We start from the raw sequence: 51,618 nt of genomic DNA, 5'->3' as shown, positions 1-51,618 counted from the left end.
AGGCTTGCCTGTTCTTCTACGGTTAATCGGACGGGATTCTTGATCGGATGCATATATGAATTCCTCTTTTTGGCATAACTATACCATATCCACCCATCCTATACTATTAGATTTGAGAGGCTACTAGTCTATCAGCCGAGTTGTTTGATTGATCGAGAGGGTGCTTTTCTTGCAATCATTATGGCATTTAACGAAAGGATACATGGATATGGGGAAATTACCGTTTGTGAACGACTTGGGTTTTTTCGAGATTCGTCTGGAAGCCATTGGGGGTCTGGGAGCGAACCTGGCCGGTAAAATGCTGGCTGAAGCCGGTGTGAACGGAGCCGGGCTGAACGGGGTCAGCTTTTCCTCGTACGGCTCAGAGAAAAAAGGTTCTCCGGTCAAGGCGCATATCCGTTTTTGCGATTTAACCACGCAGATACGCGACACTTCTCCTGTTGAACGTCCGCACGTTGTCGGTGTGTTCCACGAAGCGCTGGCTAAAACCGTAAATGTTACAAGCGGTGTCGGGCTGGGCAGCACTGTACTCGTCAACTCCGCAAAAAGTCCAGGGGAACTGAAGACGCTGCTGAACATGCAGGGCGGAAAAATTGCCGTAATTAATGCGACGGCGATTGCATTAAAAGAAAAAAACCGGGTTAATATGGCGATGCTTGGCGCCCTGTTCCGGTTATGCCCGTTTCTCGATCCCCAAACGTTAAAGGATGTAATCACTAAATCGCTTGGCAAAAAATACCCGCAAGCCGTTGAATCCGCTCACCGCACCTTTGACCGCGGATATGAAGAGGTCACGTTTGAAGAGTTTGCGTTCGAAGAAGGAACTTCGGTTCCTGATTTCAAACGTTCTGACGTTTCCGTGCTGGGCTACGAAACCCAGCCGATTGGCGGCATGATCGTGAATCCCGGCGGCAACTTTCTCAAGGATTTGAGCATTTCGCGTTCCGGCATGATTCCCAAATACGATCATGAATCCTGCATTAACTGCGCGGAGTGCGACACGGTTTGTCCCGATATGTGCTTTGTTTGGGAGGAGAAAGTCGATAAAAAGGGCAGATCCCAAATGTTCTTGAAAGGGATTGACTATCAATACTGCAAAGGCTGCCTGAAGTGCGTGGAAGCTTGTCCGACCAGTTCACTCTCAAGCGGAAGAGAGAAAGAAGGGTATGCCGACAGCCATACGGTCAAACATCAGTTCAACCTGGCCGTTCCGATTTAACGCCTTAAAGGCTCACCCGGTGCTGATGTTTAAATGATAATGGGGGAAGGTGGAAGCCAGATGGCAATTGATTATAGCAAGGAACTCGGCTTCTCCAAGGTGGAGCAGCAGTATGTATTCGAATCCGGCAATGAGATGGCGGCATATGCGGCCCAGCAAATTAATTATCATGTTATGGGGTATTTTCCGATCTCCCCATCAACCGAAGTGGCGCAGTTTCTGGATTTGACCAAAACAAGCGGTCAGCATGACATCCGGCTGGTGGCCTCCGACGGGGAACACAGCTCGGCGGGCATTTGTTACGGCGCCTCAACCGCTGGCGGACGGGTATTTAATGCCACCAGCGCCCAGGGTTTCATGTACATGCTGGAGCAACTGCCGGTTCAATCAGGCACGCGCCTGCCCATGGTCATGAACCTTGTCTGCCGCTCGATTTCCGGGCCGCTGAACATCCACGGCGATCACTCCGATTTGTATTTTGCGCTGAATACCGGCTGGCCGATCCTGATGTGCCGCGACCCTCAAGCCGTATATGATATGAATATTATGGCGCTGAAGCTTGCCGAAGATCCTGAAGTGCGCCTGCCGGTTATGGTGGCTTCCGACGGATATTTTACTTCACACCAGAAACGCAGAGTGCAAACCTTCGTTTACAGGGAAGATGTGCTGAAATTTGTCGGAGAGCAGCCTCCAGCCGGATTTCCCCATACGCTCAACCGTGAAAATCCGATTTCGGTCGGCCCTTATATGAATGAACCGGATTACATCAATAACCGGTACCAGCTTTCGGTAGCGATGTACAAGGCGGGTGAAGCGTTTGAACGGATAGCCAAAGAATACGGGGAGCTCACCGGACGTTACTATTCTGCGCTTGAGCTTTACCGGATGGAGGATGCGGAAGTTGCGGTTTTTCTGATGAACTCGGCCTCGGAAATTATTAAGGATGTAGTCGACCAGCTGCGGGCAAAAGGCATTAAAGCGGGCTCGATCTCCCCGAATATGATCCGTCCCTTCCCGCAGAAGCAAATCGCTGATGCGCTGAAAAATGTAAAAGCAATTACGGTCGGTGACCGCGGAGACTCTCCTGGCGGACACGGCGGCAACATGGTCAACGAGATTAAAGCGGCCTTGTTTACACATGGGAACAGCACGACCAAAGTGATCAGCCGGATTTACGGTCTCGGTGGCAAGGAGTTTTATGCTGAAGACGGACACCATTTGTTCCAATTGGCCATAGATGCCGCCGAAAGCGGAGAAGTGGAAATCCCTTTTGATTTTTACGGACATACTCCCGGGGACCCGGACAAAACGCCTGTGCGTATTCTTGAACCATTGCAGTTCGAAGATTTGAAATCCGGCCTAATCTCCGTGCAGCAAGATGAAACAACGGGAAAAATCAACGTTAAAGTGCCGCCAATGCGTGCCTTGACCAGAAAGCCGAAACGCCTGACTCCAGGGCACGGGGCTTGTCCCGGCTGCGGTATTTTCTCCGGGCTGGAGCTGTTCTTCAAAGGAATTGAAGGCGATATTATCGCCCTGTACCATACCGGCTGCGCCTATGTCGTCACGACAGGTTATCCGCATTCCTCGCACAAAGGAACGTTTATTCATAATCTGTTCCAGAACGGGGCCGCTACACTGTCCGGGCTCGTTGAAATGTTCTGGGAACGCAAGCGCAGGGGCGAGCTGGATGAGCTCGGCTTGCAGGAAGACTTTACGTTCGTCATGGTCACCGGAGACGGGGGCATGGACATCGGGATGGGACCTGCAATCGGGGCTGCGCTGCGCAACCATAAAATGATTATTCTGGAATACGATAATGAGGGCTATATGAACACAGGGGCCCAGTTGTCTTACTCCACGCCTAAAGGACACCGGACTTCGACATCGGGCGTCGGCAAAACCCAGCAGGGCAAAGGCACGCATCATAAGGACACCCCGCAAATTATGGCTGCGACCAATATCCCTTATGTGTTTACTGGAACGGAAGCTTTTCCTCAGGATTTGGTGAAAAAAGCCGCCAAAGCTCAGTGGTACGCCCAAAATGAAGGGCTCGTATACGGCAAAATCCTCAGCGCGTGCCCGCTGAACTGGATGTCGGATGACAAAGCGGGAACAGCGCTCGTCAGGGCAGCGGTCAACTCCTGTTTTTTCCCGTTATATGAAGTCGAACAAGGAATTACGAACATTACTTACGACCCGGAAGCTAAAGGTAATAAAGTCGGGCTGACGGAATGGCTGAAAGGAATGGGCAAAACAAAACATCTGCTCAAGCCTGAAAATGAAGCGGCTCTCAGCTCATTTCACGGTGAGGTAGAACGACGCTGGAACCGGCTGAAGGCGAAACACGCACATCCGGACCTGTAACAATGATTTAACTTCAGCTGCTTGCAATCCGGATAAGCCAAGCGGCTATCCCTATAAACAAATTACTCCCCGCGAAGCGTATGGAGAAAATTCCGCTCGCAGGGAGTTTTTTGTGTTCATCCCATTTTCGCAAAACCCGGCAAACCGCGCTAGTCGCGCTTCCCCCTTGAGGTCAGCATCAGAAGGAAGAACGACAGCAGAATCGTAACGCCTGTGAGCGCCCAGGCCAGCGGCAGGTTTCCTGCGTCGACGGCGAAGTAGATGGCAGTCGGGATCGTTTGGGTACGGCCGGGAATGTTGCCGGCGACCATCATCGTTGCACCGAATTCGCCAAGCGCCCGCGCGAACCCGAGAATAAAGGCGGCTTTAAGCGAACGAAGAGAGAGCGGCAGCAAAATATAATAGAGTACCTGCCATTCATTTGCGCCTTGAGAGCGGGCCGCTTCCTTGAAATCTTTGTCTACCGACAGGAAACCAGTCTTCAGCGACTGATAGATTAACGGAAAACTGACGACTCCCGCGGCAACGACTGCTCCCAGCGGATGGAATACGAATGATAGATGAAACAAAGTTTCTGCCGCTTCGCCAATCCAGCTTTTCCGGCCAAGCAGCACAAGCAGGATAAATCCGACGACACTAGGCGGCAGTACGAGGGGCAGTAAAAACAAGGTTTCAAGCAGCGATTTTCCATAAAAGGATGTAGAGGTCATCCGCCACGCGACCACAATACCGATCAGAAATGAAATGACGGCCGCGGCAATCGAGACCTGCAAGGATAAAACGACAGGAGCCCAGAAATTTTTAGATACGAATAATGCATCCATAGATGACTTAGTTGGCCGGGGTAAATCCGTATTTTTCGAATACCTGCTGCGCTTTATCACTCAGCAAAAAATCATAGAACGCTTTTGCTTCTTCCGGGTGTTTGCTGTCCTTAATCACGCCTGCCGGATATTCAATAGCGTCGTGACTTTCCGGGTCGGTGCTCAGCACGATTTTGACGCCTTTGGAAGAGGCGGCATCCGTTTTATATACAAATCCTGCATCCGCATTTCCGGTCTCTACATAGGACAGCACTTGTTTCACATCTTTGGTCTGGACGAGTTTGGGCGCAAGGCCATCCCACAGCTTATAGAAGGTAAGTGTCTGCTCGGCATATTTGCCGGCGGGAACGGATTCGGGGGTGCCGATTGCGATGTTGCCGACCTGAGAGTCGTTTAAATCTTCTAACGAATCAATCTGCACAGATCCGTTTTGCGGAACGATAAGGACCAGTTCATTGGTCAAAAAATTCTTCGTCAAATCCGGGGCAATGTATCCTTCTTTCAGTAAAGAGTTCATTTGCTTCGTGCCTGCTGATAAAAATACGTCTGCCGGGGCCCCTTGCTCAATTTGCTGCTGCAGCGTACCGGAAGCGCCGAAATTGTATGTAAGCTTGACGTTGCTGTGGTCGGCTTCATAAATGGTCTTCAGCTCGTCCAAACTTTCAGTAAGACTTGCTGCGGCGGAAATAAGCAGCTCGACCGGTTCTTTACCGGATGAGGCGGTACTGCCCGTTTTCGTCTGGGCATTTGCGCTGCTGTCATCAGCCTGTGTGCTTGAAAGAGAATTGTTGCTTTCGCAGCCGGCTGCGATCAGCGTAATCATCAAAAGTGCACTAAACAAACATAACCTTTTTAGTCTAAACATCACATTACCTCCTTATTTATTATTACTTATAATTGGATTATACTAAATATAACGAAAACGACCAGAGATTTTTCTCACAAATTAAAAATGATCATTCGTTCCCGTCAAACGCCGTTCATTGAAAAATGGAAGGAACCAAAGTAAGATTAATCTAGCTGTCTAATCATTTAATGACGTGTGAAGGAGACACTCATGACCGATTCAATCTCTTACACGACCGAAGAAATTGCGAAGCTGCTGAAAGTTTCCAAATTGACCGTCTATGATCTGATTAAAAAAGGAGAATTGCCCGCTTACCGGGTGGGCAAGCAAATGAGGATAGATGCCGAGGATCTTGAGGCCTACAAACAGAACGCCAAAAGCGGAATGGCTCCTGCCGGACACTCTTCGCTTACCCAGGTTCCGCCGAAAGCATCGCTTCAGTCTGTTTTGCTGCCGGATGCACCCAGCTTGGAAACAAGGAACGGCGTAAAGCCGTTAGTTATCACAGGCCAGGAAACGGGGCTGGATTTGCTGGCCAAAGCTATCGAGAAAAGAACCCGCAAATACAGACCGCTGCGTTCGTTTGTGAGCAGTATGGACAGCTTGGTCGCTATGTATAACGGGGGAGCGGATATCGTAAGCACCCATCTGTTCGACGGGGAGACCGGTGAATACAACCTTCCTTATATCCGAAAATTGTTCATTTCCTTGCCTTATCTGGTTATTCACTTTGTAACGCGCAATGCCGGATTCTATGTGAAGCAGGGCAATCCCCACGGAATTCAATCATGGGAAGACCTGGCGCGCCCGGACATTCGGCTGGTCAACCGGGAGAAAGGCTCGGGAGCGCGGGTTTTGCTGGATGAACAGCTTCGCCTCCGCGGGATTTCGCCTTTGTCCGTCCACGGCTACCATAATGAAGAGACGACGCATATGGGGCTTGCCGGGAGAATTGCCATGGGACATGCGGATGTAGGCATCGGCAGCGAAAGGCCGGCCCGCATTGCGGGGCTCGAATTTATTCCGCTGATTCAAGAGAGAGTAGATCTCGTGATGCTGAAGAAACCGGAGAACGAAGAATGGATTGCGATTCTTCAGGAGGCGCTGCTGTCGCCTGAGCTTTATGATGTGCTTGTGTCCTTGGGCGACTATGATTTGTCTTTAACCGGACAAGTGCTGGCGGAGAGCAGCGGTTAACCTTGCATCCTGGGGGCTTGTGTTTCCAAATCTGAAATACAACATACTTGATACTTGGCCTGTAAATCTGGATGTTCCATGGTGGAGCTTGCAGCTTACAGGCCTATATTTTTAAGAGCAGGACAAACATGCTTTATTTGAAGAAACCGGAGAATCACGTTCTTCCGTGCCTGTATTTTTACAGGGAGGATATTCCGTCTTTCGTTCCCATTTGGAAAATGAAATGTTAAAATATTGATATTTCCAGAATGAAACTTGATTTCGCGGGATGGAAGGCGGGGGAACCCTTTTATGAAACCGATTTCAGAAAATGCGATGCACGATATGCTTGGCAAGCTTTGGCAGCTAAAGGCTGTACTGCTTGAGGAGGGGGATATTCGGGCAGGAAACGAAATTCAGGAGATATGCGATAAGCTGGGCAGGAAAGAAATCGTTATTGCTTTTTGCGGGCATTTTTCGGCGGGAAAGTCCAGTTTGATTAACACGCTGAGCGGCAAACCGGTGCTGCCGTCAAGTCCCTTGCCGACAAGCGCCAATGTCGTATTCATTCGAAACGGATCCCCTCGGGCCGTGTTGACATCGGCCGATTCCTCCAAGGAGCCGGTTGAAGTGCCGGTGGAGCAGGTTGCGGAATACTGCCGTAACGGACAGGATTATGCCCGGGTTGAGCTGTGGGACAAGGTTGAACTTCTGGGCGAAGGCGGAGTGCTGCTCGATACGCCGGGGGTTGATTCCAATGATGCTTCTCATGCGCTCGCTGCGCACTCTGCGCTGCATTTGGCGGATATCGTTTTTTATGTGATGGATTATAACCATGTTTCTTCCGAAACGAATTTGAGCTTTGCCAAAGGTTTAAGCGATTACGGCAAGCCGCTTTATATGGTCGTGAACCAGATTGACAAGCACCGCGACGAGGAGCTCCGCTTTGACCAGTACCGCTCTGCGGTGAGCCAATCGTTCGAGGCCTGGAACGTGAAACCGCAAGGCATCTTTTATATCTCTTTAAAGCAGGAGGATCATCCCTCGGGAATGCTGCCTGAGCTGGTGGGGACGATAGGCGAGCTGATTAATAACAGAACCGGGCTGTTAAGATACAGCACGTATGCTTCGGCGGCCCAGTCCGTTAAAAGCCATTTGTCGCGGATCAGCGAAGAAGAGATGGAGGAACGGGAGCAGCTGATCGAAGCGGCGCATGGGGAGACGGATGCCGCTCTTTTGGAAGCGGAGCTACGCGAGATAGAGCATGTGAATGCAGAAAGCGATCAGGCGTTAAAGGACGAACGGCAGGCATGGCTGGATAAAATCGGGAAAATGCTGGACAGCGCCCAGCTGATGACGCCTGCCCTCAGGGAGCTGGCAGGCTCGTATCTGGAGAGTCAGGCTCCCTCCTTCAAGGTCAAGGGCTGGTTTGGAGGGGGAAAGACGGAAGCCGAGAAGGCGAAGCGATGCAGGGCCTTTCTTGATGCGCTGACCGAACAGGCAGCCGTGCAGGTGGATGGGCATGTCCGTCAAGAGCTTCGTCAGATCGGACAATATTTGCAAGTTTGGAGCGAGGAATGGGAGACAAAGCTGGATGACACGCTGCCGCGGGCGGAGGAGGCCTGGATCGCGGAGCCGCTGCCGGGCGGAGCGGTGCTGTCCGGTGAGTCGACGCTGCGCTATGCTGCTGCGGTCGCTGCAGGCGTGACCGCACGCTTTCGCCGCGCGGCCGCCAGCGTGCTGGATGCGCTGCTGGCGGCCCCATCGCCGCTGCGGGCCGCCCGGCAGGCGGCGCTGGCTAAGCGGCGCGCCGAGCTGGAGGCGCGCCTGCCCGCGGCCCGGCGTCTCGCGGAGCTGGACGCCGCGGCACGTGCGCGCGAAGCGCGCTACGGCGCGCTGCTGGGCGCGCCCGTGCCCCTCACCCCCGGCCTGCTGCCGGAGGTGAGGGAGGCTGCGCCGCGCCAGGCGGGCGCAGCAAGCGGCGGCTCGTCCGCTGCCGGCGACGAGCCTGCGCTCCCGGCGCCCGCGGCGCCGGCTGGCCCGCGGCATGCTGACGCCGCGGGCGGCACTGCCGCGCGGCGGCACGTGCGCCGGCGCGCGCTGGAGGCGGCCGCGCGGCTTGAAGCCGCGGCCGGACTGCTGGCTCCCCACCCCGCCTTCGGGACGGGGGTGCGGGAGCTGCGGAAGCGGGCCGCGGAGCTTCGCCGCGGCCGCTTCACCGTCGCGCTGTTCGGGGCGTTCAGCGGCGGCAAATCCTCCTTCGCGAGCGCCTTGCTCGGCTCGCCCGTGCTGCCCGTGTCGCCCCATCCGACGACCGCCTCGATCGGGCGCATCATGGCGCCCGAGAACGGTCACCTCCACGGAACGGCTAACGTTATGTTCAAGAGCGCCGAGGCCATGCGGGAAGATCTGGCCTACTCTTTCAACGCCCTGCAGCTGGGCAGCTGGCAGGAAAGCAGCTGGCTTGATGTGGTGCGGCGGCTGAAAGCGGATCAGATTCCCGCTGCGGCAAGGGCGCATTTCAGCTTTCTGAAGGCGGCCGCAGCCGGCTGGGAGCAGATGGCCCCCGAGCTTGGAACCAGCCGGGTAGTGGATCACCAGGAATTCAGAGAGTATGCCGCTGAAGAAACAAAAGCCTGCTATGTGGCCGGCATTGATTTTTACTACAGCTGCCCGCTGACGGAGCAGGGCATCGTGCTTGTGGATACGCCGGGTGCCGATTCGATCCACGCCCGCCATACCGGCGTCACCTTTCAGTACATGAAAAATTCAGACGTGATAATTTTTGTTACCTATTATAATCACGCCTTCTCGCGGGCCGACAAGCAGCTGCTTGTCCAGCTCGGGAGAATCAAGGGCAGCTTTGCCCTCGATAAAATGTTTTTTGTCGTAAACGCCGCAGACCTGGCTTCGTCACCGGAGGAACTCGGCGAAGTGACCCGGCATGTGCGGGACGGACTAAGGGCGGCAGGCATTGCCGAGCCGAATATCTATGCATTATCCAGTTTGCAGGCACTAAAAGGGATCGCGATGGAATCGGCCAATTCGGGAAGCAATGGCAGCGACCTCGGAAATGAGGGCGTTTTGTCTGCACCAGGAGCGCGTGAAAGCGGATTCGCCGTCTTCGAACGGAACTTTTCCTCATTTTTAGAGAACGATTTGAGCCGCCTGGCGGCGGCTTCCGCGGCAGCCGAGCTCAAACAGTCGCTGGACCGTTTGTCCAAATGGGTGGAATCGGCGCTTCAGAGAGCGGAGCATGCGGAGCAGCAGCTCGAGCAGTTGAAAGCGGGACGGGCCTCCTTTGCTTTAGCGCTGCAGGAGCTTAAAGCTGCGGATATCAGCCGGGAATGGACCCAGGAATGCGGGGAGCTGCTGTTCCATGTCGTTCAGAGATTGCGCCTTTCGGCGCTGGACCTGTTCTCGGAATTTTTTCATCCTTCCCTGTTGCAGGAGAGCTCCGGCCCGCTGAAGCGAAGCTTTGCCATCGCGATGCGGGGATGGCATGGCCAAATTTCCGGGGAACTGGAGCGGGAGCTCCATGCGACCTCCCTGCGTCTTGAACGAAAGGCGGAATCACTTCTGCAAAGAGAAGCCGACAACTGGTGCCGCTCTTACAGGGATCGGTTCGACATGCCCCTGGACGCTCCGTCTGTTTCGGGAGAGTGGGCAAGCCCCGCCATACCGGACGGACTTCTAGGCACAATCGGCCTGGAAGCGGAAGATTACTGGCCGTATTTCAAAAGTCCGAAATCCTTTTTCGAAGGAAACGGGAAAGCGGTGCTGAGGGACAAACTGGAGAACCCGTTGATGGAAAGAATCAAGGAAGCTGTTAAAGAGACGGAACGGCTCCTGAGCGTCCATTATTTCGGCGAAATTGCTTTGCGGCAGGCGGAATTAACGGAGCATTTTGCCGCCCAGTGGGAGGAATGGGAAGACAGCATTCGGAAAACCGGCGCCTCTGATCAGGATCTGGGGTACTGGGAAATGACCATCGCTCAATTAAGCAGATATGGCGAGGAAATGGAAGCATTTTATAATAGATAACACGTATAATATCGGGATTCAGGCTATTTCTTCCAGAATAAAGAGGAATACGCGCTTTTCTCCCCTTTGCCGCATCAAAACCGGAATGATAAACTGCTAAAAGCTAAGATTTAATTTGCGTGGAGCGAACAGCTTGTGCTTCCGATGGAAGTGTTGCCTTCAATGCATTTCAAGAGAGGCAGATGCTCCACAAAGCTTGTGCTTTCGATCCGAGTTTTGCCTGCGATGCATTTCACGGAAGTCATGCTCCACAAAACTTTTAGGAGGAGAGACATGGAAGTTCTCAGGCAACTGCGGCGCTTTTACCGGGAGAGAATGCATTATTTGATCATCTCGATTATTTGTTTGGCTGCCGCTACTGCAGTGGGGTTAATTACCCCCAATTTGTTAAGGATTTTGATTGACGACGCAATTGTTCCTGGTGATTATGGCAGAGTTCCTTGGCTTGCGGTGACGGTACTGATTGTGGTGATCGTAAAAGCGCTCCTGCAGTTTGCACACGGTTTCTTCGGCGGCCGTCTGGGCAACTATCTGGCTTACAGGCTGCGCAACGCCTGCTATGAGAAACTACAGTTTTTATCATTCCGGTATTATGACAAGGCCAAAACCGGGGACCTGATGTCTCGCCTCACCGGCGATCTTGAGGCGATCCGGAACTTTATCGGCTTTGGTTTTGCCCAGCTATTGAATGTTTTTTTTATGGTCATTTTTGGCTGTATCATGATGTTTTCGATCAATTGGCAGCTCACTTTGATTACGCTGGTGACGATGCCGTTTCTGGCAGCGGTTGCTTTGCGTTTTGAATCGAGAATCCACCCTGCCTTCCAGGAAATGCGGCTTGCGTTAAGTTCCCTTACAACGGCTGTACAGGAGAACATCACCGGGGTTCGGACAGTTAAGTCTTTAGCCAGGGAAGATTATGAAGTGGATAAGTTCTTAAACCGGAATGAACGTTACAAGAACAACCAGATTTTTGCTTCGGGACTGTGGAGTAAATTTTTTCCGATGATGGAACTCCTGGCTTCGGTCAGCGTGGCGATTTTGCTTGGAGTAGGCGGATCACTCGTTATTCATGGAACAATGAGCATCGGTGAGCTCGTCGCCTTTTTCAGCATGATCTGGTACATTATCGGACCGATGTGGGGGCTTGGCTTTCATATCAACAACTATACCCAGTCCAAAGCTTCGGGGGAACGCGTGCTTGAAGTGCTGAACCAGCATATTGATGTGGAGGACAAAGCGGACGCTATCGTTCTTGATTCATATCAAGTGAAAGGCCATGTAACCTTTGACCATGTCACATTTGCTTACGGAAACAAAATGCCTGCTATCGTCGACATCCATTTTGATGCCAGACCGGGTTCGGTCATCGGGTTCCTGGGTGGGACCGGCTCCGGCAAATCAACCATTATCCAGCTGCTGATGCGCGCCTACGATGTGAACGAGGGGAGCATCCGGCTTGACGGGATTGATATTCGGGAATATGAGGTGCGAAGCTTGCGCTCGCAAATCGCGACGGTCTTCCAGGAGACGTTCCTGTTCTCCTCGTCGATCCGCAATAATATTGCTTACGGGTTAAGTAACGTAACTATGGACGACATCATTCGCGTCGCAAAGCTGGCACAGGCACATGAGTTCATTATGGAAATGCCGGATGGCTACGACACGATTGTCGGCGAACGGGGAATGGGATTATCCGGCGGACAGAAGCAGCGGATCGCGATTGCGAGAGCCCTGCTTAAAAACCCGCGCATTCTGGTGCTTGACGATGCCACGAGTGCGGTGGATATGGAGACCGAGCATGAAATCCAGGCCGGCTTCCAGGAGGTCATGAAAGGCCGTACCACCTTTATTATTGCCCACCGCATTTCTTCGCTGCGGCATGCGGATGAAATTATTGTGCTTGATCAGGGACGGATTGTACAGCGAGGGAAGCATAACGAGCTCATTAAAGTGCCGGGTGTTTATCAGGATGTCTACCGGATACAATATGCCGACTATCTGGCAAAAGTGAATGTGGCGGAAGGGGAGTGAGGCAGCATGAAAGCAGAGAAGAAAATAAACGGCTCTCCCGCTCCCGATAGCGGCAAGGTCGTTATATCGAGCCAGGACCGGTTTATTTACAAGGACGACGATGCGATCGACAAGGCCTTTGACTGGAAGCAGTTCAGTAGACTGTTCAGTTATATGAAGCCTTACGCAAAGCAGATGCTCCCGCTTGTTCTCGTCATGATGGTGCTTGGAACGCTAACGAAGCTGACGGTACCGTTTCTGACAAGTCTGGCTATTGACCGCGCTATTGCCCCGAAGGACGGAAATACCAGCTTAAGCTTGTTATATATCATTACGGCTAGCGTTATTGTTCTGTACCTGATTCAGTGGATTGCAGGGGTTTACCGGATAAAATTTACGAATATTATCGGGCAAAGAGTCATTTATGATCTTCGTTCCGATCTGTTCAAGCATATCCAGAAGCTGTCGTTCAACTTTTTTGACAAGCGTCCGGCAGGATCGGTTCTGGTGCGCGTAACGAATGATATCAACTCGCTGCAGGATTTGTTCACCAACGGGGTCGTGAATTTGATGATCGACTGCGTACAGCTAGTCGGGATCGTCTTGATCCTGCTGCTGATTAATTGGAAGCTGGGGCTGGCGGTCATGGTGACGGTGCCGATCATGTTCTTTATTTCCACCAAGCTGCGGCAAAAAATCCGCGTCGCCTGGCAGGTTGTTCGGATGAAGAACTCGCGGATCAATTCCCATTTGAACGAATCGATCCAGGGCATTCGCGTTACCCAAGCTTACACGCAGGAACAGGAAAACATGAAGTTTTTCGACCGGATGAATATGGAGAGCAGAAAGTCCTGGGATAAAGCATCCGCCATGAACCAGGGATTCGGTCCGATCATTGAGGTCACTGGGGGCATAGGCACACTGATACTGTTCTGGCTTGGTGCTTATCTTATCCAGCACGATCAGCTTACCGTCGGTCTGCTTGTCGCTTTCAGCAGCTATGTCAGCAACTTCTGGGATCCGATCAACCGTCTGGGGCAGATGTACAACCAGCTCCTTGTGGCGATGGCGTCTTCCGAACGGATATTTGAATATCTGGACGAAGAACCGATGATCAAGGACAAACCAGGCGCAATCACGCTGCCTCAAATATCGGGCGATATCCGTTTCGAGAGAGTCGTCTTCGAATACGAAAAAGGACGCGCCGCGCTTAAAGGGATTGATATTGACGTTAAGGCAGGCCAGTCCATAGCGCTTGTGGGGCATACCGGATCGGGAAAAAGCACGATCATTAACCTGATCAGCCGATTCTATGACATCAAGAGCGGCAGGATTACGATTGATGGCTATGACATCCGCGATGTAACGGTGCAAAGCTTGCGGAAGCAGATCGGTATCGTGCTCCAGGACACATTCATTTTTTCGGGAACCATTCGCGACAATATCCGGTTTGGACGTCTGGATGCAACCGATGAAGAAGTGGAGCGCGCCGCTATGGCGGTTGGCGCCCATGAATTCATTGACAAGCTGCCGAACGGCTATGATACCGAAGTGGAAGAGCGGGGCAGCGCTTTGTCCATGGGGCAGCGGCAGCTCTTATCCTTCGCCCGTGCGCTTCTGGCGGATCCCCGCATCCTTATTCTGGATGAGGCGACAGCCAGCATCGACACGGAAACGGAGCTCAAAATCCAGGAAGCGCTCAAAATTCTGCTTCAAGGGCGCACATCGTTTATCGTTGCGCACCGTTTGTCCACGATTCGCCACGCCGATAAAATCATTGTGCTGGATCATGGCGAAATCAAGGAAGAAGGCAACCATAAGGAGCTTGTTGCCATAAATGGAATATATAACGGGCTGATCGAAGCGCAGTTTCGATTTTTGTAACATCTTAAAAACCTATGATTTGTAAAGGTTATGCTAAAGTTTCGTAAAATTTTGTCGAAAGATTTGTAAATTTCTTTTGGAGCACTCTTGCATTCTGGACAAGAAACCCTGAAAATAGATAACAGACGAAGCGGCGAAAGCCGCCCTGAGCAATAATCGTTTGCCACGTGCCAATGATTATTGTCAGGATTTGACAACAGATTATCTTAGGGGGTTTAATCAGCCGATGTGGGGTGCTCCTTTTCATGCACGCTCCAGAACGATGCTGCTGCTTGGCAGCGGGGAGCTTGGCAAGGAAGTGATTATTGAGGCACAGCGCCTTGGCGTTAGAACCATTGCCGTGGACCGATACGAACATGCGCCGGCCATGCAGGTTGCTCACGAGAGCCATGTGCTGGACATGCTGGACGGTGAAGCGCTGAAAGCGTTGATCCGCGAGAAACGGCCGAATGTCATCGTACCGGAAATTGAAGCGATTGCCACGGAAGCGTTGCTGGAGTTGGAAGAGGAAGGGTTTCATGTCGTGCCTACAGCCAGAGCGGCCCGTCTGACGATGGACCGCGAGGGAATTCGCCGGCTTGCTGCCGAGAAACTGGGCCTTCCGACGGCGGCCTACCGCTTTGCGGACAGCTTTGAGGAGCTGAAGGCTGCGGTTGAGGAGCTGGGGGCGCCATGTGTCGTCAAGCCGCTGATGAGCTCCTCGGGCAAGGGCCAAAGCGTTTGCCGGACGACGGAAGATGCGGCTGCGAGCTGGAAAGCTGCCGTAGAAGGGGCCAGAGGGAAGTCGACACGGGTTATTGTTGAAGCTTTTGTTCAGTTTGACAGCGAGATTACGCTGCTTACGGTTCGTTCCGTTTCCGGAACCGTATTCTGCCCGCCAATTGGCCATATACAGAAAGACGGAGATTACGTGGAATCCTGGCAGCCGCACTTCATGAGCGAGGCGCAGCTTGAGGAAGCACGGGAAATTGCCCGAAAAGTAACCGACGAGCTTGGCGGATACGGCTTGTTTGGGGTCGAGCTGTTTATTACGCAAGACGGCGTTGTTTTCAGTGAAATATCGCCGAGACCGCATGATACCGGAATGGTAACGATGACAACACAGGATTTATCCGAATTTGCCCTGCATGTAAGGGCCATTTTGGGACTGCCGGTTCAGGAAGTTCATTTGCTGACGCCGGGTGCTTCCGCGACGCTGAAAGCGGACCGGGAAGGCACAGATTTTGTGATTTCAGGCATTCAGGAGGCTCTGCAGCAGCCTCGAACACAGGTTAGAGTATTTGGCAAGCCGCTCAGCAAGCCTGGGCGGAGAATGGCTGTGGCGCTGAGCGCTGCAGAGGATGTTGAAACCGCACGTAAACGCGCCAAGGCGGCGGCAAATCTATTAAAGGTGGAGTGGTCCTAAAATGAGTAGTGAGGTTTGTGCACCAGCGCTTGTCATTCGTAAATGTTGTATGGATGATGCGCATGCCATGACGTCCCTGATGCGTCAGTCAAGTTACCCGACAACACTGAACGTAATGAGAGAGCGTCTCACTATGATGGATAAGCAGTCCTCTCGTTGTACGTTTGTTGCTGAGATGGATGGAGAAGTTGTTGGTACGGTCGGTCTGGAAGTGGTTCATAAGCAGGATATGAAGAAGCCTGTGCTCTGGATTACATCTTTGGTCGTTGATGAGCACCATCGGAAGATGGGCCTCGGCCAACGATTGATTCGTAAAGTGGAGGAGTTCGCTTCGGAATTGTCTTGCAGCGACTTGTTTGTTGCCTATAAAGCGGATGGGGCCACCTGTGCAGCCAAAACCTTCTACTTGAAGCAAGGTTTTTCGTGCAGCGGATACCGGTTAAGCAAAATCTTGTAGACATTATAAGCTTATATTCCGGCAGTTTTGCCGGTTCGAATATCATCCCTGCTTGGGATGTTTTTTTTTGGAATTTGGCGGCGTACTGCAACCTTACGGCGTCTGGATACCAGTATGGCCATTGTCTTTCACAATCATGATGCCCCGGACATTGGAAAGGACATGGCCTTGGTTGTACCTGTACTTCAGCAACTGCAGAGGTAAACACGGAGTCTCCAGTTGAACTATACACGAAGTCAAATCAGGAAGGTTTGCGGTGAGGATTTCTTCTTGATCCTTTGAGACTTGAAGCCGCTTCTTGTGGCGGCTGGTCCTTTATGTTAAAGTTTGATCAAAAATGTTCGACAAACCCATATTTTGCGACAAAATAAAAAAATCCATTTTGAAAAAAAAGATCGATCAAAATGGATTTCTTATTTTAGCACCATTATTACAGATTTATTGAATTAGTTGCGATGGACTCACTTTTTGAATTTGAACAAGTATGTCAAACGATTTGCCTAATGATATATCAACAGTTGTTGGTATATCAGGGCCTTCGGTAGTTATTCCGGAAAAAGTTGGATGTGGTTCGCTTAACCAAGTTTTTGTCACTCCGTGTGCTTTACGTTGTCGAGACACGAATATCTGAGGAATAAGTTATATCCTCCTTCTCGTATCATATTAGATTTTAGGATGCGATCTTAATTGTGTGGACATAGAATTGATCAGTTTTTGCTCCATTAAGCGATTGATGAGGACGTTCTTGATTATAAAATTCTATTCACGCTCAGTAACTCGGCCAGAAGTGCTCCCGGTAGGTGAGTCCAAAATTAACCTGGTGAAAAGGGTCAAAATAAATCCGACCTTGACACATTACCCTTCAATTGTGACAAAGTCCTGCTGATTCGATCGGATAAACGTACTGATTCGTTTCATGCTATGCGGCACAATCTCCCGAAACTTAACATATAAGCGATCTACTGTTTCGGATAGTTCACGATCTTGCTCCAAATCTTTAAAGGAAGCAAAATCTATTTGTTTATTAAGTTTATGATTCCGTTCTTCAATAACCAGCTTCGTTTCTTCAAGTAGTTGTATCATGTTCTCGTCCCCGAAATAACGCAAGCCCCCAATCACGCCTGGCCAATACCCCGGCGCCTGAAGCAAATAAGATACCCAGGAGTAATATTCACTTGCCGAATCCTTGGCATGATCATAAAACACTCTGAACATACATAATGCCTGCTGACTCCTGTTTAAACTGGTAATAGCCTGCGTCTTGGTCGCAACATCTTTCCCGCGAATACTTAAGAGCGTCGACTCCACGCATGCCCATCCGAGTCTTTCGTCGCTCATCGTATCGAAATCCGCTTGCTTCATCGTCACTAATGTCATACAAACACCTCTTTTTTTGATTTACATGAATGTCAATATTAAAGATAAAAAAAATTACTCCGGTCTGATGATCGCTAAAGCTGTTTCAGTCACTTGTTCCAGTACAACCATTAGCTGATCTTTTATCACTTTTTCAGACGTCTCTTTCTTGTGCAACTCCTGCTTCAGTTGGCCTAGATAGTTCATACCTTGGGATACGGCTCCCCAGAATTGCATGGCCATAAGGCTTGCGTTCCCTTGACGAATCGTTCCTTGCTTCATACCTTTCTCAATGGCAGACGTCATCGGCTGAATGAATGCTTTCACCCATTCGAAGGAAGAGAACTGTTCTTCGGTGTACAAGTAGTGGATATCTAGACTAATGCGCGTGTAGAAGCGTGATACCGCCGGTTCTTCCAGAACCTGCCTGCAAACTAACCGTGCATACTCGCTGAACAACTCAAATACAGATGCTTCCTGCCCGAAATGGGAAACCGTCGTTTGCTGGGTCTTGCTCATCATATGCTCATACAATTCACGGAACAAGGCTTGCTTGTTCTCAAAATAATGATACACCAAACCGCGCGCCAGACCAGCCTTTGTGGCGATATCGCCAATTTCGGTAGCGGAATATCCTTTTTCCGCATACACAAGTATGGCTGCCTGCAAAATTTCCTTCTTCCGTTGTCTGCGAATTTCTTCATTCTGTTCCTTCGTACGTGGGGACACGAGTAACCCTCTTTTCATTGACATTCATGTTAACCAAAATCATACAGGTAAGACGGATGGCTGTCAATGTGCACGAATGGAACACCATACTCATCCCTCCCCAAGCACAAACGTGTCACATTGCACAGCAAAGGAGCTAGCGGTGATTTTCCGCTTGGTTTTTCTTATTTTCCGGGGTCCGGAGCAAATTGCCTGAATACACCTCGAAGTGAACTCCCTGCTTGGTGGGGGTATTTTACATAACGGTGTTCTGGGGTTCATAAGCTGTTTCCAGCATGACATTCCAAAAGTTACCCATGTTTACATTTGATCAGTCTTAAGCTATTATCGGATTACAACATGGAAAGCGATTTCATAAATGTGGATAAAGGATATAAATGTAGAGGCTGATTGCATAGATGTATAAGTTAATACTGGCAGACGATGAAGCGGAGGTTCGGGAAGGACTGCTTAAGCAAATCAATTGGACAAAGCATGGCTTTACTGCGGTAGAGACTGCCGAAAACGGCTAGGAAGCCGCTGAAATCGCCGAGAAAATGAGGCCCGATGTCGTAGTTACGGACATTCAGATGCCGTTCATGAATGGGCTTCAGCTTGCGGAATGGATTCGCGAAGGCTAGCCCGCCACCCGGATCATCATTTTGACCGGTTTTGAAGAGTTTGAATATGCACAGAGAGCGATCAAGCTGCAAATTGACGAGTATGTCCTGAAGCCCTTTTCCTCGAAAGATCTGGAACAGACCTTAGCACCTGAGGGCAGATTTGGAACAATAGATCCGGTTATAAACGGAATGGCTGTCCCTTAAGCGGTTCTTGCTGCTTGAAGGGATGGCTTCTTCGTATTTGATGATCCGGAATATCTTTTTGGGTAACCCATTGGCAGGCAAAGCCGGTCCATGTAAAATTGAATAAAGGAACTGGAATATTTTCTCTGAAAAAAATGAAACGTTCTAAAGGTCCGGTCCGTAAACATGATTATTAAAACATATTCATTCGGGAGGATATTAAACCATGTCTATTTTTAAAAGATTGCGTGATCTCACTATGTCCAATATCAATGCCATCATCGATAAAGCGGAAGATCCGGTAAAAATGACGGATCAATATATCCGGGACATGCAGGAAGATTTGGAAGATGCGGAGAAGGCGGTAGCGGCTCAAATTGCGATTGAGAAGAAATTCAAGGCTCTCTATGAGGAGCAGGAGGAACTGGTCAGCCGCCGCAACGAGCAGGCCCATACCGCCGCCAAGGCCGGCAATGCGGATCTGGCCCGGCGCGCGCTCGAAGAACGGAAGGCAGCCGAAGAAAAGCTTGCACAGTACAAAGCGAGCTTTGAACAAAACAAGGCAGCCGCAGACAATCTTCGCGCCAAGCTGACTGAAATGCGCAAACAGCTTACCGAGCTGAAGAACAAGCGTGAAACGCTGGCAGCGCGTTATAACGCGGCCAAGGCTCAGAATGAAATCAACAAGGCGATGTCCGGCCTGGGCTCCGATTCGGCTGCAGCGGGTCTTAAGCGGATGGAAGAGAAAATGCTCCAAATGGAAGCACAGGCAGAAGCATCAGGCGAGCTGAATACCGGCACCAAATCGCTTGATGAGGAGTTTGCCGAACTGGGCAAAGACAAAGAGGTTGATGATGAGCTGGCCGCGCTGCTTAAGCAGTACGAGAAGCAAAACTGATCGAATTTAGAGTTCTTACCTGCGAACCCGGCATAATCTTGGAATGACAGAAGGAGAAGCTGTATGGGTGTAATGAAGAGAATTGGGCGCCTGTTTGCGAAACCGGAGCCGCCGATCAAGGAGAAGAGCATGCTGGAGCTGGGACCAGGGGACTTTTGCGAAGTCTCTCTGATTACGTACCAAGTAGTCGGAAGCGTCCGTAACCCCGCCCGGAATGCGGTTGTGCTCTCCTTACAGGATGGCAATGATATTAAATATCTGCACATTGAAGAACGGGAATTACTGCAATATGTTTTGTATGACGATATTAACGGAAGACTGGATAATCCTCACGAGGTGCCTGCTGAATTGGTGATGGACGACAAGACCTATTACCTGGAGGAGGAATACGAAGGACGTGTGATCGTGACCGGGAGAACCCCTTTTCGTCAAGGAGGGAATCAGCACGTCTGGCAGTTCCAGGCTGATGACAATGCCCTCCTGCGGATTGAGTGGCAGGACGGCAGGTTCATGCTGTACGAAGGGAACAAAGTCATTTCCGGGGATGTTCAGGTCATTCGATCAACCTAAAAGCAGCGGGAATAAGCAGGAAAATATGCTACATGAACAGCCAGTGAGCTTCGGCCGATGCCGGGGCACGCTGGCTGTTCATGCGCTTCGCAGTCCGTTTGTGCAGATTCCCCAATCTGTGCTAAATTGAATTAGCGATAACATGAACGAAAAATAAAGAGGTGTAAGCTTTGCCGCCTATTGTTTCCGACGACTATAAACTGAAGAAGAGACAGGAGATACTCGCGAGCGCGCTTGTTTGTTTTGCCAAAAAAGGCTACCAGCAGGCAACTATGGACGACATTGTAGAGCAGTCGGGCGTTAGCAAAGGGGCGATCTACAACTATTTCAGCTCAAAGGACGAAATCTACCGGGAAGTCATCAATCAGGATACGCTGATATTGGACCGGATCGTCAAAGACGAATTGCAGACGCAGGGCAGCGCTGCGGACAAGATTTCTTTCCTGTTTGATACATATTTGAGCAACAACCACAAGGAGTCGCCCTTGAAGGAATTGTTTCAGGTGTTCTATGAGCTCAGGCTGCAGTCGTGCCGGGATGAGAAGATCGCGGAGTTTTTGAAGCAGCGGCGGGAGCACTCTTTTGTCAACCTGGTGAAATCGATCGTTGTAGATGGCCAACAAAGAGGCGAAATCAAAGCCGGGCTGGACGCGGAAATACTAGCTCATACCTACTGGGGCATGATCGACGGCGCATCGATCTGCGTAGTTACGGACCCGGATTATCCGTACAAGGAAGCCTTGACCCAAATGAAGAATATGTTCCTTGCTTATTTAACTCCTGAGTAATGCCGTCTATCTCTTGAAGCAAATTGACCGTATTCGCAAAATAGCGCCGATGGTGCATGCTTAGCATCCCCGTTAAGTAAGCGGAAAGCTGAAGAGTTCTCCCGTTACTTTGCGGGGATTATTATATTTTTCGGAAGTTAAACCACGTATATTTTGAATTGAACATTGGTAAATTTTATGCTTTAATTAAATAGACTACTGAGTCTATTTCACGCAAGGGATGATTTTCAGGGTGGCTTGATGGAAGATGAGCAACCATCCAACTTCATTATCCAAGGAGGAAATACATAATGGAAAAAAACATTTTGGATCAAAACGTCCAGACCGCTTTGGATCAATTCAAGGCGCTGGATGCGAAAATCGTCCATTTTGCAAGCGTATCGGGTTTGCTTGAATGGGATCAGAAGGTGATGGCCCCGAAGAAAGGGAGAGCTATTTTTGCCAAAGCCATAGGAACAATTCGAACGGAAGCTTTTAAATGCAAAGTATCGGACGAAATGAAGCAGCTTCTGCACACCCTTTCGGCAACTGATGTGTACGATAAGCTGGATGACATTTCCAGGGCGCAAGTTCGGGAGCGGAAAGCCGAATATGAACGTTCCCAAAAAATACCCGAAGACATGTACCGGGATTATGTCGTCCTGACGGCCAAAGCCAATGACGCCTGGGAGGAAGCGAGGGAGAAAGACGACTTCTCTATCTTTTTGCCCTTTCTTAAGCAGATCGTGGAGTATAACCGCAAAGCGGCCCAAATTTATGGCTACGAGCATCATCCTTACGACGCCCTGCTGGATGAATATGAACCCGGCCTGACCACGCAGGTGTTGGACCCGCTGTTTGCCGAGCTTCGCAAGAGCAGCGTGAACCTGCTGGAAAAGATCAAGAAATCCACCAACCAGCCATCGCCGGAAATATTTGAGCAGAAGTATGACGTTCAGAAGCAGCAGGCGTTCAACCGGTATCTTTTGCCTCTTATCGGGTTTGACTTGAATGCGGGAAGGCTTGATGAAACCGTGCATCCGTTCGCGCAGCCGATCAACACCGGAGATGTCCGGATTACAACCCGGTATATCGAAACCAATGTGCGCTCCGCTCTGTTCGGCACCATTCATGAAGCGGGTCACGGCATCTATGAACAAAACATGGATCCGAGCTTGGAGGACACCGTTCTCTCCGAAGGCGCTTCTTTCGGGATTCATGAGTCGCAGTCCCGCTTTCTGGAAAATATGGTCGGACGCAGCTTGGCGTTCTGGAAGCATTTTTATCCGGAGCTGCAGACTTATTTCCCTGAGCAGTTGTCACAGGTGGAACTGCAGGATTTTTACAGGGCGACTAATAGGGTACAGCCTTCCATGATCCGTGTCGAGGCGGATGAGCTGACTTATAACCTTCATATCATGCTGCGTTATGAAATCGAGAAAGCATTGATCGGCGGGGAGATCGAAGTAGAGGACCTGCTAGTCGTCTGGAACCGGAAAATGAAGGAGTATCTGGGCGTAACGCCGGCTTCCGACCGCGAGGGCGTGCTGCAGGACGTGCACTGGTCTTTTGGCGGATTCGGCTACTTTCCGTCCTATTCGCTCGGCAATCTGTATGCGGCCCAGATTTTACATACGATCGAGCGGGAATTGCCCGATTTCTATGAGAGCCTTGAAAAAGGCGATTTTTCCCAATTGATGGAGTGGCTGAAAACCAAGGTTCACCGTTACGGCAAACTGTATACACCTCAGGAGTTAATCATCAAGGTGACTGGCGAGCCGCTGAAGGCCGAATATCTGGTGGATTATCTGGAAGACAAATACAGCCGGATTTATGGCTTGAAATGATGAATTGGGGCGAGGAGGAATCGGGAGGACATGGGATTGGTTGAAATCAGAAGGCTTTCGGAGTGTACGATTGAAGAAGCCGTTAAAGCATGGAACGACGGGTTTGAAGGCTATTATTTCGATGCAACGACAACGCCCGACCAGTTTATCAAACGGATGGCAATAGAAGAGCTATCGCCGGAGCTGTCCATTGTGGCTTTTAAAGGGAACGAGCCAATCGGCATTGTAGAAAACGGAGTCCGCGATCTGAACGGCAGCAAAATCGGCTGGAACGGCGGAACAGGGGTTGCGGCCAAATATAGAGGCACAGGTGTCGGAAAATTGCTGATCGAAGCTGCCCTCTCGGTTCTGAAGGAAGCAGGCGTAAAGCTTGCCACGTTGGAAGCAATAAGCGAGAACCATAAAGCGATTTCCCTGTATGAAAAAATGGGTTACGTACAGGTTGACGAGCTGGAGCATCTAAGCCTCAAAGGACCAGCTCCGCAGCCCTTTCACCTGACAAGCGGCGGAAATTATACGGTTGAACGCGCCCCGACCGTCCGGGCCGGTAAAATCCCGTTCTACAAAGCCTCCAATCCATGGCAAACCCACTGGCAAAACGCCAAAGACAGCGAGGCCGTCATCGTCAGGGATCTGGCGGGTGAACCTGCTGGCTATGCATACTTTAAAAAGGTGTTCAATGCCGAGGGCGACCATATTACTACGGTTCTGTACCAATGCGAGGCGGCTCCCGGGCATCCCGACGCCGTCAACCTTCTCAAGGTGATGGCAGCCCATGTTTTTGGCGACCTGCAGGACGACATTAACCGCGTCGTCCCCAATTTGCCGAAGGGAGCCAGCGCGCTGACTGGGGTAATGTTGAAAAGCCTTGGTTTTACTCCAATGGTGCAGCAGGTATATATGACGAAGGAACTGTGACAAGCCGGGACTTCTCAAGAGGAGACTCTTATTACTGCATCTATTTCCGTAAATATCCATGTCGCTTTCAGTGACCGATTAGACAAAACATGTTAAAATGTGACAAGAACACCTTTTCACTGGGAGATATGGACATGGGGGAGAGAAATATGCAGAACAACAGACGCAAGGGGACTCTGCTGCAGCTATCTCTAGTTGGAGCAGCATTGGTAGCGGTCTCCTGCTTGTTAGCAGGAGGAACAAGCACTGCGGCGTCAGCGAAACCTATCAGCGCACCTGCCGTCAAATATGCTCAAATTCAGGCTAATCATGCCGCTCAGGTCGTCAAGCTTGTGAACAAAGAAAGGGCTAAAGCCGGCTTAAAACCGCTTATTGTCCACTCCAATTTGACAAAGATGGCCAAAAACAAAGTCATCGACATGTACCAAAATAAGTACTTCAGTCACACTTCTCCTAAATTTGGATCTCCTTTTGACATGATGGACAGCTATCATATTTCTTTTACATACGCAGGCGAAAATTTGGCAAAGGGTCAGAGAACACCATCGGAAGTAGTCAAAGATTGGATGAACAGCCCCGGACACCGGGCCAATATGCTGAATTCCCATTATACCTTAATAGGAGTAGGCTATTATAATGGATACTGGTCCGAAGAATTTGTTGGAAAGTAATTGAATGAATTGTTAATTTTTATGTAGTCAAAATTCATAATCAACGCTATAATACAAGAACAAAGTCCCATAACCATATTTATCCATGGTGAAGAACACCTCCGGCATGAGCATCAGTGCCTGGGGTGTTCTTTTTTCAATGAGACTTTATACATAGTGAGGAATTTAGGATGGAACATCAAAAAAATAGGAGCGTGTTTGTGATGAAAAAAGTATTGATGACTGTACTGGCGGCAGCTGTAGGGATTTCCGCGTTGTCTGGATCTGCTTCGGCAGCTTCGATTAAGCGTGTTGACAAGCCTCAAATTCAAGTGCTTGTTGACGGCAAGAAGATGACTTTTCCGGATGCCAAGCCTTACATTGATTCTTCCCGGCATGTGCTTGTTCCGATTCGCTTCATATCCGAAAAGCTAGGCGCCAAAGTAGGCTACAGCGGTGAGAAGACGAAGACCGTCAGCATTTCAATGAATGGTCAAGAAGTTAGCCTTACAGTTGGCCAGTCTAAAGCTGTGGTCAATGGCATAAGCAAAACTTTTGATACGAAGGCCGTGGCCAAAAACAACCGGGTGTTTGTGCCGCTTCGCTTTGTTTCGGAAGCGTTGGGACAATCGGTGAATTGGGATAAAGAAGGAAGCTGGGTTTGGATTGGGAAGCAGGAAGTGCCGGCCATTGAGGATGTGACGACGCTAAAGGATATTAGTGGGTATAAGAACTATTTTAAAGAAAAAGAGAATTTACTTAAAGATGGTTTCGGTAACACATTCTCTTCGGTAAGAATAGTTTCCACAGCACAGTTGCCGGTGAAATTTCAGTACACGACTATTTATGACATTTGGAAAGTTACAGATGGAGAAAACTATGGGATTCAAATTCGGTATAAAGGAAATGATTTTCAAATTTTTCTGCTAAATAAGAGTTTTCCAAGAACCAGATCTGGTCATGTAACTAAGTTGTCTGATGGAACAAAGATTGCTCAGTATCTTTTAAAAGACTCAGTAGATGGGTTTGTTTTTGGAGATAAAAATTGGGACAAGTTCTCATTTTCCTCGTTCGATTATATCAGCTTTGTTTCTACTTACGGTGAAGATAGCATCCACCTCCTGGCAAACCCCTTTAAGTAAGGCATGAAGGGACGATTGTATGAGAATAAAGCGATTTATTACATTGTTCATCATTCTAACCCTGCTGATGCCTTCGTTCGTTGTACGGCCCCGCGTTTCTGCAGCAGAAACGCAAGGCCCCTACACACTTACGACGACTAAGAGTACACAGGATGAGAACATCTACTACACTGTCGGGATGTTCTATATTGACTACTGGACGAATTCTAAAGGTGAATATATTGCTGACCCATATACGGGTGAAATAATTCGAGCAGGACAAACGGTTGATCGGATGCACTATGATTGGGTGTATCAGTTCACTTTCTCAGGTCGAAAAGTAAAGGATATATCGGCTAGTGTATATAAAAATTATGTTAATGGTGAGACTGCTTCGTGGGTCACAAAAATGTATAACGCCGCAAGACCAGGTACAAGTTGGGAAACCATTTCTCAATACGTGGGGAAAACAATTAAAATAATAAAACAAGACAAAGATATACAAGGTGATACTGCAACGATTACAATTAACCAAAGTTCTGTAACAAATTCAGAGGAAACTTCTTTTCTTTTAGATACAACTGGTTTGGCATCAGGAGTTAGGGGATTTCGGACGTATTATCCGGTTCTCATAAAAATCCAACTAGAACCCCTTGGCGGAACGGCGTATATCAAGCATTTCACCACAGACGGCGTAAGCCTGGATGGGGTTGATGGGTTTAAGAACTACGAAACGAAGCTGGAAATAGGGAAATCATATACGTTCCCCCACACTCCTGACACAGCAAATTATAAGTATAAAGGCTGGAAGAAAAGTGTGACCGGTCCTCCATCCGGAGGCACCATGGAAACCGGCGATCCCTGGCCGCTCGATCCTTATGAGGGTGGATATGACTACTATATTAATCTCTACTATGAGGGGGCGGCCCCACCAGATCCGGAAGAACCACCACCCCCAGAATCGAATTGCACGACACCGACGCCGACGCAGAGCAAGGAAGCTCAGGTTATGGATCCAAACGTTAGCGCCGTGATCAAGGCGGACAGCAGGGGAGCTGAGCGATTTGATGTGAGGGACGGTATTCCAACATCGGAAAGCCTATATGGTAACGTCATAGCGAATAACTATTTATTCCATCATAAATTTGTGCAAATGACCGGCAAATGTACGATTAATGTGACGGTTACCCGGGATTATAACTTGACCTGGGACCCGGGGAAGGAAGTGACTGGTCCGGACGGGAAAACCCATACGGAACCGGATCCCCAGCAAACCACCGAACAGCTATCTCAATCCGTTACCATTGAGCGACCTTATTCTTTCTGGGTCATTGATAGCTTGCAGGTATACAACATCAACGAAGCCGATCTATGGAACTATGCTTTTGCGTCAAACGGAATCAAAATTTTCCCAAGCGGCTATTCATCGCCGTATTACTCTTTTTCTCACACCGGAGGATACACGCCGCCAGATGTACCAGACAGCATTGAGGCTCCGCCAGGCAGCAAGTCAGGGGGAAAAGAAAAACCGGACATTTCAAACGAAGATTTAAAACCCTTTGCCGAAAAAGAAATCGAGAAGGTAAAGGTACAAAACGATACTTTCACTTTTAATGGCAGCACAATCATGGATGGATCAGAGCGAGAGCGGACGACTCCAACTCCCACGCAAGTTCCGGCTCCGGCGCCGATCGGCCAAAATGTTTTGGACAGTCCAGGGAATATGATTCCGAGCAGTAAGGTCAATAAAAAAGATCAGCCGAGCAGCGGAACGATCTATTACGGCCTGATGAGCCCCAATATTGGCGGCGGGGCGGACAATAGCTTTTCCATCGACGGCATAAATCCGGTTACTGTACATACTCCGGTTGTGATATTTCCCGAGATTACGGACGATAAGGCCCACAACCAGAAAACGAAGCCGGATGAATCGAGAGCTGCTTTGATCCTGGACAGACCTTTTACCGTTACGCTGCCAACGGAAGGCAAGCATAACGATTATAAGGGCTATGGAACAAGGGATTATGCGAAGTATACGGCCTACAAACAGGTGATGTTTGAATTTGATGTTTATAATGCGGATAAGTCAAGGTATATCCAGGCCAATACCTGGATTGACATTCCCGTGAGTCAATTGGAAGCAACATTCTTTATGCCTGTGTGGGTGGATGAAGGGCCTTACACGGTCCATTTCCGGTCCATTGCAGAAAATGCGCCGAATGGATATTCGTCCGGGCAGCAGGCCAATCTCGATTGGCCGGACCATGCAGCCGTTGATTCCATTGATGTTGAAGTGATCGGGCGGCTGTACGACTTTCGGATTACCGATATAACCGATTACAATTGGGAAGGCGTGTTTCGAAGAGCGCTCGGGAAATTGCTTGCTTCCGGCGCCTCATATTGGGTAGGTTTACGCGATATTGACGGGGGTTACCGGGGCAACGTTTCACCCTTCAAGCTCCCGATTTACCCGGGCAGCCATCCTGATTCAGCTTTCAAGAACGTTGCGGTAAAGACGGGATATGCATTCCGGTTTGATTTCAAAACGAAAGGAAATATGTTCTCGAACCAGGATGAAATACACATTTCCCCATCTTTCGATTATGTCAGTGAGGACGGAAGATTTAGGTTTCCCGTAGACCTGTATTACCATAGCGGAAATCAAAAGTTTATCAAAATCGGTTCCGAAGAGGATCGTGTGCAGAGAGCGGTTATTTTGAATGAACCGTTAAGAAACGTGCCGGAAACCGAACTCATCGATTCGGCATTATACAGGTATGATCGCGAGTACGGATTCGGCGAAATTGCTGCAATCAGCCGCGAAGCGTTTGTAGCGAAATTTGTGAATGTTTTTTCAAAACGGAGGGTGACGGCAGGTACCTATCACAGTCTCCTGTTGACCGGGGATATCCGAACGTTGATCGGTCCGAAAACGGAGGTTCCTTTAAGTGTTGATCCGCAGCGGGCGATCGCAGCCGTTCAGAAATGGTACGGGGAGTACAGCCTGCCCGCTGAAGTATATGTCGCTAAGCAAGGAACTGATTTGGCGGAATATGGACGTACCCATGGCGGCCTGACGGATCGGTCGGACATTTTTTTAAAAAAAGGATACATTATCGTCAATTTTGATTTAGAGAGTCTGCCGGGAGGAGATGCTGCTCATCCCAGACTGCAGTATATTCACGCCCCGCTCATGAATCAATGGCGGCTTGAAGGGTATGAACGGCGTGTTGCGGATTATGCCGGTAACGTATTTTCGCTTAAGGATGGAGACGTCGTCTTCTATCATGCCGGATTGTCAAGCCGCGACGATTTCCGTCCTCTAGTGACTCACTAGGAACCGGATCAGCAGTATATAGCAATTAAGCAAGGACTGGCACTCACTCTGGTAGCTGCCAGTCCTTACGTTTTATACCCTGCCGAATGAATATGGACCAATACTCCTGTGATTTAAAAAGAGCACGTCTGCATGTGAAAATTTGCAAATTGATTTCAGAAGTTTTATGTTAGGTACATACTCCAAAGAAATGCGTACCAGTTTATGACAAGGAGGCATCCTCATGCGATCATCGTCCAGAGTCTGGAGAATCGTCAGTTTTTTATCGTTTGTAACGACTTTATTGCTATTATGCGGTTTTATTTATGCCGTGAAAGACATTACATATCCTTCGGCATCCAGTGGAATGGAATTGGTTCCGAGTACGGATCAGAAAGACCAGCCGGCCGTATCACCTGGTCAAACAGGCATTGTTGTCATTGGCGATTCGCTTGCCAAAGGTACGGGAGACGATGAGGGACTGGGGTTTGCGATGCGAACGGTTCAGCTATTGCAGGAGAAGGATAAAAATCAGGAAGTGAGACTGTTTGGAAATTTAGGCATTAACGGCCTGACGACGGATAGCTTGTCGGAAGAACTGAAAGAGAAGGGCGTTCAATATATGCTGAAGGAGGCCAATGTCATTTTGCTGTCCATCGGGGGCAATGACTTGTTTAATGGTGGGCAGGCCCTTGAGAACGGAGATGATCTGCCTACAGCCAAGGAACTGAATGCATCGATTGACGCGGCTTCCGTAAAGCTTAAATCCGTTGCCAAACAAATTGTTGCGATCAATCCTGACGCTACCCTTGTATACATAGGATTGTATAATCCCTTCTCCGACCTGCAGGAAATGAGAAGTATCGGCAATACGGCAGCGGCCCGTTGGAATATGCTGGCTCTCGAAACCTTCAATCCGTATAGGAACGCATTGGTCGTTCCGACTTACGACCTGTTTGCCGGCAATGTGTCCAAGTATTTGTCCGGCGATCATTTTCACCCGAACGGGGAGGGCTATCAGCAGATTGCCGAACGCATCGTGCAAAGTTTGAATTAATACGTGACAGGAGAGTGAATCTTGGTACATGCAGCATACATCCATCAGTGAGCAGCGTGACTCTTCAGGCAAAACGGTATTGCAGGTCAAGCATTTGAAGAAAAAGATCGGCAAAAAGTGGATCATCCATGATGTGACGTTCGATGTGCGGGAGGGCGAAATATTCGGTTTCCTCGGTCCAAACGGGGCCGGTAAAACAACGACAATCCGCATGCTGGTCGATCTGATTAAGCCGACAGAAGGAACGATTGAGATTTGCGGGTTTAATGTCCACAAGGATCCCGAGCGGGCCATGGGGTATATAGGCTCTATTGTCGAAAACCCTGAGGTGTACTCCTACCTGACAGGCTGGGAGAATCTGGAGCAGTTCGCCCGGATGCTGCAAGGCGTGGACGATGAGCGGATCATGGAAGTCGTCGAAATGGTGCGGCTGGAGCAGCGAATTCATGACAAGGTGCGCACCTATTCACTCGGCATGAGACAGCGGCTGGGCATCGCCCAGGCCCTGCTTGGCAGGCCAAAGCTGCTTATTCTGGATGAACCGACCAACGGCCTGGACCCGAAAGGGATCAAGGAGATGCGTGATTTTATCCGCAGATTGGCGGCAGACGGCATGGCCTTATTCGTTTCCAGCCATTTGCTCAGCGAAATTCAGCTGCTGTGTGACAGGGTCGCAATTATAAGCCATGGCCAGGTTCTGGCTGTAGGAAAAGTGGATGAACTGATCCAGAACAACTCCAATTATGTCGTATGGGAGGCGCACCCCCGGGAAAGTGCCGTTGACTTTTTTGCAAACAAAAGAATCAAAGTTATTGACGACCCTGAACAGATTCTTGATGATTCGGTTATGGCCGGAATCAGCCCGGAGGCCATCGTTACCCAAATGGAAGGCGGGCAAATGGCTGAATTTGTCGCTTTGTTTACGGAGCAGGGAGTACAGGTTCAGTCGGTGTACAAAATCAATCCAACGCTGGAACAGCTGTTCCTAGAATTGACGGAGGGTGAGTCCATTGAATAGCATCATACCCCTCATCAAAAATGAAACGGTGAAAATGGTCCGGAAAAAGCGGTTTTACGTCATTTTGCTGGTGCTGCTTGTTCTCGTTCCGATGTTTACTTACGCTCAAATGAAGATCTCGCAGCGGAATCAGGAAAAATTCGGCTCCGACTGGCGGAGGTCCGTGCAGCAGGCGATAACCGACAATCAGAATTCGCTCGGAAGCGCCCGCATACCGGAGGAATGGAAAAAATTCCGCCAAGTCTACATCCAGCAGATGAAATATTATCTGGATCATGACGTAAACCCGCAACAGCCCGGCGCTGTAACCTTTACGCGGGAATTTATGGACAATGCCTCTTCCTTGTTTATTCCGCTCCTGATCATGGGAATCGGGTCGGATATCGTCTCCTCGGAACGGACGGCTGGAACGGTCAAGATGCTGCTCACCAAGCCCGTTAGAAGGTGGAAGGTGCTGCTCAGCAAGCTGATCACGCTGATCATGTTTGTCTCTTTAACCGTCGTTTCGACATTTGTTATTTGCTATGGGATTTCCGGACTTGTGTTTGGTTATCAGGGATTTGACATGCCTGTATTTGCGGGGTTCCAGCTACAAGGCAGCAATGTGGATCTTTCGGCTGTGCATGCTCTGCCGCAGTGGCTGTATCTTTTCATGCAGATGGGTCTCATCTGGTTTGTCGGCGTCGTCGTTGCGCTGCTGGCTTTCATGATCTCGGTTCTGGTGCGAAGCACGGCGGCAAGCATCGTCATCATGATGGCGGCGCTGATTGCCGGCAGTATCCTGACCAACATGGCCTCCGCCTGGACAAGCGCCAAATATTTGTTTATGGTCAATCTGGAATTGACCCACTATTTGTCCGGAACTCCGGCGCCGATCGAGGGAATGACGCTTGGATTCTCGCTTGCCGTGCTGGCCATTTGGGGCATCGCCTCACTGGTTGTTTCCTTCACCGTCTTTACGAAACAGGATATATTGAATTAAAATGGACAAGAATAAGAAAACATTTGTTTGCATTCAGGGTGGTTAGTCATCCTACATAGAGCAAAACTTAAAGGGGGAGCATGAATGGCCGAGCAGATCGATTTGTTCGCGGCCGGGTCCGGGAACGGCGGAGACGCCGCAGGATATGACGCGGACGATATTCAAGTGCTCGAAGGGCTTGTCGCGGTGCGGAAGCGGCCAGGGATGTATATCGGCAGCACGAGTTCATCGGGGCTGCATCATCTGGTATGGGAGATCGTCGACAACGCCGTGGACGAACATCTTGCCAAGTACTGCTCCAGGATCGATATTACGCTGCATAAAGACGGATCGGTAACCGTCCTTGACAATGGCCGCGGTATTCCGACGGGCATGCACAAAACGGGGATTCCAACGCCGCAGGTCGTATATACGATCCTGCATGCCGGAGGGAAATTCGGCGGCGGCGGATACAAGAAATCCGGAGGACTCCACGGTGTCGGCGCATCCGTTACGAATGCGCTGTCGGAGTGGCTCGAGGTTGAGATTTACCGCGAAGGCAAAATCCACCGCATGCGTTTCGAGTACTGGATCAGCAAGGACGGGAAGGAGCATGTTGGCGAGCCGGTGACCGGGCTCGAAGTGATCGGAAATACGAACCGTACAGGTACCAAGGTAACCTTTAAGCCGGATATCCGGGTATTTCAGAATGGCATCGCATTAAATTACGATACGCTCGCGGAACGTTTGCAGGAGATCGCTTTTTTGAATTCAGGCTTGAAGGTAGTCCTGAAAGATGAGCGGTCAGGCAATTCCGACGAGTTTTTTTACGAAGGCGGCGCCAGCCAGTTTGTCGAGTTTCTGAATGAAGGCAAGGATGTGCTGCACGATGTTGTACACTTTTACGCCGAACGCGACGATATTGAAGTGGAAGTGGCTTTGCAGTACAATTCCGGCTACACGGAAACGATAGCGTCTTTCGTCAACTCGATTCCGACACGCGGCGGCGGAACGCACGAGACCGGGTTCAAAACGGCTTACACCCGCGTGATGAATGATTATGCCCGCAAGAACGGCTTGATCAAGGAGAAGGACAAAAACCTGGAAGGAAACGACCTGCGTGAAGGCATGATGGCCGTCATCAGCGTGAAGATGTCCGAGGTCGAGTTTGTCGGCCAGACGAAGGACCAGCTGGGCAGCGCAGGGGCCAGAAGCGCGGTCGACGCGGTTGTAGCCGAGAAAATGCAGCTATTTCTTGAGGAGAATCCGGGAATCGCGCAGGTGCTGATCAAGAAAGCCGTTCAGGCATCGAAAGCACGCGAAGCGGCCCGTAAGGCCCGGGACGAAATGCGCAGCGGCAAGAAGCGCAGCGAAGGCTCGAATCTCGGAGGGAAGCTGACCCCTGCCCAATCGAAGGATTATACGCGGACCGAGCTGTTTATTGTCGAAGGGGACTCCGCGGGCGGATCGGCTAAACAGGGCCGGGATTCCAAAATCCAGGCGATCCTGCCGCTGAAGGGCAAGCCGATGAATCCGGAGAAGGCCAAGCTTGCGGACATTCTTAAGAACGATGAATACCGCGCCATCATTACGGCGATCGGAGCCGGAGTCGGAACGGAATTCGCTTTGGAAGACAGCAATTTCTCCAAGATCATCATCATGACGGATGCCGATACCGACGGCGCGCACATCCAGGTGCTGCTGCTCACTTTCTTTTACCGCTATATGAAGCCGCTCATTGATGCGGGGCGCGTATACATCGCGCAGCCGCCGCTGTACAAAATCACGCGCCGTTCCGGCAAGCTTGAAACGGTGAGATATGCGTGGACGGACGAGCAGCTTCAGAATTACCTGAAGGAATTCGGGAAAAATTTCGAGCTTCAGCGCTATAAAGGACTCGGCGAGATGAATCCCGAGCAGCTGTGGGAAACGACGATGGATCCGGAGACGAGAACGCTGCTGCAGGTTCAGATCGAGGATGCGGCCAAGGCGGAGCGCCGGGTCTCCACGCTGATGGGCGATAAAGTGGAGCCGCGCAAGCGCTGGATCGTCGAGAACGTTGATTTCACAGAGTATGAGGAATAGAAGGTGAATGCATGAGTATGCTGGAAAACTTTTTGCCGGCTTACCTCGAAGAGGTTGTGGGAGACCGCTTCGGCAGATACTCCAAATATATTATCCAGGACCGGGCGATTCCGGACGTCAGGGATGGCCTGAAGCCTGTACAGCGCCGCATTTTGTATGCCATGTACGATTCCGGGAATACGCCGGACAAGCCGTACCGCAAATCGGCCAAGACGGTTGGCGACGTCATGGGCAACTACCATCCGCACGGAGATTCCTCCATCTATGACGGCATGGTACGGATGGCGCAGCCGTGGAAAATGGGCCATGTGCTCGTTGACGGTCACGGCAACTGGGGATCGCAGGATGACGATCCGCCCGCGGCCATGCGTTACACCGAGGCTCGCCTGTCGCCGATTGCGCTTGAACTGCTCCGCGATATTGAGAAACGCACGGTGCTGTTCAAGGACAACTTCGACAATACGGCCAAGGAGCCGGTCGTGCTGCCGTCGCGTTTTCCGAACCTGCTCGTAAACGGTGTAAGCGGGATTTCTTCAGGTTTCGCGACAGAGATCCCGACGCACAACCTGCGGGAGGTTATTGATGCTTGCATCCTGCTGATGGAGAAGCCGGATACGAATCTGGAGCAGCTGATGACGATTATGAAGGGTCCGGACTTCCCGACTGGCGGCATTATTATGGGCGAGGAAGGCATTCGCGAAGCGTATGAAACAGGCAAAGGCCGGATCTACATCAGGTCCAAAACGGAAATCGAAAATGTTCGCGGCGGTAGACAGCAAATCGTGATCACGGAAATTCCGTATCAGGTGGTTAAGTCCCGGCTCGTTACCGCGATGGAGAATATCCGGCTGGAGAAGAAGGTTGAAGGCATTTCCGAAGTGAGGGACGAAAGCGGGCGCGCCGGCCTCCGCATCGTCGTTGAACTGAAAAAGGATGCGGACGCGCAAGGGATTTTGGCTTATTTGCTGAAAAAGACAGACCTGCAGGTCACCTACAACTTCAACATGGTGGCGATTGTCAACAAAGCACCGCGTCAGCTTGGCGTGACGGAAATGTTGAAAGCCTACATCGCCCATCAGCGGGAAGTAGTGACATTCCGGACCCGGTTTGAGCTGGAGAAAGCATTGGACAGAGCCCATGTTCTCGAAGGTCTGGTCAAGGCGCTGAATATTCTGGATGAAGTGATCGCTGCCATCAAGGCCTCGAAAAACCGTCAGGACGCCCAGAACAACTTGCAGTGGATGTTCGGCTTCTCGGAACGCCAGGCGGACTCGATTCTGACGCTCCAATTGTACCGCCTTACCAATCTGGAAATTACGCAGCTCCAGAAGGAACTGGGCGAAACGCAGAAGAAGATTGCGTCACTGCAGGCGATTCTGGACAGTGACAAAAAGCTCGTGTCCGTTATTCGGAAGGAATTGACCGAAATCCGCGACAAATACGGCGTAGAACGGCGCTCCGTCATTCAGGGCGAAGTGGAAGAGCTCAAAGTAAACCTGGAAGTCATGGTCACCCAGGAGGATGTGTTCGTTACGCTGTCGGGCGAAGGCTATATCAAGCGGACAAGCATGCTTTCCTTCACGCGCTCGGGCGGCGAATTCGGCAGCGCCGGAGTCAAAGAGGGAGACTATATCAAATACATCCAGAGTGTCAATACGCTCGAGAATCTGTTGATCTTCACCCAACGCGGGCAATATTTCTTGCTGCCGGTCCATCAGATTCCGGAGTTCAAGTGGAAGGATAACGGAACGGCGATCGTCAATGTCATTCCGCTGGCCAAGGAAGACCGGATTGTGAGCTGCATCCCTGTCCGCATGTTCGATCAGCCTGGCATTAGCCTCATATTCGTGACCAAACGCGGCCAAGTGAAGCGGACCGCTCTTGGCGAGTATGAGACGAAGCGCTCATCGGCCGTGGCGGCGTGCAAGGTTAGTGCCGATGATGAGGTCGTGTCGGTAACGCCTAGCAAGGGCAATCAGGATATCCTGCTGATCACGAAGCTGGGCATGGCGATTCGGTTTAACGAGGAAGAAGTGAACAGCATGGGCCGGGTTGCCGCAGGAGTACGGGGAATCCAGCTCCGGGAAGGCGACGAAGTGGTCTCTGCACTCTGGGTGGAAGGCGAAGAGGGCGAAATACTCGTCGTCTCCGATCTTGGTTACGGCAAGCGTTCGCTGCTGCTGGATTATCCGTCCCAAAGCCGCGGCGGCAAAGGGATTCAAACGTTCGAATTCAAAGAAGGCAAGAGGGTCAAGCCGAATGGCAACGGAATCGTCGGCGGATTCTGGTGCAAGGAACCGCTGCAAATTGCCGCGATTACGCATGAGGCGCAAGCAGCTGATTTTTCGTCGGAAAAGGCGCCGCTCAGCGACCGGAAATCGATAGGCAAAGCGGTCGTACATCTGGAGAAAAACGACTACATTACGGATTTGATCGTTCTACCGCATTATGCTTCAGGGCAGTCAGAAGGTTAGAAGAAAATCGGAACATACAGAGATTTGACGAAAGAGAGCTTTTCCTGGCAGATATGCCTGAGGAAAAGTTCTTCTTTTGTCGTTTAATGCGATAAAGGAGGAAATGAAAGGCCGGGCGGCGAACAGTTAAGGCAGTGAAATAAATGGAATGCTGACATGGAGGGATCTGAATTGTATACTGAAGAGTTCAACAAACTTTGGACAAAGCTGTCCAAAGACTATCAGTCGCATATGGAGAACGAACTGTCGCCTTCTCTGACGGAATCGCAGCTGACCGTTCTGGAACTGCTGGGGGACCAGCCGAAGATGAAGCCGTCGGATATGATTCCTTTTCTGGCTACGACGCCGGCTGCCGTCACCATGCTGCTCGACCGGATGGAAAAGGGCGGGCTGATTTCGCGGGAGAGGGATGAAGCCGACCGCCGGATTGTCTGGATTTCGATAACTGACAAGGGCCGGAAAGAAGCCGATCGCGGCAGAGAGATCAGAAGCCGTTTTTTGGAGCAAATGCTGGACCGCATTTCGACCCACAATCAGCAGCTGCTGCTGTTTCTGCTCGGTAAAATTACAAACCCCAAATAGAGACCTGTTAAGTCAAAAAAAGGGCCGATCCGGGTGCAGAATGCCTCTGCATGGCGGATCGGCCCTTTTTATATTCGGTTCTACTTATGAATTTCACCGCTCCATAATGACCATGGGTACTCATTGGGAGGACTGGAAACAAGCTGAACGGGTTGTTTCGTGACCGGGTGCGGTATGCCCACGAAGGAAGACCACAGAGCGATCTGCTGGCCCGGCTTGTTGAGCTTGGCGCCATATTTTTGGTCTCCGTACAGCGGACAGCCTGTATAGCTGAACTGTACGCGAATTTGGTGGGGACGTCCCGTGTGAAGCTCAACGCGAACGAGGGACATCCCCTTGGCAGGGCTGCCGACTACGCTGTAATCCAGAATAGCTTCCTTGGCTCCGCTTGTCCCTTTCGGAACGACAGAAACGGTATTGGTTCGTTCGTCCTTGAGCAGGTAGTGAGTCAGACGTCCTTGTCTTACGGACGGCACGCCATGCACAACGGCCAAATACGTTTTCTCGAACTGGCGGCTCCGCACGGCTTCGGATAAGCGGGAGGCAGCCTTGGAGGTTTTGGCAAAGATCATCGCTCCGCCAACAGGGCGGTCCAAACGGTGAACAAGCCCCAAATAGACATTTCCCGGCTTGTTATAGCGTTCCTTCAGATCTTCCTTGAGCAGCGTAAGCATGTCCGGATCTCCGCTCGCATCTTCCTGTACCGGCACATTGACCGGCTTCTCGACCCCGAGCAGATGATTATCTTCATAGAGAATCGTCATGGAAGGCGTGCTCCATGTTCTCGCCAAATGTTCGGACATGCTTATTCCTCCCAGCGGCCCAATATGCCGCATGGCAGATGAAGACCGGAACGGGTAATGGGCAATCCAAGCTCTCCAGCGGAAATATGTCCGCCAAACTTCCGCTTAACCGTCATGGACAGCATGTTGTGCAGCACGGTCGGGGAAATGCCGGTGGTGTAGGAGTTGATTAGGAAGAACAGCGGCTTGTCCGATAAAATGCTCAGACACGACTCCACGAATGGATACAGGCTCTGCTCCAGCTTCCACATCTCCCCGCCGGGTCCCCTGCCGTAGGAAGGGGGATCCATAATAATGGCGTCGTAGCGGTTGCCTCTTCGTTGCTCGCGCTGCACGAATTTGAATACATCGTCCGTAATGAAACGGACCGGACGATTGCCAAGCCCCGACAGCTGCAAATTCTCCTTGGCCCACTGCACCATGCCCTTCGCGGCGTCCACGTGAACGACCGAGGCGCCGGCGGAAGCGGCGGCAACGGAAGCGCCGCCGGTGTATGCGAACAAATTCAGCACCGAAATCGGGCGGCCGGCACTGCTGATCTTGTCGATCATCCAGCTCCAGTTGGCTGCTTGCTCCGGAAACAAGCCGGTATGCTTGAAATTCGTCGGCCGGATATGAAATTTCAGCCGGTCGTAGCCGATGGTCCATTTTTCGGGAATCGCCTTTTTCATTTCCCAGCGCCCGCCTCCCGAAGAACTGCGGTGATAGTGGCCGTGAACCTTTTTCCAATCGCCGGTTTCCTGCTCAATCGGCCATATAATTTGCGGATCTGGCCTGCGCAAGATGACATCGCCCCAGCGCTCCAGCTTGTCTCCGCCGCCTGTATCGATTAATTCATAGTCTTTCCAGTCTGTTGCTACATACATCGTCTGCAATCCATCCTTCCAGGTACAAACATCGGCTCCGCCTGCCTTTAGAGCAGCGGAGCCGGTCGTTTAATCAATTACTTTATATTGTACCTCATTTTGCCTGTTTGATGCCAGAACAACTCTTGTTATCGCTGCCTGCAAGCAGCATGGAAAGAGTGGCCGGCTTAAGGCCGGTATCCGTAGTAATCCTGCACTTGAACGGTTTCAAAGCCGCACGATTTGTAAAGGTGGAGAGCCCTGTCATTGTTCAGCGCTACTTCCAGAAAGACATCGCGGCCCAGGCTGTATTCCTGCTTCACGATCTGCATCAGGGCGGATCGGCCGATTCCTTGTCCCCGGAAGTGATCGAAGATGACAAATCCATAGATCCAGCTTTGTTTGGGGTCCGTATTGACGAGCAGTTTTCCGGCGCTTTCACCTTTGTACTCGATCATATACAGAAGGGAATCCTTCTCCCCGGATTGGCGTTCATAGATGCTGGCAGCTTCCTCCTCCGTCATCTCAAAACCCTGAGCATCGAGCGAAATGATGGCGTTCCGGTCAAGGCTCTCCGCAGGACGAAGGTGTACCTCCGCAAGGACAACCGGAGCTTCACTCGAAGCAGGAGCTGAATACTTCATTTGATATTCCGAGAAACCGGGAGTTGCTCCCACGGAAACGGCAAAGGCTTTGCCCGTGAGCGAGTCGGCGGGCGTATTCAGCCATATTTCCTTGTACCGGTCCGCGCGTTCTTTCGGCAGCGCTTCTTGTAACAGGCTCGTAAAAAGGCCCTGTCTGCGGTATTCGGGAGATACCATGCCGCACACTTCGATTTTGGAGGCAAAGTCGTATAAGCCAAGAAAGGCAACGATCCGGCCGTCCTGCCGGCAAATGAAATCATCCTGATCCTCGGCCTTCCGGCTGCGCAGCATATCCCAGTTCAGCTTGAGCGAAATGTTGTCCTCTTGTTCAACTTTGATTTGCAAGGCTTTGATCTGTTCCCAATCCTCAGGGTTTAACATGTTTGATCGTCCTCCATATTGGCATGCTTCTCCCATTTTATAGGAAATGAAGCTCATGCGGTAGAGATTGAATGATTAAAATGATTCTTTATATTCAGGAGCCTCAGGAGTTCTTGACAAGCTGGGAAGGGGAGAGGTAGTTTGTTAATATTCACAAAGAGGGAGAGGAATCAATCGTGTCCAAGATCATCGAAATGAAGAATGTTGCATGGCGCAGGGAAGGCAAGACTGTACTGAACGACATCAATTGGAGCGTGAACGAGGGAGAAAGCTGGGCGTTATTTGGACTGAACGGATCCGGGAAAACGACGATTTTGAACATGCTTACCGGATACATTTGGCCGTCTGCGGGCGAAATCAGCGTTCTCGGACATAAATATGGCGAGGTTGACGTACGCGAGCTGCGCCGTTCGATCGGCTGGGTCAGCTCGTCGCTTCAGGAAAAGATATACGGGAGCGAGAAAGCTCAGGATCTCGTTGTCAGCGGGAAGTATGCCTCTATCGGGCTGTACGAAAAGCCGTCTTCCCAGGATTACGACAAAGCATTGCAGCTGATGCAACAATTGCGATGCGGGCATTTGCTGGACCGTACCTATCAGACCTGTTCGCAGGGGGAGAAGCAGAAGCTGCTGATTGCCAGAGCGCTGATGGCTTCGCCCAAGCTGCTGATTCTGGACGAAGCGTGCAACGGTCTTGATTTTATCTCCAAAGAGGGATTGCTCGGCAGTATCGAAGAGCTCGCCAAGGGAGCTGACGCTCCGCATATGCTGTACGTTACGCATCATACGGAAGAAATTTTACCGGTTTTCCGCAAAACACTGCTGCTCCGCCGGGGAGAAGTATTCGGCTCGGGCCTGACGTCCGAGATGCTAAGCGGCAGCGTTCTGTCTGACTTTTTCGAGATGCCGGTAGATGTGTCGTGGAGTCATGAACGGGCCTGGCTATCCAAAAGTTAACCAGTGTTTGTAACCTTTCTTCCTTTGTCACGTAGAAAAGATTAGCTGGAGCTAATACATAAAATGATGAATATGGAGGAGTAGGTATGGAAACAGTACCCAACACGAGCAAACAACCGTCCGGGAAACGGACGAATGTAGGGAAAGGGATAGCGGCAGCGATTGTTGTCCTGATCGTTATTATTTTGAGCTTGAACAGCTTTTCACAGGTGCAGTACGGTCATGTCGGTTTATATAAGACATTTGGCAGACTGAATGACAACGTACTCGAACCAGGCATACATCTTAAACTTCCTTTTGTACAGACGATCATTCAGGTTAACACCCAGGTTGCCAAGACGGAGACCGACACCTCGGCCTCTTCCAAAGATTTGCAGCCTGTCTCGACGCATGTAGCGGTCAACTATTCCATTCAGAAAGAAACGGCTTACCGTTTAATGAACAATATTGGCGGTTCCTACGATACGGTTATCATTAATCCGGCCATTCAGGAAATCGTCAAGGAAGTCACCGCGCGCTATCCTGCCGAAGACCTGATTGCAAAACGGGACGCTGTTGCCGGAGAGATCAGTGAAAACCTCAAAAATCGGCTGGCCAAATACGATCTGGTTGTCAATGACATCAACATTGTCAATTTCAAATTTTCCGACGCCTTTAATCAATCGATCGAGGCGAAGCAGGTTGCTCAGCAGCAGGCGCTTAAAGCCGAAAACGACCTGAAGCGGATCGAAATCGAAGCCAAGCAAAAGGTGGCCCAGGCGCAGGCTGAAGCGGAATCCCTCAAGCTGAAGAAACAGGAGGTTACTCCGGAGCTCGTACAGCTGAAGCAGATCGAAGTACAGGAAAAGGCGCTTGAAAAATGGGACGGAAGACTGCCTTCCGTCACCGGCGGCGCTACACCGTTTATTGATTTGAACTCAATCGCAAGTCCAAACGCCAAAACGACCGGACCGAATCAATAGTTCGGAAAGTTAAAACCGGCACGGAAATTTCCGTGCCGGTTTTAATATGGGCTGCGTTACCTGGCGGAAGTCCGCAAACAAAATTGCGCGGTTCCGCAAATGAAATGGCGGCAAAGACACATATTTTTCGGTTACTGTTAAAAAGTGAGAGTGTATAATGGTGTTAATAGGTATTAGTACCTAGGCATAATCGAGTATTTGAATGATCTGCCGATTCTAACGCCTGAACAAAATCAACTTCGGCAGCCGGACCGTAGGAGCGGGGTCACCCGGGCAAATCCTGTCCTTTCGGACCGGATTTTTTTGTGAACGACGCAAGCTTCTCCGACGCGATAAGAACCGCTATTATAAAAAAACAAGGAAATGCCGATGGATTAAATAGGAAGATTTTGTCCATAACAGCTGGTATATTCCAGTGATCATGCCGGCAGATACCGATTTGGACTTCACATCATCAATGAACTGGGGGGTTAGAAAATGACGCCTTGCAGCATGAACCATTCAATGGAAGCCGAAACAGAGAAGCTGAAAATACTGTTGGAATGCAGCACGGACGCAATTTTCTGGATGAGCAGCGAGGGAATGATTTTGGATGTAAATGCCGCAATCGTGGATATCTCGGGCTATGAGGCCGATTATTTTGTGAATCGTCCGTTCGGCCATTTCTTCAAAGGGCAAAAACTTAATGAGCGAAATAAAGCGAAGGTGAAGCTGCGCCACCAACAGGGGCATGAAGTTGGACTTCACATGACGATTGTACCGGTTGTTGTCGAGGGCAACATCATCGGAGTTCTCGCTATCTGCCGGCCGTCTTCCCCGGAACGTCTTCAGGAAGAAGTCTTGCTCCGGCAAATCAGGCAGATGACTTACTATGACAGCTTAACGGGTCTGCCCAATTTGAACAAATTCAAAGAAATCTGGGGTAGGTTTCAGAGTGATCCGGAGGCTGCAAAGATCCCCCGCGCGATTTTATTGTTTGATATGGACCGGTTCCGAGTTGTGAATCATTATGCCGGCTATGAACGGGGGAATGACTTTATGGTCGCCGTCGCCAAGCGGCTCTCATCGGATATACGTCAAGAGGATATCGTTTTCCGCTGGACAAGCGACCGTTTTCTAATTCTTTTGCATAACGTCACAAGAGCCCAAACGAAGCAGATTCTCGAACGCATCCTTCATCAATTTCAAATTCCTCTTGTTGTCAAACAAATGGAATGTGTCATTACCCCTAGCATCGGCGTCGGCCTATTCCCTGAGGATGGGACCGATGCGGACACGCTAATGAACAAAGCTTCCATCGCCATGCATTTCACAAAAAGCAGCGGCAAAAACAGCTACCGGTTTTACAACAACAAAATGGATACCGGAAGCTCGCCCATAATGGAGCAGCAGCTGCGGAAAGCGCTTGTGAACAAAGAGTTCGTGCTGTATTATCAGCCTAAAGTCGATATTTTTACCGGCATCACTACAGGCGTTGAAGCGCTTGTGCGCTGGAATCATCCGGAATATGGCGTGATCCCCCCGAGTAAGTTTATTCCGCTTGCCGAAGAGAGCGGACTGATCGTTCCGCTCGGGACATGGGTTCTCGAAACGGCCTGCGCCCAAAACAAGGCATGGCAGGAGGCAGGGCTTTCGCCTATGGTAGTGTCCGTCAATCTATCACCGCACCAGTTTAAACACGGCAACATTGTGGCAGCGGTTGAAGGCGCGCTCGTCAAATCGGGATTGGCTCCGCATTTTCTTGAAGTGGAAATTACGGAAAGCATGATGCTGGATGTCAATTACGCAATAGAAACGCTAACAAAATTAAAAAAGCTAGGTGTCCACACCTCGCTTGATGATTTTGGCAAGGGCTACAGCTCGCTGGCCTATCTGAAGTCTCTGCCGATCGATATTTTGAAAGTCGACAGCTCCTTTATCAAAAACTGCACGGAAGATCATCACGATGCGGCTCTTCTGAAGACGATCGTCAACATGGGGCACAATTTGGAAATGACCGTGGTTGCCGAAGGCGTAGAGGCTGCGGAGCAGTTGGACTTGCTGAGGGAGTATGCTTGCCACCAGGCTAAGGGCTATTTGCTCAGCAAGCCTGTGCCGGCGTCTGATATGCTAGCAACCCTTACGAATATCAGCAGAAGGTTTCAGATGTAACAAGGCCATGAATTCTACATAATGATTAGCTACAGATCGGACAGCTTCTGAATGCAAGAGGGTTTTTACGGTGAATCCGTTAAAAGCCCTTTTTTTGTTTTAAGAATAACTTCGTAATTCTTTTCCCGATCTTCGCGGAATAAGCTGGATTATAAATCGCCATTCAGCAGTTCATTCTGAAATGAGGAGCTGAAGACCGTGGGAGCGCTAAGCAACTGGACTGATTTCTGGGGTACCTTTCGCCTGTCGATCCTGATCAGTTTACTCGGAGCCTTGATTGGACATTATTCCAAAAACGGGGTGATTCAGTTTCCTCTGTTTGTTATTCCGTATGAGAAGAGCAGCTGGCTGGAGAGATGTCTGACTTATCCGGTGAAAAGGGGAGATGGACTGCGCAAAGTTTTGATTACCGTATTTTTGTGGCCTGCTGACATTGTTTTATTTGTATTCGGCTTTCGGGGCGAGCAGCACGGCGACAAACGTGTATATTTGGAGCTCGGACTTTTGGGGGATATCCTGATCGGGATCGGAACCGGAGTTTTGGCGAAAACGGCCGTTGAAATGGCGGGGAGCGAAAACATCTACGCCGAGATCAGCGCCGCGTTCATAGCCGGCTTCGCGGGCTTGTCCTATATTCGGGAGCGGCAGCGCAAAGATTTGGGAATAGATCGGCATCTGGACCCTAGCGCCGTAGCGGAGACCGTAATGGACAGCGAATCCGCTCAGCCTAAAAAAGAGGACTAAAAGCCGTAATGCCCTGCAATTTTTATGCTGGGGCATAGCTTCATGTCCAATCACAAGGTACAGTAAACACCATATGATGTAAGCAGAAGGAGGCGTTGTTGTGGCAAGGAAAATCAATGTGACTGAGGATGAATACAAAGAGCTGCAGAAGCTCGCCGAAATTGTGAACAATTTGAATATTCCGACAGGACAGCGGAAAATTGCCAAGGCTCAATATGAAGCGATTCTGCGGCTGGCGAAAAACAGGCCGAATTTGCCCAGAATGAATAACATGCGCATTGTGTAAGCGAACTTCGGAACTGCAAAGAAGAGCGGAAGCCTGACTGGGAAGCGGTGAGGCTTTTTTTCATGGCATAAAAACGGATCAATGCTATAATAGATTTCGCGTAGAACCGAGGATTACCTTAAGTATAAGGAGCATTTTTTGAATGAAAATAAAAGTTTTGATCGCCGACGACAATTCATTTATCCGCGAAGGGATGAAGATCATTCTTTCCAGCTTCGATGAATTTGAAGTGGCGGCCACGGTACAGGACGGAGCAGAAGCCGTGGAATTCTGCCGGAATCACGAGGTGGATGTTGCGCTGCTGGACATCCGCATGCCGAATATGAGCGGGGTGGAGGCCACGCGCCTAATTGTTCAGGAGACAGCGGTCAAGCCGCTGATTCTGACCACTTTTGACGATGATGCCTTCATCATTGAAGCGATTCAGGCCGGTGCAAGAGGATATTTACTCAAAAATAACGATCCCGAACAAATCCGGGATGCCATTAAAAGCGTCCATCATAACCATCATGTCCTGCAGGGCGACATTGTGGACAAGATCAAAACAAGCCTGCCGTCAGCAATCCGGTCGGAGGAGCCGCACAGCCCGAAACAGCCGCCGGAAACCACGAATTGCGGCATCATCGACCAAAGTCTGTTTTCCGAGCGTGAGCTTGAGGTCATGGCCCAAATCGCCAAAGGGCTCTCTAATAAAGGAATTTCCAAGAAGCTGTTCCTTTCGGAAGGCACGGTTGCCAATCATATTACGTCTATATTAAATAAAACGGGACTTGAACACCGGACACAGATAGCGATTTACTATTTGACCGGAGAAGTGCGGATGTCGGATGAATAGCAGGAACAGACCGTTTGAGCTTTGGACTGTCGGCAGCAAAACGATTGTTCTGATTTACGTCATTTACGGTACATATTTCAATTTGAAACACGCAGGCGGTTGGTATATTTTTGCCTATTTGTTGTACATATCCCTCAGTTGCGGACTGCTGATCCCTCGCAAGAGGGCGCTCTCTCAAGCGCTTGTTCTTCTGTCCATTTTGTTTCTTGCGATGTGCTCGAAGGCGTTAAGCCCGCAGTTTTTGCTGCTGCTCCCAATCAGTTTGTATGAACTCATTTCTTTATGGATGAAAAACAGGCTGTCGTTCCTTCTGCTTCTGGTGCCGCTTTTGTTTGTTCCTGCTTCACTCCTTGCTCTCTATTTGCTCATTGCCGGAATCAGCGTCCTCGGATTTATCGTAATCCGGCATTACGATGAAAAGCTGGACATGCAGATGAGCCAATCGGAACTCATGAGAGCGGACCTGCAAAGGCTGACCCGTACCCTTAATGAAAATAAGGAGTATTTGAAGCAGTCGGAATATACGATTAAGCTCGAGGAACGAAACCGGCTGTCCCAGCGGATTCATGATGAAATCGGCCATTCCATGGCGGGGGCACTAATCCAGATGGAAGCGTCGAAACGGCTGCTGGCAAGCAATCCGGACAAAGCGGCAGAGCTGCTGGGCAATGCGATCGCCATATCCAAGGAGGGGCTCGAGCAAATCCGGCATACACTCAAGAACATCAAACCGAGGTCCGAAGAGCTGGGGATCAACCGGCTTCGGCTGTTTGTCGATGAACTGGCGTCGAAGCATTCCATGACCGCTACGCTGACGCATGAAGGCGATCTGGACGTCATTACGCCGATTCAGTGGAAGGTGATTCAGGACAATGCCACCGAAGCGGTGACCAATACGATCAAGTATGCGGAAGCGGATTCCGTCCGTCTGCATGTCCAGGTGCTGAACCGTTTGGTGAAAGCCGTTGTTTCCGATAATGGCAAAGGGGCGGAAAAAGTCGTCAAGGGTCTCGGCATCAAGGGAATGGAGGAACGGACTGCGGCCCTTGGGGGAACGGTCATCGTAGACGGCTCACGGGGGTTTAGCGTGATTACGCTGCTGCCGTTCGGAAAGAGCCAGGAGAATTCTCATGCCATAAGTCCATGAAATTCCTCATGTCCAAAGGATGAACTTATGCACTGTCGTAAGGTCATCCTTTTTCGTTATGATGAGGACATCAATCAACAAACAGGAGTGAATCCGAATGAACGTGTTGGAGATTCAAGGCTTAACCAAGAAATTCGGCGATTTTCTCGCCGTTGATAACATGAATCTGAAAGTTCGGGAAGGTGAAATATTCGGTTTTCTTGGCGCGAACGGCGCTGGTAAAAGCACAACGATCAACATGATTTCATCGCTGCTGCGGATTACCAAAGGGGAGATCCGGCTGCTGGGCAAAGATATTGCGAAGCATAACAGATTTGCCAAGATGAATATCGGGATTGTGCCTCAGGATCTGGCGATTTACGAGGAGATGACAGCCTATGAAAATGTTCATTTTTTTGCCGGGCTGTACGGACTCAGGGGAGCGGAGCTCAAGGAACGAACGTTTGAAGCGCTGGAATTCGTTGGTTTGGCCGAGAGAGCCAAGGAATATCCGAAAAATTTCTCGGGCGGAATGAAACGGCGGCTAAACATTGCCTGTGCGATTGCCCACAAGCCGAAGCTGATCATTATGGATGAACCGACTGTCGGCATTGATCCCCAGTCCCGAAATTATATACTCAATTCGGTCAAGAAGCTGAATCAAATGGGATGCACGATTATTTACACGAGTCATTACATGGAAGAGGTAGAAGAGATTTGCACCCGCATTGCGATTGTGGACCACGGGAAGATCATTGCCGAAGGGACCAAGGAACAGTTGAAATCGACCATCACCGACACCAAGGATATCCGGATTGGCTATAAATCCGATCAGCCGGTGAATCTGAAGCCGATCAGATTGATTCAAGGGGTCGAGCGAGTAATGGCCCAAGATCAAATGCTTCTGATCCATTCCAAAGCGGAGGTCAATAATCTGAACGCGATCATTCAGCAGCTGATCCAGGATGAGGTTGAAATACGATCCCTGGACGAGCAGGCCCCCAATCTGGAAACCGTATTTCTGACGCTGACCGGCAGAAACCTGCGGGATTAGAAGGAGGAATCATCTGTGAATATACTTCAGATTGCGCGCAAGGAGCTGCTGATTCATCTTCGGGATAAAAGAACCTTTATATTCATGATTGCGTTTCCTCTCGTGCTTATTCTCATCCTTGGCACAGCACTGACCAATGCATTTTCAAGCAACCTGGCGGTTGGCGATATGAACCTGCTGTACAAGGACAATATCCGGAACGGGCAGCTTGCATCCTCCTGGGGGCAATTTGTCCAGGCTTCCCAGCAGGAAGGCATAACGTTCACGAAGGCTGCGGCAGATGAAGATGGGCTAAAGACGGTACAGGATGACCAATACACAGCCTATGCGGAGCTGAGTGACGACGGGATAAAATATTACGGCAGCCCCAAAAACGCCATCGAGAACAATATCATACAAGGCATGCTTACGGTTTATGCCGACAAATTCAATCTTGCGGCTGCGGCGTTTAAAGCGGATCCCTCGCCCTCATCCGTCGCGAACATAACGGTGGCTTCCGGATCGTTCGGCAATTTTATTCAGGAGACGTCGCTTAACAAGGACAAACAACCAGGCTCCATCGATTATTATGCCATTTCGATGACGACGATGATTGCCTTTTATGCCTGCTTGCCGGCAAGCGCCTTGATCCAGAACGAAAGAACACGTAGAACGGCAATCCGGCTTGGCGCTTCGCCTGTGTCGAAGATAGAGATTTTTACCGGAAAAGTGCTTGCGACAACGATTGTGAACTTTTTGTGTATAGCCATTGTGGTACTGTTTAGCAGACTGGCCTTCAAAGCGGAGTGGGGCAGCCATTACATTTCGATTGCGCTTGTCCTGCTGACCGAAGTGGTGCTGGCCGTCAGCTTTGGTCTTGCCTGCAGCTACCTGTTTAATGGCGGGGCCGCACGTGCCTTTATTTTTATTGTAATCCAGGTGATTTCGTTTGTCGGGGGAGCTTACTTCCCGATTGACATCACTTCTGGCGTCGTTCACCAAATTTCGCAGCTGTCTCCGCTTCGCTGGGCAAATCAGGGACTCACGCAAATTATTTATTCAGATCAGGCAAGCGCCGCGATTCCTGTCATCGTTCTGAATGTGGGCCTTAGCGCCGCGTTATTGATCGTCTCAGGATTATATATGCGCAAACGGGAGGGGCTTTAAGTTGAAAGATATCCTTTGGCTTGTGCGGAAAATATTAGTCAATACGTTTCGCAAAAAATCAAACTGGTTTACTTTAATCGTACTCCCGATTGTTGGGGTGCTAATCAGCATGATGATTTACGGCAACGGCAGCGCGGATACGCTGCGGGTCGGGGTTGTTAACCTGGATGGCGACAATGAAATTACCCGGGGCACCGTATCCTTCGTTGAAGGGCTCAAGCAGGTAAAAATGACAGTCATGGATGAAGGTGAGATGAAGAAGGAGATTGCCGCCGGCAAGCTTGACACAGGAATCGTGTTCGAACAAGGATTTGCAGAGCAAGTGAGAAGCGGCAGCCCGCAAGGGATCCGAATCGTCTCGGTAAAAGGGGCACAGGTAACGGCCTATGTCAAATCCTTGCTTCAGAACTACATTGGCAATGTGGCATCAATCGGCGCCTTCGCCAAGGCGGACCAGGCCAAGTTTGATAATATGTATAACGATTACCGGCAGCAGCATTTCAAGCTGGATGCGGTGGCGATGAAGGATACGACAGCGGTGAAAGGCATGACCTATCAGTCGCTTGGATTTCTTGCTGCGTTTATGATGTTCTCGGCGGTCAATTTGACCGAACTGATTCTGAAGGAGAAAGAAAACCGGACCTTTCTGAGACTGATGACATCTCCGGTTTCATCCAGGGTCTACGTATTATCGAACGTTTTGGTCAACATCGTTCTCATTTTCTTGCAGATCGTCATCACCTTGTTTGTTATGAAAAATATTTTTCATATCGATTCGGGAGTTCCTTCCGGCGAGCTGGCTGCAGTCATGCTATTGTTTGGACTAACGGCAATCGCTCTTTCCCTGCTGATTGTAGCCTTTGCCAAGAACACGAGCATGGCCGGCGCCCTGCAAAACTTGATCATTACGCCAACGTGCCTGCTTGCCGGTTGTTATTTTCCGATAGACATTATGCCGGACAACGTTCGTAAAATTTCTACCTTCCTGCCGCAGCATTGGCTGCTGGAGACGGTCGATAAACTTCAGGCAGGGTCAACGCTTGGCAGCCTGTACATGAATTTGCTGATTCTTCTGGCCTTTGCCGCTGTGTTTGCCCTGATCGCCATCTACAGGTTTAGCCGGAATAACGATACGAGAACATTCGTATAATTGATGTTCGTAAGAGACTCTCTTTCAGGCTTTTGGGCCAGATAGAGAGTCTTGTTCGGTTTCATTTCACCGGGGTATGAAAATGGTCAAAACTCGTGTACAATGTGATAGAAAACACAGACAAATTTAAAAGGTATTACTAGTAGGGGTGGTTTCAATGTGGAAAGAATTTAAGGCCTTTGCATTAAAGGGAAATGTGCTCGATCTCGCTATTGGCGTAGTCATCGGGTCGGCGTTCAGTAAAATTGTCACGTCTCTTGTCAATGATCTGATTACCCCGATTCTCGGTATTCTGATCGGCGGTTATAACTTTTCCGGGCTGAAGATCAGCGTCGGAGACTCTCCGATTGCATACGGCAATTTGCTTCAGAGCGTCATCGATTTTCTAATTATTTCCTTCTCGATTTTCCTGTTTATCAAGCTGCTGGGCAAGATGAAGAGAAAAGAGGAAGAACAACCGGTTAAAGCTCCCGTACCTAGCAAGGAGGAGCTGCTCCTGACCGAAATACGCGATCTTTTGAAGCAGCAGCGGCAAGGACAGTAAAACTCATCTCGAAAAAGATTTGTCGATTCCTTTACAGATTTTCCGAACGGGAAAGCCCACTACGGGTGCGATAGCACCCCCTTTAGGGGTGGGATGATAGTGAGGTCGGATACGAGTGCCCTAAGAACTGAAAGGTTTGTGGCGCTTCAAGTATCCGAAAATTTCACTCTTTTTTATTGCATGTCCGTTTCAGTTTATAAATAAAATTGATACAATGTGTATATGAATGAATATAGAAGAACAAACACAACCGTATCATTAATCAACTATCATTTCGTTTTTTGTCCTCGGTATAGAAGAAAAATATTCCTTCGTACTGATGTAGAGGAACGCTTTAAACAGTTGGTACAAGAAATATGCGAAGAATTGAAAATTGTCATTGTTGCTTTAGAGTGTGACAAAGTTCTAAAAAGTTAAGAGAGGAATTTCCTCATCTAGGGCATTTGCCGAGCCTATGGACACGTTCCTATTTCGTATCTACCGCAGGGAACGTACCGAGCGCAACGATTAAGCGTTATGTTGAACAACAAAAAACAAGGGGGTGAATCGATTGATATTTGCCGAAAGGAGACTGAAATGTCACAAACGATAACGGTTAAAATCAAACTGCTTCCAACGAAA

40 protein-coding genes and 3 pseudogenes are annotated in these 51,618 nt (G+C 50.1%); 35 read left to right on the top strand and 8 right to left on the bottom strand.

Annotated elements, in window-relative coordinates:
- Positions 1-208: 208 nt before the first annotated feature.
- Positions 209-1,219 carry a 2-oxoacid:acceptor oxidoreductase family protein gene (locus tag K7397_RS17890; protein WP_223069459.1) on the top strand — a complete coding sequence of 337 codons (1,011 nt, stop codon included), beginning with the start codon at positions 209-211 and terminating at the stop codon, positions 1,217-1,219.
- A gap of 60 nt (positions 1,220-1,279) precedes the next feature.
- On the top strand, positions 1,280-3,586 hold the full coding sequence (locus K7397_RS17885) for a thiamine pyrophosphate-dependent enzyme (RefSeq protein ID WP_223069457.1): 2,307 nt from the start codon (positions 1,280-1,282) through the stop codon (positions 3,584-3,586).
- Between the two features lie 149 nt (positions 3,587-3,735).
- Here the strand turns inward: K7397_RS17885 and modB are convergent, their stop codons facing one another.
- Together modB and modA are read right to left on the bottom strand one after the other, a co-directional pair.
- Entirely contained in the window at positions 3,736-4,410 is a 675-nt protein-coding gene (modB, locus tag K7397_RS17880) for a molybdate ABC transporter permease subunit (RefSeq protein WP_223069452.1), read from the bottom strand.
- A 7-nt stretch (positions 4,411-4,417) separates the two neighbouring features.
- Positions 4,418-5,275, bottom strand: coding sequence for a molybdate ABC transporter substrate-binding protein (modA, locus tag K7397_RS17875; protein WP_223069449.1), 858 nt, complete (start codon positions 5,273-5,275; stop codon positions 4,418-4,420).
- A 192-nt stretch (positions 5,276-5,467) separates the two neighbouring features.
- Here modA and K7397_RS17870 point away from each other — a divergent pair, with 192 nt between their 5' ends.
- The 6 genes from K7397_RS17870 to K7397_RS17845 all read left to right on the top strand — a co-directional run bounded on the left by K7397_RS17870 (position 5,468) and on the right by K7397_RS17845 (position 16,236).
- The gene (locus K7397_RS17870; protein WP_223069447.1) at positions 5,468-6,454 is read left to right on the top strand and encodes a helix-turn-helix transcriptional regulator; all 987 of its coding nucleotides are present in this window, start codon (positions 5,468-5,470) and stop codon (positions 6,452-6,454) included.
- A 291-nt stretch (positions 6,455-6,745) separates the two neighbouring features.
- Positions 6,746-10,477, top strand: a complete 3,732-nt coding sequence (locus tag K7397_RS17865; RefSeq protein WP_223069444.1) for a dynamin family protein — start codon at positions 6,746-6,748, stop codon at positions 10,475-10,477.
- A 273-nt stretch (positions 10,478-10,750) separates the two neighbouring features.
- Positions 10,751-12,511 carry an ABC transporter ATP-binding protein gene (locus K7397_RS17860; RefSeq protein ID WP_223069441.1) on the top strand — a complete coding sequence of 587 codons (1,761 nt, stop codon included), beginning with the start codon at positions 10,751-10,753 and terminating at the stop codon, positions 12,509-12,511.
- A 6-nt stretch (positions 12,512-12,517) separates the two neighbouring features.
- The gene (locus K7397_RS17855; RefSeq protein ID WP_223069439.1) at positions 12,518-14,374 is read left to right on the top strand and encodes an ABC transporter ATP-binding protein; all 1,857 of its coding nucleotides are present in this window, start codon (positions 12,518-12,520) and stop codon (positions 14,372-14,374) included.
- 226 nt (positions 14,375-14,600) lie between these two features.
- The gene (gene purT / locus K7397_RS17850) at positions 14,601-15,779 is read left to right on the top strand and encodes a formate-dependent phosphoribosylglycinamide formyltransferase (protein ID WP_223069437.1); all 1,179 of its coding nucleotides are present in this window, start codon (positions 14,601-14,603) and stop codon (positions 15,777-15,779) included.
- Between the two features lies 1 nt (position 15,780).
- Positions 15,781-16,236 (top strand): GNAT family N-acetyltransferase, encoded by a 456-nt coding sequence (locus K7397_RS17845; protein WP_223069435.1) that lies wholly within the window; start codon positions 15,781-15,783, stop codon positions 16,234-16,236.
- A 438-nt stretch (positions 16,237-16,674) separates the two neighbouring features.
- Here K7397_RS17845 and K7397_RS17840 read toward each other — a convergent pair.
- The 3 genes and pseudogenes from K7397_RS17840 to K7397_RS17830 all read right to left on the bottom strand — a co-directional run.
- Positions 16,675-16,845 (bottom strand): annotated as a pseudogene (locus K7397_RS17840) (erythromycin esterase family protein); the annotation flags it as partial.
- A 246-nt stretch (positions 16,846-17,091) separates the two neighbouring features.
- The gene (locus tag K7397_RS17835) at positions 17,092-17,613 is read right to left on the bottom strand and encodes a hypothetical protein (protein WP_223069433.1); all 522 of its coding nucleotides are present in this window, start codon (positions 17,611-17,613) and stop codon (positions 17,092-17,094) included.
- Between the two features lie 54 nt (positions 17,614-17,667).
- On the bottom strand, positions 17,668-18,321 hold the full coding sequence (locus K7397_RS17830) for a TetR/AcrR family transcriptional regulator (protein ID WP_337926755.1): 654 nt from the start codon (positions 18,319-18,321) through the stop codon (positions 17,668-17,670).
- A 398-nt stretch (positions 18,322-18,719) separates the two neighbouring features.
- Between K7397_RS17830 and K7397_RS17825 the strand changes: the two are divergent.
- From K7397_RS17825 to K7397_RS17755, 15 genes and pseudogenes are all read left to right on the top strand, one after another.
- Positions 18,720-19,067, top strand: a pseudogene (locus K7397_RS17825) (response regulator); the annotation flags it as partial.
- A gap of 265 nt (positions 19,068-19,332) precedes the next feature.
- Positions 19,333-20,004 carry a PspA/IM30 family protein gene (locus tag K7397_RS17820; protein ID WP_223069430.1) on the top strand — a complete coding sequence of 224 codons (672 nt, stop codon included), beginning with the start codon at positions 19,333-19,335 and terminating at the stop codon, positions 20,002-20,004.
- A gap of 63 nt (positions 20,005-20,067) precedes the next feature.
- Entirely contained in the window at positions 20,068-20,574 is a 507-nt protein-coding gene (locus K7397_RS17815; protein WP_223069429.1) for a DUF4178 domain-containing protein, read from the top strand.
- 170 nt (positions 20,575-20,744) lie between these two features.
- A complete protein-coding gene (locus K7397_RS17810) occupies positions 20,745-21,362 on the top strand; it encodes a TetR/AcrR family transcriptional regulator (protein WP_223069427.1) in 618 nt (205 codons plus the stop codon).
- Positions 21,363-21,652: 290 nt separating this feature from the next.
- Positions 21,653-23,188, top strand: coding sequence for a carboxypeptidase M32 (locus K7397_RS17805; RefSeq protein ID WP_223069425.1), 1,536 nt, complete (start codon positions 21,653-21,655; stop codon positions 23,186-23,188).
- A gap of 30 nt (positions 23,189-23,218) precedes the next feature.
- On the top strand, positions 23,219-24,106 hold the full coding sequence (locus K7397_RS17800) for a GNAT family N-acetyltransferase (RefSeq protein ID WP_237691026.1): 888 nt from the start codon (positions 23,219-23,221) through the stop codon (positions 24,104-24,106).
- Between the two features lie 134 nt (positions 24,107-24,240).
- Positions 24,241-24,777, top strand: coding sequence for a CAP domain-containing protein (locus tag K7397_RS17795; RefSeq protein WP_237691025.1), 537 nt, complete (start codon positions 24,241-24,243; stop codon positions 24,775-24,777).
- Between the two features lie 203 nt (positions 24,778-24,980).
- Positions 24,981-25,898 carry a copper amine oxidase N-terminal domain-containing protein gene (locus K7397_RS17790; RefSeq protein ID WP_223069421.1) on the top strand — a complete coding sequence of 306 codons (918 nt, stop codon included), beginning with the start codon at positions 24,981-24,983 and terminating at the stop codon, positions 25,896-25,898.
- Positions 25,899-26,721: 823 nt separating this feature from the next.
- Positions 26,722-29,214, top strand: coding sequence for a DUF5704 domain-containing protein (locus K7397_RS17785; RefSeq protein ID WP_237691024.1), 2,493 nt, complete (start codon positions 26,722-26,724; stop codon positions 29,212-29,214).
- A gap of 223 nt (positions 29,215-29,437) precedes the next feature.
- Entirely contained in the window at positions 29,438-30,250 is an 813-nt protein-coding gene (locus tag K7397_RS17780) for a GDSL-type esterase/lipase family protein (RefSeq protein ID WP_223069418.1), read from the top strand.
- Positions 30,251-30,278: 28 nt separating this feature from the next.
- Positions 30,279-31,268: an ABC transporter ATP-binding protein gene (locus K7397_RS17775; protein ID WP_223069416.1), complete on the top strand. Its 990-nt coding sequence runs from the start codon at positions 30,279-30,281 to the stop codon at positions 31,266-31,268.
- The gene (locus tag K7397_RS17770; RefSeq protein WP_223069413.1) at positions 31,261-32,250 is read left to right on the top strand and encodes an ABC transporter permease; all 990 of its coding nucleotides are present in this window, start codon (positions 31,261-31,263) and stop codon (positions 32,248-32,250) included. Before K7397_RS17775 ends, K7397_RS17770 begins: the two co-directional genes overlap by 8 nt.
- 84 nt (positions 32,251-32,334) lie before the next feature.
- The gene (gene parE, locus K7397_RS17765; protein WP_223069411.1) at positions 32,335-34,314 is read left to right on the top strand and encodes a DNA topoisomerase IV subunit B; all 1,980 of its coding nucleotides are present in this window, start codon (positions 32,335-32,337) and stop codon (positions 34,312-34,314) included.
- Positions 34,315-34,325: 11 nt separating this feature from the next.
- The gene (gene gyrA, locus K7397_RS17760; protein WP_223069409.1) at positions 34,326-36,788 is read left to right on the top strand and encodes a DNA gyrase subunit A; all 2,463 of its coding nucleotides are present in this window, start codon (positions 34,326-34,328) and stop codon (positions 36,786-36,788) included.
- 171 nt (positions 36,789-36,959) lie between these two features.
- Positions 36,960-37,370: a MarR family winged helix-turn-helix transcriptional regulator gene (locus tag K7397_RS17755; RefSeq protein WP_223069408.1), complete on the top strand. Its 411-nt coding sequence runs from the start codon at positions 36,960-36,962 to the stop codon at positions 37,368-37,370.
- An 80-nt stretch (positions 37,371-37,450) separates the two neighbouring features.
- Here K7397_RS17755 and K7397_RS17750 read toward each other — a convergent pair whose 3' ends face one another.
- The 3 genes from K7397_RS17750 to K7397_RS17740 form a co-directional block, all read right to left on the bottom strand.
- Positions 37,451-38,173, bottom strand: a complete 723-nt coding sequence (locus K7397_RS17750) for an RluA family pseudouridine synthase (protein ID WP_223069407.1) — start codon at positions 38,171-38,173, stop codon at positions 37,451-37,453.
- 2 nt (positions 38,174-38,175) lie between these two features.
- Positions 38,176-39,039 (bottom strand): class I SAM-dependent methyltransferase, encoded by an 864-nt coding sequence (locus K7397_RS17745; protein ID WP_223069406.1) that lies wholly within the window; start codon positions 39,037-39,039, stop codon positions 38,176-38,178.
- Positions 39,040-39,206: 167 nt separating this feature from the next.
- Positions 39,207-40,043: a GNAT family N-acetyltransferase gene (locus K7397_RS17740; protein WP_223069405.1), complete on the bottom strand. Its 837-nt coding sequence runs from the start codon at positions 40,041-40,043 to the stop codon at positions 39,207-39,209.
- 176 nt (positions 40,044-40,219) lie between these two features.
- Here K7397_RS17740 and K7397_RS17735 point away from each other — a divergent pair, with 176 nt between their 5' ends.
- From K7397_RS17735 to K7397_RS17680, 12 genes and pseudogenes are all read left to right on the top strand, one after another.
- Positions 40,220-40,999, top strand: a complete 780-nt coding sequence (locus tag K7397_RS17735) for an ABC transporter ATP-binding protein (protein WP_223069404.1) — start codon at positions 40,220-40,222, stop codon at positions 40,997-40,999.
- Between the two features lie 86 nt (positions 41,000-41,085).
- Entirely contained in the window at positions 41,086-41,961 is an 876-nt protein-coding gene (locus K7397_RS17730) for a prohibitin family protein (RefSeq protein ID WP_223069403.1), read from the top strand.
- Between the two features lie 477 nt (positions 41,962-42,438).
- Entirely contained in the window at positions 42,439-44,112 is a 1,674-nt protein-coding gene (locus tag K7397_RS17725; RefSeq protein WP_223069402.1) for a sensor domain-containing protein, read from the top strand.
- A 198-nt stretch (positions 44,113-44,310) separates the two neighbouring features.
- On the top strand, positions 44,311-44,856 hold the full coding sequence (locus K7397_RS17720) for a hypothetical protein (protein ID WP_223069401.1): 546 nt from the start codon (positions 44,311-44,313) through the stop codon (positions 44,854-44,856).
- A 100-nt stretch (positions 44,857-44,956) separates the two neighbouring features.
- The gene (locus tag K7397_RS17715) at positions 44,957-45,142 is read left to right on the top strand and encodes a hypothetical protein (RefSeq protein ID WP_223069398.1); all 186 of its coding nucleotides are present in this window, start codon (positions 44,957-44,959) and stop codon (positions 45,140-45,142) included.
- Positions 45,143-45,284: 142 nt separating this feature from the next.
- Complete coding sequence (locus K7397_RS17710; RefSeq protein WP_223069395.1) at positions 45,285-45,977, top strand: response regulator transcription factor; 693 nt, start codon at positions 45,285-45,287, stop codon at positions 45,975-45,977.
- The gene (locus K7397_RS17705; protein WP_223069392.1) at positions 45,970-47,124 is read left to right on the top strand and encodes a sensor histidine kinase; all 1,155 of its coding nucleotides are present in this window, start codon (positions 45,970-45,972) and stop codon (positions 47,122-47,124) included. Before K7397_RS17710 ends, K7397_RS17705 begins: the two co-directional genes overlap by 8 nt.
- Before the next feature lie 97 nt (positions 47,125-47,221).
- Positions 47,222-48,157, top strand: coding sequence for an ABC transporter ATP-binding protein (locus K7397_RS17700; RefSeq protein WP_223069389.1), 936 nt, complete (start codon positions 47,222-47,224; stop codon positions 48,155-48,157).
- 15 nt (positions 48,158-48,172) lie between these two features.
- Positions 48,173-49,303: an ABC transporter permease gene (locus K7397_RS17695; protein ID WP_223069387.1), complete on the top strand. Its 1,131-nt coding sequence runs from the start codon at positions 48,173-48,175 to the stop codon at positions 49,301-49,303.
- Between the two features lies 1 nt (position 49,304).
- Positions 49,305-50,453, top strand: a complete 1,149-nt coding sequence (locus tag K7397_RS17690) for an ABC transporter permease (protein ID WP_223069386.1) — start codon at positions 49,305-49,307, stop codon at positions 50,451-50,453.
- Between the two features lie 157 nt (positions 50,454-50,610).
- Positions 50,611-50,997, top strand: a complete 387-nt coding sequence (mscL, locus tag K7397_RS17685; RefSeq protein WP_223069385.1) for a large conductance mechanosensitive channel protein MscL — start codon at positions 50,611-50,613, stop codon at positions 50,995-50,997.
- A 222-nt stretch (positions 50,998-51,219) separates the two neighbouring features.
- Positions 51,220-51,542, top strand: a pseudogene (locus K7397_RS17680) (transposase).
- The last annotated feature ends 76 nt before the right edge of the window (positions 51,543-51,618 follow it).

This window comes from Paenibacillus caui, from assembly GCF_019904135.1.
Classification (GTDB): Bacteria; Bacillota; Bacilli; order Paenibacillales; family Paenibacillaceae; genus Fontibacillus; species Fontibacillus caui.
The sequence above is the reverse complement of the archived record's forward strand: the minus strand, read 5'-3'. Positions and strand labels throughout refer to the sequence as shown.

Excerpts from the sequence above, each read along its gene's own strand:
- K7397_RS17775 (WP_223069416.1), top strand. The coding sequence starts at position 30,279 with ATGCAGCATACATCCATCAGTGAGCAGCGTGACTCTTCAGGCAAAACG.
- K7397_RS17820 (WP_223069430.1), top strand. The coding sequence starts at position 19,333 with ATGTCTATTTTTAAAAGATTGCGTGATCTCACTATGTCCAATATCAAT.
- K7397_RS17870 (WP_223069447.1), top strand. The coding sequence starts at position 5,468 with ATGACCGATTCAATCTCTTACACGACCGAAGAAATTGCGAAGCTGCTG.
- parE (WP_223069411.1), top strand. The coding sequence starts at position 32,335 with ATGGCCGAGCAGATCGATTTGTTCGCGGCCGGGTCCGGGAACGGCGGA.
- K7397_RS17790 (WP_223069421.1), top strand. The coding sequence starts at position 24,981 with ATGAAAAAAGTATTGATGACTGTACTGGCGGCAGCTGTAGGGATTTCC.
- K7397_RS17865 (WP_223069444.1), top strand. The coding sequence starts at position 6,746 with ATGAAACCGATTTCAGAAAATGCGATGCACGATATGCTTGGCAAGCTT.
- modA (WP_223069449.1), bottom strand. The coding sequence starts at position 5,275 with ATGTTTAGACTAAAAAGGTTATGTTTGTTTAGTGCACTTTTGATGATT.
- K7397_RS17885 (WP_223069457.1), top strand. The coding sequence starts at position 1,280 with ATGGCAATTGATTATAGCAAGGAACTCGGCTTCTCCAAGGTGGAGCAG.
- K7397_RS17780 (WP_223069418.1), top strand. The coding sequence starts at position 29,438 with ATGCGATCATCGTCCAGAGTCTGGAGAATCGTCAGTTTTTTATCGTTT.
- K7397_RS17845 (WP_223069435.1), top strand. The coding sequence starts at position 15,781 with ATGAGTAGTGAGGTTTGTGCACCAGCGCTTGTCATTCGTAAATGTTGT.
- K7397_RS17795 (WP_237691025.1), top strand. The coding sequence starts at position 24,241 with ATGGGGGAGAGAAATATGCAGAACAACAGACGCAAGGGGACTCTGCTG.
- K7397_RS17730 (WP_223069403.1), top strand. The coding sequence starts at position 41,086 with ATGGAAACAGTACCCAACACGAGCAAACAACCGTCCGGGAAACGGACG.
- mscL (WP_223069385.1), top strand. The coding sequence starts at position 50,611 with ATGTGGAAAGAATTTAAGGCCTTTGCATTAAAGGGAAATGTGCTCGAT.
- K7397_RS17705 (WP_223069392.1), top strand. The coding sequence starts at position 45,970 with ATGAATAGCAGGAACAGACCGTTTGAGCTTTGGACTGTCGGCAGCAAA.
- gyrA (WP_223069409.1), top strand. The coding sequence starts at position 34,326 with ATGAGTATGCTGGAAAACTTTTTGCCGGCTTACCTCGAAGAGGTTGTG.
- K7397_RS17815 (WP_223069429.1), top strand. The coding sequence starts at position 20,068 with ATGGGTGTAATGAAGAGAATTGGGCGCCTGTTTGCGAAACCGGAGCCG.
- K7397_RS17800 (WP_237691026.1), top strand. The coding sequence starts at position 23,219 with ATGGGATTGGTTGAAATCAGAAGGCTTTCGGAGTGTACGATTGAAGAA.
- K7397_RS17855 (WP_223069439.1), top strand. The coding sequence starts at position 12,518 with ATGAAAGCAGAGAAGAAAATAAACGGCTCTCCCGCTCCCGATAGCGGC.
- K7397_RS17700 (WP_223069389.1), top strand. The coding sequence starts at position 47,222 with ATGAACGTGTTGGAGATTCAAGGCTTAACCAAGAAATTCGGCGATTTT.
- K7397_RS17725 (WP_223069402.1), top strand. The coding sequence starts at position 42,439 with ATGACGCCTTGCAGCATGAACCATTCAATGGAAGCCGAAACAGAGAAG.
- K7397_RS17710 (WP_223069395.1), top strand. The coding sequence starts at position 45,285 with ATGAAAATAAAAGTTTTGATCGCCGACGACAATTCATTTATCCGCGAA.
- modB (WP_223069452.1), bottom strand. The coding sequence starts at position 4,410 with ATGGATGCATTATTCGTATCTAAAAATTTCTGGGCTCCTGTCGTTTTA.
- K7397_RS17835 (WP_223069433.1), bottom strand. The coding sequence starts at position 17,613 with ATGACATTAGTGACGATGAAGCAAGCGGATTTCGATACGATGAGCGAC.
- K7397_RS17890 (WP_223069459.1), top strand. The coding sequence starts at position 209 with ATGGGGAAATTACCGTTTGTGAACGACTTGGGTTTTTTCGAGATTCGT.
- K7397_RS17785 (WP_237691024.1), top strand. The coding sequence starts at position 26,722 with ATGGAAACCGGCGATCCCTGGCCGCTCGATCCTTATGAGGGTGGATAT.
- K7397_RS17805 (WP_223069425.1), top strand. The coding sequence starts at position 21,653 with ATGGAAAAAAACATTTTGGATCAAAACGTCCAGACCGCTTTGGATCAA.
- purT (WP_223069437.1), top strand. The coding sequence starts at position 14,601 with ATGTGGGGTGCTCCTTTTCATGCACGCTCCAGAACGATGCTGCTGCTT.
- K7397_RS17745 (WP_223069406.1), bottom strand. The coding sequence starts at position 39,039 with ATGTATGTAGCAACAGACTGGAAAGACTATGAATTAATCGATACAGGC.
- K7397_RS17860 (WP_223069441.1), top strand. The coding sequence starts at position 10,751 with ATGGAAGTTCTCAGGCAACTGCGGCGCTTTTACCGGGAGAGAATGCAT.
- K7397_RS17740 (WP_223069405.1), bottom strand. The coding sequence starts at position 40,043 with ATGTTAAACCCTGAGGATTGGGAACAGATCAAAGCCTTGCAAATCAAA.
- K7397_RS17750 (WP_223069407.1), bottom strand. The coding sequence starts at position 38,173 with ATGTCCGAACATTTGGCGAGAACATGGAGCACGCCTTCCATGACGATT.